The 57,671-nt window shown below is 60.8% G+C and carries 42 protein-coding genes (1 of these 42 running past the window's edge); 11 read left to right on the forward strand and 31 right to left on the reverse strand.

The features are described 5' to 3' along the window. Nucleotides 1-210 precede the first annotated feature (210 nt). From DXA43_RS03010 to DXA43_RS03030, 5 genes are all read left to right on the forward strand, one after another. Nucleotides 211-804, forward strand: coding sequence for a hypothetical protein (locus tag DXA43_RS03010; RefSeq protein ID WP_117806228.1), 594 nt, complete (start codon nt 211-213; stop codon nt 802-804). Between the two features lie 304 nt (nt 805-1,108). After that, complete coding sequence (locus DXA43_RS03015; RefSeq protein ID WP_117806229.1) at nt 1,109-3,589, forward strand: phosphatidylinositol-specific phospholipase C; 2,481 nt, start codon at nt 1,109-1,111, stop codon at nt 3,587-3,589. A gap of 268 nt (nt 3,590-3,857) precedes the next feature. Beyond that, nucleotides 3,858-4,973, forward strand: a complete 1,116-nt coding sequence (locus DXA43_RS03020) for a YhcG family protein (protein WP_233540005.1) — start codon at nt 3,858-3,860, stop codon at nt 4,971-4,973. Further along, nucleotides 4,970-5,758 (forward strand): ADP-ribosylglycohydrolase family protein, encoded by a 789-nt coding sequence (locus tag DXA43_RS03025; RefSeq protein ID WP_117806230.1) that lies wholly within the window; start codon nt 4,970-4,972, stop codon nt 5,756-5,758. Before DXA43_RS03020 ends, DXA43_RS03025 begins: the two co-directional genes overlap by 4 nt. A gap of 32 nt (nt 5,759-5,790) precedes the next feature. Beyond that, nucleotides 5,791-6,012, forward strand: a complete 222-nt coding sequence (locus DXA43_RS03030; protein WP_055250924.1) for a hypothetical protein — start codon at nt 5,791-5,793, stop codon at nt 6,010-6,012. A 513-nt stretch (nt 6,013-6,525) separates the two neighbouring features. Here the strand turns inward: DXA43_RS03030 and DXA43_RS10585 are convergent. The 3 genes from DXA43_RS10585 to DXA43_RS03045 all read right to left on the reverse strand — a co-directional run bounded on the left by DXA43_RS10585 (nt 6,526) and on the right by DXA43_RS03045 (nt 8,448). Continuing rightward, nucleotides 6,526-6,696 (reverse strand): SHOCT domain-containing protein, encoded by a 171-nt coding sequence (locus DXA43_RS10585; protein ID WP_117764911.1) that lies wholly within the window; start codon nt 6,694-6,696, stop codon nt 6,526-6,528. Next, the gene (locus DXA43_RS03040; protein ID WP_055250926.1) at nt 6,623-6,994 is read right to left on the reverse strand and encodes a DUF1499 domain-containing protein; all 372 of its coding nucleotides are present in this window, start codon (nt 6,992-6,994) and stop codon (nt 6,623-6,625) included. Before DXA43_RS03040 ends, DXA43_RS10585 begins: the two co-directional genes overlap by 74 nt. A 116-nt stretch (nt 6,995-7,110) precedes the next feature. Then, nucleotides 7,111-8,448 carry a hypothetical protein gene (locus DXA43_RS03045; protein WP_117806231.1) on the reverse strand — a complete coding sequence of 446 codons (1,338 nt, stop codon included), beginning with the start codon at nt 8,446-8,448 and terminating at the stop codon, nt 7,111-7,113. Nucleotides 8,449-8,666: 218 nt separating this feature from the next. Between DXA43_RS03045 and DXA43_RS03050 the strand changes: the two genes are divergently transcribed. Beyond that, nucleotides 8,667-9,848, forward strand: coding sequence for a cation diffusion facilitator family transporter (locus tag DXA43_RS03050; RefSeq protein WP_117806232.1), 1,182 nt, complete (start codon nt 8,667-8,669; stop codon nt 9,846-9,848). Between the two features lie 12 nt (nt 9,849-9,860). On the opposite strand, the gene DXA43_RS03055 is transcribed toward DXA43_RS03050, so the two are convergent. The 14 genes from DXA43_RS03055 to DXA43_RS03120 all read right to left on the reverse strand — a co-directional run bounded on the left by DXA43_RS03055 (nt 9,861) and on the right by DXA43_RS03120 (nt 34,734). Next, nucleotides 9,861-10,850 carry a hypothetical protein gene (locus DXA43_RS03055; RefSeq protein WP_117806233.1) on the reverse strand — a complete coding sequence of 330 codons (990 nt, stop codon included), beginning with the start codon at nt 10,848-10,850 and terminating at the stop codon, nt 9,861-9,863. Between the two features lie 180 nt (nt 10,851-11,030). Continuing rightward, a complete protein-coding gene (locus tag DXA43_RS03060; protein WP_117806234.1) occupies nt 11,031-12,698 on the reverse strand; it encodes a formate--tetrahydrofolate ligase in 1,668 nt (555 codons plus the stop codon). A 144-nt stretch (nt 12,699-12,842) separates the two neighbouring features. Beyond that, nucleotides 12,843-13,910: a Holliday junction branch migration DNA helicase RuvB gene (ruvB, locus tag DXA43_RS03065; RefSeq protein ID WP_022095140.1), complete on the reverse strand. Its 1,068-nt coding sequence runs from the start codon at nt 13,908-13,910 to the stop codon at nt 12,843-12,845. Next, nucleotides 13,910-14,530 carry a Holliday junction branch migration protein RuvA gene (ruvA, locus tag DXA43_RS03070; protein ID WP_117806235.1) on the reverse strand — a complete coding sequence of 207 codons (621 nt, stop codon included), beginning with the start codon at nt 14,528-14,530 and terminating at the stop codon, nt 13,910-13,912. The genes ruvB and ruvA overlap by 1 nt, the downstream gene beginning before the upstream one ends. Then, nucleotides 14,530-15,051 (reverse strand): crossover junction endodeoxyribonuclease RuvC, encoded by a 522-nt coding sequence (gene ruvC / locus DXA43_RS03075; RefSeq protein WP_035137351.1) that lies wholly within the window; start codon nt 15,049-15,051, stop codon nt 14,530-14,532. The genes ruvA and ruvC overlap by 1 nt, the downstream gene beginning before the upstream one ends. A gap of 280 nt (nt 15,052-15,331) precedes the next feature. Further along, the gene (locus DXA43_RS03080; protein WP_117806236.1) at nt 15,332-17,317 is read right to left on the reverse strand and encodes a hypothetical protein; all 1,986 of its coding nucleotides are present in this window, start codon (nt 17,315-17,317) and stop codon (nt 15,332-15,334) included. A 117-nt stretch (nt 17,318-17,434) separates the two neighbouring features. Next, nucleotides 17,435-17,797, reverse strand: a complete 363-nt coding sequence (locus DXA43_RS03085; protein ID WP_117803029.1) for a desulfoferrodoxin family protein — start codon at nt 17,795-17,797, stop codon at nt 17,435-17,437. Nucleotides 17,798-17,947: 150 nt separating this feature from the next. Beyond that, the gene (locus DXA43_RS03090; RefSeq protein ID WP_117806237.1) at nt 17,948-21,412 is read right to left on the reverse strand and encodes a DEAD/DEAH box helicase; all 3,465 of its coding nucleotides are present in this window, start codon (nt 21,410-21,412) and stop codon (nt 17,948-17,950) included. 28 nt (nt 21,413-21,440) lie between these two features. Beyond that, a complete protein-coding gene (dnaE, locus tag DXA43_RS03095; protein ID WP_117806238.1) occupies nt 21,441-25,244 on the reverse strand; it encodes a DNA polymerase III subunit alpha in 3,804 nt (1,267 codons plus the stop codon). A gap of 240 nt (nt 25,245-25,484) precedes the next feature. After that, the gene (locus DXA43_RS03100; protein ID WP_089572167.1) at nt 25,485-26,684 is read right to left on the reverse strand and encodes an MFS transporter; all 1,200 of its coding nucleotides are present in this window, start codon (nt 26,682-26,684) and stop codon (nt 25,485-25,487) included. 103 nt (nt 26,685-26,787) lie between these two features. Beyond that, complete coding sequence (locus DXA43_RS03105) at nt 26,788-27,297, reverse strand: DUF3284 domain-containing protein (protein WP_117806239.1); 510 nt, start codon at nt 27,295-27,297, stop codon at nt 26,788-26,790. 136 nt (nt 27,298-27,433) lie between these two features. Next, complete coding sequence (locus DXA43_RS03110) at nt 27,434-31,057, reverse strand: UvrD-helicase domain-containing protein (protein WP_117806240.1); 3,624 nt, start codon at nt 31,055-31,057, stop codon at nt 27,434-27,436. A 3-nt stretch (nt 31,058-31,060) separates the two neighbouring features. Further along, nucleotides 31,061-34,213 (reverse strand): PD-(D/E)XK nuclease family protein, encoded by a 3,153-nt coding sequence (locus tag DXA43_RS03115; RefSeq protein WP_117806241.1) that lies wholly within the window; start codon nt 34,211-34,213, stop codon nt 31,061-31,063. Nucleotides 34,214-34,434: 221 nt separating this feature from the next. Next, a complete protein-coding gene (locus DXA43_RS03120) occupies nt 34,435-34,734 on the reverse strand; it encodes a YerC/YecD family TrpR-related protein (protein WP_022094855.1) in 300 nt (99 codons plus the stop codon). Nucleotides 34,735-35,058: 324 nt separating this feature from the next. On the opposite strand from DXA43_RS03120, the gene DXA43_RS03125 reads away from it, so the two are divergent. After that, nucleotides 35,059-35,424, forward strand: coding sequence for a phage holin family protein (locus DXA43_RS03125; protein ID WP_055250947.1), 366 nt, complete (start codon nt 35,059-35,061; stop codon nt 35,422-35,424). Nucleotides 35,425-35,566: 142 nt separating this feature from the next. Here the strand turns inward: DXA43_RS03125 and DXA43_RS03130 are convergent, their stop codons facing one another. Next, the gene (locus tag DXA43_RS03130; RefSeq protein WP_117564502.1) at nt 35,567-35,995 is read right to left on the reverse strand and encodes an Rrf2 family transcriptional regulator; all 429 of its coding nucleotides are present in this window, start codon (nt 35,993-35,995) and stop codon (nt 35,567-35,569) included. 253 nt (nt 35,996-36,248) lie between these two features. On the opposite strand from DXA43_RS03130, the gene cysK reads away from it, so the two are divergent. Both cysK and mnmA read left to right on the forward strand, forming a co-directional pair. Next, entirely contained in the window at nt 36,249-37,187 is a 939-nt protein-coding gene (cysK, locus tag DXA43_RS03135; RefSeq protein WP_055250951.1) for a cysteine synthase A, read from the forward strand. Nucleotides 37,188-37,244: 57 nt separating this feature from the next. Then, nucleotides 37,245-38,468 (forward strand): tRNA 2-thiouridine(34) synthase MnmA, encoded by a 1,224-nt coding sequence (gene mnmA, locus DXA43_RS03140; RefSeq protein ID WP_255413617.1) that lies wholly within the window; start codon nt 37,245-37,247, stop codon nt 38,466-38,468. An 8-nt stretch (nt 38,469-38,476) separates the two neighbouring features. On the opposite strand, the gene DXA43_RS03145 is transcribed toward mnmA, so the two are convergent. The 3 genes from DXA43_RS03145 to fucO form a co-directional block, all read right to left on the reverse strand. After that, nucleotides 38,477-39,727 carry a DNA-binding protein gene (locus tag DXA43_RS03145; protein WP_147344713.1) on the reverse strand — a complete coding sequence of 417 codons (1,251 nt, stop codon included), beginning with the start codon at nt 39,725-39,727 and terminating at the stop codon, nt 38,477-38,479. A gap of 264 nt (nt 39,728-39,991) precedes the next feature. Beyond that, the gene (locus DXA43_RS03150; protein WP_117806277.1) at nt 39,992-41,011 is read right to left on the reverse strand and encodes a M42 family metallopeptidase; all 1,020 of its coding nucleotides are present in this window, start codon (nt 41,009-41,011) and stop codon (nt 39,992-39,994) included. A gap of 265 nt (nt 41,012-41,276) precedes the next feature. Continuing rightward, nucleotides 41,277-42,443: a lactaldehyde reductase gene (gene fucO / locus DXA43_RS03155; protein ID WP_117759609.1), complete on the reverse strand. Its 1,167-nt coding sequence runs from the start codon at nt 42,441-42,443 to the stop codon at nt 41,277-41,279. Nucleotides 42,444-42,858: 415 nt separating this feature from the next. Between fucO and DXA43_RS03160 the strand changes: the two genes are divergently transcribed. Further along, on the forward strand, nt 42,859-43,395 hold the full coding sequence (locus DXA43_RS03160; RefSeq protein WP_117639794.1) for a hypothetical protein: 537 nt from the start codon (nt 42,859-42,861) through the stop codon (nt 43,393-43,395). Nucleotides 43,396-43,518: 123 nt separating this feature from the next. Here the strand turns inward: DXA43_RS03160 and DXA43_RS03165 are convergent, their stop codons facing one another. Then, nucleotides 43,519-44,235, reverse strand: a complete 717-nt coding sequence (locus tag DXA43_RS03165) for a YoaK family protein (RefSeq protein ID WP_089572184.1) — start codon at nt 44,233-44,235, stop codon at nt 43,519-43,521. Between the two features lie 250 nt (nt 44,236-44,485). Between DXA43_RS03165 and DXA43_RS03170 the strand changes: the two genes are divergently transcribed. Next, nucleotides 44,486-46,624: a YgiQ family radical SAM protein gene (locus tag DXA43_RS03170; protein WP_233540006.1), complete on the forward strand. Its 2,139-nt coding sequence runs from the start codon at nt 44,486-44,488 to the stop codon at nt 46,622-46,624. Here DXA43_RS03170 and DXA43_RS03175 read toward each other — a convergent pair. From DXA43_RS03175 to DXA43_RS03215, 9 genes are all read right to left on the reverse strand, one after another. Then, nucleotides 46,621-47,559 carry a CPBP family intramembrane glutamic endopeptidase gene (locus DXA43_RS03175; RefSeq protein ID WP_158564930.1) on the reverse strand — a complete coding sequence of 313 codons (939 nt, stop codon included), beginning with the start codon at nt 47,557-47,559 and terminating at the stop codon, nt 46,621-46,623. The genes DXA43_RS03170 and DXA43_RS03175 overlap by 4 nt on opposite strands. Before the next feature lie 23 nt (nt 47,560-47,582). Next, the gene (locus DXA43_RS03180) at nt 47,583-47,804 is read right to left on the reverse strand and encodes a hypothetical protein (protein WP_117757910.1); all 222 of its coding nucleotides are present in this window, start codon (nt 47,802-47,804) and stop codon (nt 47,583-47,585) included. A 214-nt stretch (nt 47,805-48,018) separates the two neighbouring features. Then, nucleotides 48,019-49,386 (reverse strand): ATP-binding cassette domain-containing protein, encoded by a 1,368-nt coding sequence (locus DXA43_RS03185; protein WP_147346225.1) that lies wholly within the window; start codon nt 49,384-49,386, stop codon nt 48,019-48,021. 3 nt (nt 49,387-49,389) lie between these two features. Next, nucleotides 49,390-50,448, reverse strand: a complete 1,059-nt coding sequence (locus tag DXA43_RS03190) for an ABC transporter substrate-binding protein (protein ID WP_117806246.1) — start codon at nt 50,446-50,448, stop codon at nt 49,390-49,392. 2 nt (nt 50,449-50,450) lie between these two features. Further along, nucleotides 50,451-52,205 carry a [FeFe] hydrogenase, group A gene (locus DXA43_RS03195; RefSeq protein ID WP_117806278.1) on the reverse strand — a complete coding sequence of 585 codons (1,755 nt, stop codon included), beginning with the start codon at nt 52,203-52,205 and terminating at the stop codon, nt 50,451-50,453. A gap of 50 nt (nt 52,206-52,255) precedes the next feature. Continuing rightward, nucleotides 52,256-54,088, reverse strand: a complete 1,833-nt coding sequence (locus DXA43_RS03200) for an NAD(P)-binding protein (RefSeq protein WP_117806247.1) — start codon at nt 54,086-54,088, stop codon at nt 52,256-52,258. Between the two features lie 256 nt (nt 54,089-54,344). Then, a complete protein-coding gene (locus DXA43_RS03205) occupies nt 54,345-55,727 on the reverse strand; it encodes a 6-phospho-alpha-glucosidase (protein ID WP_117716899.1) in 1,383 nt (460 codons plus the stop codon). A 3-nt stretch (nt 55,728-55,730) separates the two neighbouring features. Next, nucleotides 55,731-57,347: a PTS transporter subunit EIIC gene (locus DXA43_RS03210; protein ID WP_117806248.1), complete on the reverse strand. Its 1,617-nt coding sequence runs from the start codon at nt 57,345-57,347 to the stop codon at nt 55,731-55,733. A 99-nt stretch (nt 57,348-57,446) separates the two neighbouring features. Next, on the reverse strand, nt 57,447-57,671 hold the 3' portion of the coding sequence (locus DXA43_RS03215; RefSeq protein ID WP_233540008.1) for a PRD domain-containing protein. Its footprint extends 630 nt past the window's final position; 225 of the gene's 855 nt are visible here — the last part of the coding sequence; the start codon falls outside the window, past its right edge; it ends in the stop codon at nt 57,447-57,449.

Consider the following 57,671-nt stretch of genomic DNA (forward strand, 5'->3'; position numbering starts at 1 on the left):
GCTCGCCATCGAAATTTATCGATGGCCTATTTCAGACTGTAATGGGCCGACAGCATCGGCCCTCCCCTCTTTTGGACCCGCGCATATTGCCACTTGTCGGCGCAATTCCAGCCCTCAGAATGGGACACATGGCCCACCCGAACAAGCCGCTCGCGCGTACAGTAAAGGCAGGTAATCCATGGGCGGTTACAGATCGAGGAGGACACGACCATGAAAAAGAAGGCCTTTGCGATTCTCACCCTCTGCATGAGTCTCTTTGCCGCAGTCTCCCTGGTGGGCTGCGGTGGCAGCGGCAGCGCTACCGGCAGTGGCGGTGGCGGCGGAGCAGAAAAACCAGCCATGGATATGAGGACCGACTTCATCTGGTTTAAGGTCGAGGTGCCCGAGGGCGTCGAAATCACGGACGTCGCAGGCGACACGGCCGATAGGGCCCAGTTTAAGTTCACCGAGAGCGAGCACGCCAGCGACCGCTTCATCCCCGTCTTCGACTCTGACAAGAACGCTGACGAGCTGTTCGACTACGAGGCCAAATGGAAGGCCAACTTTGAGTGGACCGAGAATGATCCCGTCAAGTACAACGGCAAGACCTGGCGCAACGCTTCCTATACACACTCGGGCGGCGTGACGACTGAGTACTTCACCGAAGCAGGCGGCGGCAGCGTCTACGTGAGCATCGACAACGTCGAGGAGCACAAGGACGCCGTCGAGACCATGATGAAGTCTCTGGAATTTGCCGACGACATCGCCAAGGCAAAGACCGAGGCCATGGACGTCAAGCTCGAGGATATCGAGATCAAGCGCTAAACGACTGGCGAGCGCAGCGGGAAACACGGGCACAGTGCAAACAAGCGACGATACCCCAGCGCTTTGCACCAAGGGAGGATCGGTTCGCCGGCCCTCCCTTTCTTATGCCGATAGCCGGCGAACGCGAGGGTGCCGGGCGGCAAAACCACCCCCAGCGCGGTAGCAGCACAAATAGACAAGCGCCCCAACGCGTCCGCCCACCGATTTATTGCGCCGCGCAGATAATTAAACCAGCATCTTTAAACATCTGGGCAGTATAGTGACCAAAACTATCGCATAACCGCACTCTGCGAATGGAGGAGTCATGGCCGAACATCATGCCATCAGTCGCCGAGCGTTTACGCTGGGCCTTGGACTTGCAGCGTTGTCGCCTCTGGCAAGTTTGCCCGAAACCGCCATGCTGGGCATTAGTCCGCGGACAGCCTTTGCGGACGGCACGGCCGAGTCAGCGGCCACCCTCGACAAGTTCGTCATTCGCCTTCGCCCCGCGGGCTATTTTCGCACCGCGAGCGTCAACGAAGACGGCAACGTCATCGGCAACGTCTGCCATCTGTTTAATGACGGCACGTCCAGCAAGCTCATCCTTGAGCACGTAGGGACCGATGCGGACGGCACAAACTGGTATGCCATCCGCACCCTGCTCAATTTCGAAGAGCACAAGAAGACGCGCTACAGCATTTGGTCGGTCGATGGCGACTCGGACAAAGATGGAAAGGTCATCCACGTATGGAGTGGCGAGTACGACCATAAGGACAGCCGCGCCTATACGTTCGACCGCCAGTTCGACGGAACTTATATTATTCGAGACCGCATATACACGAAAAACGGTATTAACTACCTGGCCATAGAATCGAAAGGCAAAGACCAAGACAACAACAAGATTTGCCAAAAGAAATATTCCATTCCGTGGGAGCTCGAGCTTGTCGGCTACAGCATGGACAAGACCAATGCCACAGTTAGCAGCATCGACTGGACCACGTATAGCAGCTACGTCGACGGACCATGTTGGATGAGCCACGTCGAAGGCAACAAATACCTCGACGAGCTGAGCATCCCGGGCACGCACGATTCGGGAACTTGCAGCGTGGACAACGACACCGAACCCCAATCCTCGCAAGCAAAGTGCCAGCAGGACTACATCCCCACGCAGTTGCTCGAAGGCATTCGCTATTTTGATATCCGACTCGGAAAAGGCAACGACCCCGGCATCGACCATGGAAGTTGCTACCTGCTCAAAAAAGACGGGCACTTCATGCATCTCTCCGATGTCGTTGGCTACTTCAAAAAGTTTTTGAACGAAAATCCGTCAGAAGCGCTCATCATGCTTGTATCCCGAGGCAACAACGAGGCTACTGACGAGAGCCTTACGACGGCTTTCGCCAAGGTTTTGGACGACAACCCCAAACTGTTCTATACGTCGAGCCGCGTTCCCACACTGAACGAGGTGCGCGGAAAGATCGTCCTGCTGCGCCGATTTGGACTCGCCGGCGACAGCGTAAGCGGCCACACGTGGGGCCTCGACCTAACCGAATGGGACAACAAAATCGCAGCACACCCCAGCAGCTCCTCTATGTGTCTCGTCCAAAACGCGCAAGGCTTTGAAGCCGCAGGGGAAACAGGCGACAAAAAAGCCTATTGCACCAAGGTATATGCCCAGGACCATTACGAATGCACCGGAACCGACAAGATCAGCTGGGTCGATATGGCCCTGCAGGAGACGGCTAAGCTCACCCGCAACGAGGTAGATGTCGAGGACGATAACGGGGCCAAGGAGCAAGTCCTGGAGCGCTGCTGGTCTATCAACTACACCAGCTGCACGAATCACAAGCAAGGAAGCAATCCTTTTACCGCAGCGCGAGTCGTCAACGAGCATCTGTACAAGAGCCCGTACATCAATCCCAGCGGCATCGAGGATACAAAGTCAGATTACCTCAAGCACATTGGCATCATCGCATCCGACTTTGTTGATGCGGCGCTGGCCCGGAGCATCTACCAGCGCAATTACAATTACGATACGAAGCACGCGCAGTCGGCTTCGTGCTGCCTCCCGACCCGCATGCGCATGACGTACGGCGACTCGCTGAGCGATGCCTCGCTCCAGGATGGCAAGACCGTTGGCGAGGGCCATTTCCGCCTTGTCGACAGCAGCAACGTACTCAACGTGGCGGCTTCGGGCCATGCGTTTGCCATCGAATATGTGGATGTCGACGCCCTGGGCAACGAGACCGTTACGGGGCTGCAGGGTTCCGTGCCCATCGATATCGACCCGCGCGCGCTGACGCCCCATTTTGAGGGGCTCGAGGGCCTTAAGGCCGGCGAGGACGTGCGCGCCAAGATTGCGGCATCACTCGAGGGCAAGCTCGAAACCGATGCCTGCACGGCCCAGCTCGAGTTTGTGCACGACGCGAACGGCGCTCCGGGCACGGCAATGGCCGAGGGCGAAACATTTGCCGCAGGGACGTACTGGGTGCGCGCGAAAGGCCTTTTGGGCGACGCGGCACAGAACTACACGCTCGCCAGCGATGGAGCAGCAAGCTTTACCGTAGCGGCCTCGAGCAGTGCAGGCGGCACCGGCAGCGGCACGGGTTCCAACGCAGGCGGCGCCGACAAGAACGGCGGCGGCAACAAGAGCGACCAGGGCAAGAGCTCGGGCGGAAAACTCGCCGACACGGGCGACGGCTCCGGCATTGCCGCCGGGCTCGCCGCTGCCGCCGTGGCGACAACGGTCGCTGGCGCGGCAATGCTTACCAATGACCGCGAAAGCAACGAAGGCGCTAGCGAATAGGCAAGCCGGCTTTCAGACGCATCGGCTCAATCAGGGGCGCAGGATACCGTTCTGCGCCCCTATTTTTGTCATGAAGGAGTAGCAAAGTGTTGTTATCCATGCGTGTCACTCCCGCGGGGTTCGCTAAAACTGCCTCTATGGCCACATTTTAGTCACCGCAAGGCTCCCATGCGAAGGTGCCAGACAGCACAGCAATTCGTGTCCGCGCGAGGCTTTAAACTAAATGCGATAAAGATGCATTCCACAAGAGGAAAGTGGGGCGACAGTGATGGGCGAACTGGTAAACCGTGGAGAATCGGCAATCGTGCCAGAAGTTTTTTACAAGCAGGTTTCCTCGATTCTCAACGCCGCTCGCGACAAGGCCTATACCGCCGTTAACTTTGCGATGGTTGAGGCGTATTGGGAGATCGGCAAGAGCATTGTTGATGAGCAGGGCGGAGAGGAGCGCGCCAAGTATGGAGAGGCGCTGCTCAAGGCCCTCGCAATCAGACTTACCAAGGATTTTGGTAAAGGTTTTGAAGCAAGAGAGCTGCGTAAAATGCGTCAGTTCCATCTTGCATTTCCAATTCGGGACTCACTGCGTCCCGAATTGAGCTGGACACATTACCGCAGGTTAATACGCATTCCTGACCCCGAAACTCGAACATGGTACATGAACGAATGCGCCGATTCTCGCTGGAGCACGCGTCAGCTCGAACGCCAGATCAACACCATGTTCCGAGAGCGCCTACTTGCCAGCAAGGACAAGGAGGCCGTCACCAAGGAAATCCAAAAGAGCGCCCCGGCTCGTCGCCCCGAGGATATCATCCGCGACCCATACGTACTGGAGTTTTTAGGTTTCACGGACGATGCTGCGTTTCGCGAGAGCGATCTAGAGCAGGCACTCATAACGCATCTTCAGAAGTTCCTGCTGGAGCTTGGCCGTGGCTTCGCTTTCGAGGCGCGCCAAAAGCGCATCACCTTTGATGGGCGCCATTTCTATATTGACCTTGTGTTTTACAACTATCTGATGCGCTGCTTCGTGCTCATCGACCTTAAGACCGATGACCTTACGCATCAGGACCTGGGCCAGATGCAAATGTATGTGAACTACTACACACGCGAGCTCATGAACGAAGGCGACAATCCGCCCATAGGCATCGTGCTCTGCGCGGACAAAAGCGATTCGATTGTCGAGTACACGCTGCCCGAAGACAACGACCAAGTGTTTGCCGCCAAATACCTGCCGTATCTTCCAAGCAAGGAAGAGCTGGCGCGCGAGCTGAGTGCCGAGTACCGCGCCATCAACGAAGCGACTTATGGCAAAGCGCAAGGGCAGCAGCACGTTGCGACCGATACCCCCGACGGCGCTCCACATCATCCGGGAAAGAGGAGCTTTCCATGACAGACGGACCGAAAACAACATTGCGCGACTGCATCTATGGACTTGCCGTCGGCGACGCGCTGGGCGTTCCCTACGAGTTTATGCCTCGCGGCACGTTCGAATGCACCGACATGATCGGCTACGGCGCGCATGGGCAGCCCGCCGGCACCTGGAGCGATGACACGTCCATGACGCTTGCTACCTGCGACTCGATTAGGGAGCTCGGGCATATCGACACCGCAGACATGCGCAGCAAGTTCGTAAGCTGGATTGCCCGTGGCAAGTATACGATCGACGGCGTTTTCGACTACGGTGATACAACCGCCCGCGCACTTCACTCCAGTAAGGGAGGCTCCGGCGAGCGCGACAATGGCAACGGATCGCTCATGCGCATCGCTCCCCTGGCGTTCACCGATGCAACAGACGAAGAGGTCAGCAAGGTCTCCGCGATTACGCACGCCCACAGAACGTCGACCGACGCATGCATCATATTTGTCGAGCTGATGAGGGATGTGATGAACGACGTGCTCCCCTCGTGGGCGCTCCATCTGAAAGGCGTGCCTGAGCAGGAGATCAGGTCGGGTGGCTTCGTGCGCGACACGCTTAAGGCAGCCACCTGGTGTTTCGTCAACACTAACAGCTACGAAGATTGCGTGCTTGCCGCCGTCAACCTAGGCGACGACACCGACACCACCGCAGCCGTCGCCGGCGCCCTCGCCGGCACGGCATACGGTCTCAAAGCCATCCCACAGGAGTGGATCGACACTCTGCGCGGCAAAGAGCTGATTGAGAGCTGCCTGTTTTAAGGCGCCATTCAAGAAATAAGGCAGGAGGCATCATGGAGAGGAAGATCGCAAATATAGACGAGTTCCAAGTGGACGAAAACGGGATTCCGCTATTTCCAGTAGGACTGAAGGAGGAAGCCAGCCTCTATGTCCTCCCCGACGGGCGTTACCTCCCCTGCGGGGTCTACAGGACCGCGGACGGCGGTTCGATCATTTATGAGCCATCCGAACTAAGCTTCTTCGGGCAGATGCTTGCTCAATTCAAAGAGAACTAGAGGCTTGATTGCCCGTTAGATCGACACTGCTCCAAGCCATGGGGCGGGTAGTATGTCTCCCGCCGCGGCCTGTGAGGTAGAATTACGACTGCCGCGGAATCCGCCTGCGGGCAACGCTCCGATCTCCGATTGGGGTGAAGCCTATGAACTTGTTTCTTGAAATCCTGCGCCTCTCGATGTATGTAACCGGCATCGTCCGGAACCTCTACTCGATCTGGCGGGAATATAAGCAGTAACGGATAGCGAAGGGAGTCATGCAAAGGGCCGGTCGCACCCGGCCCTTTAGACGATAGCACCTGCGTTGCCCGCGCTTCCAAAGTTGACCGACTGAGGAGCGGGTTCCGCGGCACATCCTGATTTTACCCAGTGGCAAGGCTCTTTTACAGCCGTTCCACCGTTTATTTACATCCGCCAATCAAGACGAGGCTACTACGCACCTTTATTACACACGATGTTTTCAGCCTGGTATAAACAAGTTCAATAATAGAATGCAAATCCAACCATCGTGTCTGATTACGAAAGGATTTTTGCCTTTTCTGCAGCAAACTCTTCCTCGGTAAGTACTCCACTCTCACGCAGTGCTGCAAGCCTCTCAAGCCTTGCAACTACATCAACCACTATCCGCCAGCGTCTCAATAGTCTGTGAAACCTGCGGATACCGCTCGAGCTCCTTCGATAGGGCATCGACTATCTTGGCAATATTCTTTGCATTTTTGCCCCCGTTTAATACGTTTGCCCTGACCTTAGATGACGACTTGACAGTAACGCCAGATCCGCCTTCAACTGGAACAACCGAAATACTGATATTTTCGCCCCAAGACCAAAGGCTCATACCAATCTCGGCTGCAACTGTTCTTGTTGTGGGCGATGCACTATCAACTTTTACTTTAGGCAGCTTTTCCATAGCTGCCTTCAAGGCATTAAACGTGTCGTCAGGAGAATACGGTACCTGAAGCTGAAGCTGCTGATCCGCAAAACCCATAATCTGGCCTCCGCTTCTTACAAGATTAAGGCTATCGGCAATGGTAGCACGTTCCCAGCAGTCTTAAGTTCGTCTCATGACCTTGCGATGCAGCCCGACGCCCCGGCACCACTCCCCTACTTACCAAAAATCGCAGCGAACAATCCCTTGCGTTTGGGCTTTTCTTCTCGGTAGGAACCCTCAGCTGCCGCTGCAACCTGGCGCGGTTGCTCGCCACCTCCACGGAGCACGATCTGGTATAGGAAGGGCGATTTAACGTATTTGACCTCGATGGGCGTGGCGTGCACGGTGCTCTCGCCGGACAGATGCAGGCTCGGGTTAAGCGGCGCCACGATATGCGTTTCGCGCTTGTCGCTAAACACCACCGCGGCCGCACGACCCGTCTGGCCGTTTACGGCGATGCGCACCTGCTCGCCATCGCGGCTGTCCGTTGCCGGACGGTCGACAAAGTACACCGGCACCATCACCAGGCTATCCTTATGCTTGCGGGCCTTGCGCGCCCAGGTTCGGATGCTCTTTTTATTGAGCCCCAGCACCGCCTCGGCATCGTTGCCGGCAATGTCGAGCGCCAGCTTATCAATGACCACCTGGTCCTTGGTAGACGCATCGACGGAGACGACGCGGAAGTCACCTTCCTGCATGGCGGGATCGAACGGGCCGACCTTGGCAAAGTCCCATGGCTCCAAAATGCCCATAAGGCGAACATCCAGATAGTTTGCCCGCGGATACGCCCAGTCGAGCACCTCGTAGTACACCAGGGTTTCCTTGCTCAGGCCCTTGCCCGGGAAGCTCGCCATCATACGCAGGTCCGCCAGCGCCATGGGGAAATAGAAGAGCATCATGTCGTTTTGGATCGCGTCTTCCACATCGTGCCCGGCAAAGGCATCCGGGTACTGGCGCACCAGCTGCAGCGCGTTGGCACGTGCCTGCTGCGGTGAGATTTCGCAGGGAATACCCTGCTCCGGCACATACTCCGCACCCACGCCCATGGTCAGACGTTTGCTAAACGTACCGGGCTTGAGCAGGTCGGCAATGCCGATCTTGTTGCCGCAGGACGGGCACTCAAACACACGCTGCGTTGACTCACCCTCAAAGGACGCTCCGCAGAAGGGGCAAGGAATGCTCACATGTGTGGCCTCTTGGAACTCCTGCGCCGTGCCGCGATCCTCCCACAGCAGATGTTCCTGGACCGACTGATTGCGCCAGTGCGAATTGAAGAAATACCAGTCCGGGTCCTCCGGGCGCTCGAGTTGCGACACATGCGTGAGCTTGAGCAGTCCATCCACCACCGTCAACGGCGTATGGCGAATGCCCAAAGCGCTCTTGGGCTCTCCGGCGTCCGCCTGCCACGGAATGACCGCGCCGCAATAGGTGCACTCAAAGCTGCGCTTAGCCTGGTGCGAGTACATAGGGCCGCCGCAGTTTTGACATTTAATGGCAAACATCTCGTCCATGGAAACGTCCTCCTTTGCACAGGGGCTGTCGACGTTAAGTATGTCGAGCAAACAGGCACATGCCCATACCCATGTGGCCCAAAATGGACCACCCAGGCAGACGAGAAGGCTCGCTCGTTAGCACCGGCAGACCATTACTGCATTTTCTGAGCATCGGTGCACAGCGCCTCCGCGCGAGCTACACTATCCCCTTAAACATGATTGTGAGGACGACCGCTATGCTATTTGTAAATCGGCTGGTACATACGCTTGTTCCCGGCAGCGAGGGCGAGCCGGTCGATACCTCCTGCCGCACCAACGCGGGCTTCGCCGCAAGCCTCATCTGCATTGGCCTCAACATCACTCTGTGCCTGGCCAAGGGCATCGCGGGCCTGCTCGCCGGCTCCGTCTCCCTCATCGCCGACGCTTTCAACAACCTCTCCGATGCCTCGAGCAACATCGTAAGCCTGCTCGGGTTCCGCCTTGCCAGCCGCCCGGCAGACGAAGGCCACCCCTATGGCCACGGCCGCTACGAGTACCTAGCCGGTCTGTTCGTCGCCGTCCTGGTTTGCGCCGTCGGCATCAACCTGATCCTCGAGTCGGTCACCAAGATCATCAAGCCCTCCCCCACCGCCTACACGCTGGTCTCCCTAGCCGCTCTCGTCTTGTCCATGCTCGTCAAATTCTGGATGGCCGCATTCAACCGCGCGCTGGGCAACCGTATCGATTCCGAAACACTCATTGCCACAGCACAGGACTCCAAAAACGACGTCATCACCTCGGGTTCGGTCTTGATGGCGGCGCTTATTTCGCAGACGACCGGCTTTGACCTCGATGGCTGGGCAGGCCTGGGTGTGGGCATCTTCATCTGCATCAGCGGCATGGGTCTAGTGCGCGACGCCATCAGCCCGTTGCTGGGACAAGCGCCCGACCCCAAGCTCGTTCAGGCAATCCGCGACAAGATCATGTCCTATCCGCAGGTCTTGGGCACACACGACCTGATGGTGCACGACTACGGCCCCGGTCGTCAGTTTGCCAGCGCCCACGTGGAGATGCCCGGCGAGGGCGACGCATTTGAGCACCACGAGATTTTGGACACCATCGAGCACGACATCAAGCGTCAGATGGGCATCGGCATCACGTTGCACTGTGACCCCATCGCCACCACCGGCGACGACCTGCGCGGCTGGGTCAAGCGCGGCATCATGCAGATCGATCCCGCGCTCTCCATCCACGACCTGCACGAGCACGACGGGTTCGTTTCGTTTGACCTTGTGCGTCCCGACGGCTTTGACATATCCGACGAGGAGCTGCTGGAGCTCGTCACGCGCATCGTGCACGAGCGCCGACCCAATGCCTCATGCGTCGTTACGTTTGACTCGGGCTTTAGCTCGCCCGACCGTCCGGCCGAGCAGCTGTAGCCCGCTTAACAGCTAGTTTCCCTGAGCGCCCGAGATGCCGTTTTGCAGAGCGTTCCAGGCATCCGTCGCCATGCCGCCCAAGTTCTGAGCGGTGTCGCCCAGGTTCTGGGCCGTGTCGCCCAGCTCTTGGGCCTTATCCCCAAGCTCCTGTGCCTTGTTGCTCAAGTCCTCCAGCGTATTGGAACTCGAGCTGTCGGTACCGCTTTGGCCGTCGGGCGAGTTGCCCGAGCTATTCTTGTGCGTGAGTTGAATTTCGAGGTTGCCGCTGTCGTTATAGTAAGCAGAAGTAACGACCCAGTTGGCATCGATGACGGGCGTTGAGCCATCATCAGTCAGGACCACGGCATTCGAAAGATTGGCGCCGCGCGACTTGAGAAGTTTCTTGGCGTTGGACCAGTACTGCCCCGGGATATCGCTCAGATCGACGGTGCTAGACGAGGCGGACTCGGTTTGCTCGGCAGCGGTATCGGCCGTTGAACTCCCTCGCTTGTTGAGCATGCCCGACACAATGGCAAACACAACCGACAGCGCAAAGAAGATCGCCAGCACGATGAGGATCTTCTTGATCACGCTCGACGAACGCGACGGCTTCTTCTCCTCGTCCTCGCCATATTGCGGAATCGACTTGGGGTACTCGCGATACGGCTCGCGCGACTCGTAGCGAGACTGCGCCGTGCGAGGCATATACGTCGTCTGCTGAGGCTGCGGAATGGGATTTTGCGGCAGGTCATCATAGGGATTCGGCGTCGAGGCGGCATAAGAATCCTGCGGCGCGTAATCAAACGGGTCCGGAGCTGCGTTGCCATAGGGGCCTTGCGAAGATGCAGCGTAAGAATCCTGCGCCGTGTCGCCATAGCCCATAACCCGGGTGGGATCGGCAGAAGGCTGCGTCGCGGCGGGGTCGGTATAGCCGGGGTTGGGAACAACGCGGGTCGCATCGGCGCTATCGCCAGCCTGCGCGGAACCGTAGCCGCCCATCACGGTTGTCTTGTCCTGATCCATGCAACGATTCCTTTCCGTCGCGCGTGAGCCTCAAGTTATCCATGCATTCTACCCGCGCAAAAGCCTATGATGGGCAGAGCCCGTCGGTATCTACAAGACATGCGCGGGCCTAAGGATAAAAAAGCCCCGCCGGGCCTTGGCAGGCGCGACGGGGCGGACAAGCGGCTATGGGCAGCAGGCTTAGAACAAGCCGGTAATGTTGCCGTCGTTGTCGACGTCGATGTTCTCGGCCGCGGGGACCTTGGGCAGGCCCGGCATGGTCAGAACACTGCCAGTCAGTGCGACCACAAAGTGGGCACCGGCGGAAACCTTGAGCTCGCGCACGGTGATGCGGAAGTTCTCGGGAGCGCCCAGGGCCTTGGCGTTGTCGCTAAAGCTGTACTGCGTCTTGGCCACGCACACCGGCAGGTTGCCAAAGCCGTTCTCGCGCAGCTCGGCGAGCTGGCGCTTGGCGGCCGGCGTAAAGTCAACGCCGTCGGCGCGGTAGACCTTGGTGGCAATGGCCTCAAGAGCGTCGGCCACATCGGCGCCGTCCTCATAGGCAAACTTGAGCTCGCTCGGCTGCTCAATCAGACGCATGACCTCATCGGCCAGGTCGAGCGCGCCCTCGCCGCCCTTGGCCCAGACCTCGGAAAGCTTAACGTTGACGCCGAGCTTCTGGCACTCGGACTCGATGAGAGCAAGCTCGGCCTCGGTGTCCGTCGGGAAGCGGTTGATGGCGACTACGCAGGGCAGACCATAAACGTTCTGGATGTTGTCGACGTGACGCAGCAGATTGGGCATACCGGCCTTGAGAGCCTCGAGGTTCTCCTCGTTGAGGTCGGCCTTGGCAACGCCGCCGTTGTACTTAAGCGCGCGGGCGGTAGCGACAATCACGACGGCGCTGGGGCGAACGCCCGTCATGCGGCACTTAATGTCGAGGAACTTCTCGGCACCCAGATCGGCACCGAAGCCGGCCTCGGTAATAGCGACATCGCCAAAGCGCATCGCCATACGCGTAGCCATGATAGAGTTGCAGCCGTGGGCAATGTTGGCGAAGGGACCGCCGTGGACAAACGCGGGCGTACCCTCGAGCGTTTGCACCAGGTTGGGCTTGAGCGCGTCCTTAAGCAACGCGGCCATGGCACCCTGGGCCTTAAGGTCGCGGGCACGGACGGGCTCGCCGGCAAAGCTATAGCCGACGACAATCTCGCCCAAGCGCTCCTTGAGGTCGTTAATGCTCGTAGACAGGCACAGGATTGCCATGACCTCGGAGGCGACGGTGATATCGAAGCCGTCCTCGCGCGGCACGCCCTGGGCCTTACCGCCAATGCCGTCGATGACATGACGCAGCTGGCGGTCGTTCATATCGACGACGCGCTTCCAAGTGATGCGCTTAACGTCAATGCCGAGCTGATTGCCCTGCTGGATGTGGTTATCAAGCATGGCGGCCAGCAGGTTGTTGGCGGCACCGATAGCATGGAAGTCGCCGGTAAAGTGCAGGTTGATGTCCTCCATGGGGATGACCTGGGCCCAGCCGCCGCCGGCAGCACCGCCCTTAACGCCAAAGACGGGACCGAGCGAAGGCTCGCGCAGGGCCACGGCACTCTTGACGCCGCGACGACGCAGGCCATCGGCCAGACCGATGGTCGTGGTGGTCTTGCCCTCGCCCGCAGGCGTTGGGTTGATAGCGGTCACGAGGACGAGCTTGGCCTGGTGATCGGTCGGCTCGTTGAGCAGCGAATAGTCGACCTTAGCCTTGTCGAAGCCGTACGGAATAAGGTGCTTAACGTCGACGCCGGCGTTCTTGGCCACCTCGGTAATAGGCAGCGGCGTGACAGAACGTGCGATTTCGATGTCAGTAGGCATGGGCGGTCCTTTCGTTACCGAATGAGAAAAAGACCAATTCAGCATAGCACGGGCGCGCAATAGTAAAACACCCGTAACCGATGAATGGCGATATGTTTATCCAATGCTCAGCGATAGCCCAACAGCCCGCCAAAACAAAGCGCCCTAAACGGTAGGTTCAATCCCCAGGTGCTCAAAGGTGCGAAGGGTTGCCTGACGGCCCTGCGGTGTACGAATCATCAGCCCGCACTGCAGCAGATAGGGCTCATAGACATCCTCGAGCGTGCCCGGGTCCTCGCCCACCGCGCTGGCAAGGGTCGTAAGTCCCACGGCACGACCGGAGAACGTCTTGGCGAGCGTCTCCAAAATGCGAATATCCATCCAGTCCAGACCGAGCTCGTCGATCTCAAAGAACTCGAGTGCCTGACGGCAGATATCGAGCTCAATGGGACCGTTGCCGCGCACCTGTGCGTAATCGCGCACGCGCTTGAGCAGGCGGTTGGCAAGACGTGGCGTGCCGCGCGAACGCGAGCCGATCTCGAGTGCACTGGGGTGGTCGATCGTCACGCCCAGGATAGTCGCCGAGCGCGTCACAATCTGCGCGAGCTCCTCGACCGTGTAGTAATCCAGGCGATATGAAATGCCAAAGCGGTCGCGCAACGGGCCTGTCAACATGCCTGAGCGGGTCGTTGCCGCTACCAACGTAAACTTGGGAATATCCAGGCGAATCGAGCGCGCCGCCGGACCCTTGCCAATCACGATATCGAGGGCAAAGTCCTCCATCGCGGGGTACAGTACCTCCTCGACCGAACGGTTGAGGCGGTGGATCTCGTCGATAAACAGCACATCACCCGGCTGCAAGTTAGTAAGGATGGCCGCCAGGTCGCCCGTGCGCGCGATGGCAGGGCCACTCGTGGTCTTGATCTGAGCGCCCAGCTCGTTGGCGATAACGGTGGCCAGCGTGGTCTTGCCCAGGCCCGGAGGACCCGAGAAAATCACGTGGTCGAGCGTCTCGCCACGGCTCTGCGCCGCTTCGATCAACACGCGCAGGCTCTGCTTGATATGCTCCTGGCCGCAGTAATCGTCCAGGCGCTGGGGGCGCAAAGTGCGATCGACATCGAGGTCCTCGGCCGTCAGCTCCGAGCCCACCATGCGCTCGCCGTGCGCCATGGATGCCGCCGGCGAGTTGCCGGGCGTCGCCCACAGGTCCTGAGAGTCATCGGCTTCCCACATCACGCATCCATTCCGAGTCGCTTAAGCGCCGCGCCGAGCAGATCCTCGACACGCATATCCTGCCCATCATACCCGCTCAGAGCGACATCGGTCTCCTGCGGGCTAAAGCCCATGGAAAGGAGCGCCGCACGGGCGTCATCGATGGCCGAGGGAGCGGCAGCGGGCACGGGCATCGCAACCTGGCCGGGAATCACGTCGACCGGCACAAAGCCCTTGTCCTTGGCAAAGGTGCTCTTGAGCTCCAGGATCAGACGCTGAGCTGTCTTTTTGCCCACACCGGGCACCTTGGCCATGCCCTTGTCGTCCTCGGCCATCACCAGCGAATACAATTGCCCCACGGTATAGGTGGAAAGCACGGCGAGCGCCAAGCGCGGGCCAACGCCCGAGACAGACACGAGCCGATCGAACATCGTGCGCTCATCCTTAGAGGAAAAACCGAAAAGTGTCATGGCGTCCTCGCGCACCTGCATACGCGTGTAGAGGCGGACCTCGCCGCCGGGCGTCGGCAACGTGGCCGCAGTGCTGCCCGAGATGCCGAGCTCAAAGCCAACGCCCGACACATCGACGACAGCAGAGCTCATCGTGGCCTCGACAAGCGTTCCGTGGAGCTGGGAGATCATCAGTATCCGGTTCCTCTCTGTTGATAGAACTCGCCGCCGGTAAGCGCCCGGGTACGGCTGAGGTTAACGTGGCAGATGGCGCAGGCCAGGGCATCGGCGGCATGGTCGGGATGCGGGTCGTGATCGAGCTGCGTGAGCGTGCGCACCATGTAGGCGACCTGCCGCTTATCTGCGGCTCCGGTGCCCACAACAGCCTGCTTAATCTGCATAGGCGTGTACTCGCCAATCTCGAGCGCGCACTCCGAAAGCGCCACAAGCGCAGCGCCGCGGGCATGCGCCGTAGGGATGGCCGAGCGAACGTTGGCGCCAAAGTAAATGCTCTCGATGGCAGCGGTATCGGGTCGATAACGCTCCACGACACCCTTGAGGTCGCGGGCGATATGCGACAGGCGCACCGCGAGCGGACTTCCGGCACTGGTCTCGATGCAGCCGTAGGCACGGCAGCGAACCTCGCCACGCCGCTCCTCGATAATCCCCCAACCCGTATGAGCCAAACCGGGGTCAATGCCCAAGATAACCAAACCAACCTCCCCTCGTCTTTTACCAAGCGCAAGGCAAGGCCCCGCGCATCATTCACGAACGTCTGTTCTAGAATAACACAATAGCGGCCGCATCTAGCAAGCAAGGTTGAACCATAGGTTGAGCATAAGTCAGCGAGCGAGTCCCTGCCGTGGCAAGGTGTCGCGAAAGAGGAGCGCCGCGTACTTTTGTACGCAAGCGACGGTTTGAGCGGCAGATTGCCCGGCAGGGGCTCGCGCAGCGTCGACTCGTTACGCGGTTTGGCAAAACCGCGTAACCTTTTTAGTTCTGCGAGAAGAACGGGAACTGTCGGGGATCAACCGGCGGATGCGGCATCGGGCCACCCTGGGGTCCACCCTGCGGGCCACCCTGGCCGCCCATCATCTTATCGATGGCGTCCTGGACCTCGCCCTCAAACTTCTTCATACCCTCGTGCAGGCGGCGCTGGCCGTCCTCGGAGCGCAGCTCCTCCATCTGCTCGGGCGAAATACCCAACAGCTCACCCAGTATGCCCATCATCTCGCCACGCATGCGCTCGCTTGTATCCTCGTCGGCAAAGCGGTTCACCTCGGCGCGCGCCAGCGCATCGACCGTCATGCGCTCTTTACCGCTCAGGCCAAGATCGGACCACGCGAGCATATACGGCCAGGCGCGCTCGACAAACGAACGGGCCGAGACGATCGGCGCCGTCGGCAGCTGGCGGCGAGCCGCCTCTCCCTGGCGCACGAGCATCAGCAGCAGCGAGCAAGCCTCGGGCTTGCCGGTGGCCATCGGAATGTCGTCGAAGGGACGATTGCGGTCGACGTGCGACTCGAGCGTGCCATCGACCTCGCCCGGCTCAAGCCCGCCGAGCAGCTGTGCCGCGCGGTCGAGCATGTCAACCGGACCGTTAAGCGTCGAGAGCGCTTGCGCCAGCACGCGCTCCATGCAATCCTCCACCGCGTTGAGTGTCACGAGCTCCTGCGGCACCACGGCAGACGTACGGTTGCGTACGCGCGCCACAAACTCGAGCGTCGACAGGTATACGTCGCCAAAGGGCGCATAATCGCCCTGGTAGCCACCGCAAAGCGCGGGCGCCGCCAGCGCGTACTCAGTTTTGGACAGCGGGCTCAACGCCATCGCCCCCAGCTCGAGCGCCGTATCCTCCAGCATGAGGCCCAGCGTGCGAGAGCGCAGGCGCTCGGCGTCGCCCGCCGATACATCGCGGTCGAGCACACGCGCGGCATCCGGGGCATCGCGCTCAACCGTGCGAATATGCAGGCGCTCGGCAATGGCGCGAACGGCGGCACAGCGAGCAGCCTCGGCCTCCTCCTGCGCCGGCGTAAAGATGCGGTTGCGTCCCAGCACCAGGCCGACCACATTGCGCGGACCCAGGGCGTCGACGGCAAGCGCCGCCAGCAGGGACGACGGCAAGTCGCCCTCGAGCGCCACCACGGCGCGCGACGTACCGCGGGCGCGGGCGTTATCGCGAACGGCGAGCACCAGCGCCTGCCACAGCCATTCCTCGGAGCGAAACTCGGGCAGCTCGTGGTCCTCCAAGGCATCGAGCATCACACCGCGCTGGATCTCCTGAACCAGCAGGCTCTCTTCAAAACACGGCGCCTGGGCCACCACGCGCCCGCAGTCGTCGAGCACAAACGATCCGCCGGTATACACCGACTCGTCATAGGCACCGACCGGCGCCATGCAGGCAAACCACACGCTGCGCTTAGATGCGATCTTGCGGTAGGCACCGCTGCGAACGGCGGCAATGGCGGCCGTCTCGCGGTCGGTCATGTCAAACGCGTTGAACTGAAAATAGGCGATGAGGTCGACGCCGGTCGGCAGCATCTCGAGCTCGCGGTCCAAGTCGAAAATCACGGCGATACGCACGCCGTCCACGTCGAAGACCGGCGGCGCCCAACGGGCATCACCGTTCCCACCACGCTGCAGGGCAATGCTCGAACGGGCCGGCACCACATGGCCGTCCTTGAGCATCATGTAGTCGAGCAGGGGCTGGCCCTCAAACGAAACCGCCGCGGGCACGATGCAGATCATATCGAGTTCTTGGATACGCTCGGCGACACCGGTCAGGCCTGTCAACATGTCGTGCTCAAAGTCGGCAGTGCCCACCAGGCCCCCGGGCATGGCGCCCATAAAGAGCGGAGCCGGCACGCACAGCACGCGTGCCCCGCGCTCGTGGGCCAGACGAGCCTGGTCCTCGATGCGGCCGCAAATGCCCTCAATATCACCCAGGCGCATATCGATCTGTGCAAGTGCGAGCTTCATGGCTCAGCCCTTTCCGTCGTAAACCATCGTTGTCGTAGTAAAAGCGCCGGCCGCATGATGCAGTCGGCGCTCGCATGTGCATATGCTAGCTATGATACCCCGAGCGGGGACGCGCTCCTAGAACGTCGCGGACCACAGCCCATGCAGGTTGCAATAGGCATAGACGGTGCCGGTCTTGGAGCCGCCGGCAAAAAACGTCGCGGGCTTCATGCCGGGCTGGAGGTAATGGACCTCCAGACGGCCCTCGGCCTCAAGGGCGATCCACTCGATGTAGTGCTCGGGCACCATAGGATGCTCGACCGAGCCCACGCGTGCGCGGATCACGTGACCGTCGCGCTCGCTCTCAACGACGGGCACGTGCTTCTCGTGCGCCGCGTCCTCGGTGTTCGCGGTCAGCTCCGTGCAGCCGGCAGGGGTTGCAACGTCGTTGCCAAGGGCGGCAATGAGCTTGCCGTCGGGGTCCTTATAGAATTTCGCCATGATGTTCTCCTTTGCTGATGTGCCGATGTTCTCGATGCTTCTTATGCCCAAAGGCGCGCGAACCATCCACGGCATCGCAAATGAACACATAACGAGCGGGGACGATGGGGCAACGTGCGCTATCCGCCCTGGCGGCCCCACCCGAGCGGGTTAGCGCCCGTCGCCGCCGAGCAGTGCCAGAACATCCTCGCGGGTAAACAGCGCCGAGGAGATGCCGTCGCCGCCGAGCACGCTGTTGACCAGGTCGCGTTTGGACTCTTGCATCTGCATGATGCGCTCCTCGATCGTGTCCTTGGCGATGAGCTTGTACACGGTCACGGTATGTTGCTGGCCAATACGGTGCGCGCGGTCGGTCGCCTGGTCCTGCGCGGCCACGTTCCACCACGGGTCGTAGTGGATGACCACGTCGGCCGCCGTCAGGTTGAGGCCCACGCCGCCCGCCTTGAGCGAGATCAGAAACACCGGCACCTCGCCCGCCTGGAACTGCGCGACCATCTTGGCGCGGCTCTCCTTGGACGAAGCGCCCGTGAGCTTAAGAAAGCCGATGTCCTCCTTGGCCAGGCGCTTGCCAATGATATCGAGCATGCCCGTGAACTGGCTGAACAGTAGAATGTGGTGCCCGCCGTCGAGCGCACCGTGCACGAGCTCCATGCAAGCGTCGAGCTTGGCGCTCCCTGCCTTGTAGTCCTCGTAGTGTAGATGCGGGTCGCAGCAGATCTGGCGCAGCTTGGTGAGCTCGGCGAGCACCTTGAGCTTGTCCTTCTTAAACTCCCCGGCCTCGCGGTGCTGCACCTGCTGGGCGATGCGGTCCTGGTTGGCCAGGTAGAGCTTGCTCTGCTCGCCGGTGAGCTGCGCCATGACCGTATCCTCGATCTTCTCGGGCAGGTCGGCCACCACGTCTTCCTTTACGCGGCGCAGCACAAACGGCGACACGAGCGCTTGCAGGCGGGCGGCACTGTCGCCCTCGGCATGCTCGACCGGGCTTTCGAAGCGCTTTGCAAACGATTCACGCGTACCCAGCAGGCCCGGCATCAAAAAGTCGAAGATGCTCCAGAGCTCGGATAGGCGGTTTTCGATGGGCGTGCCCGTCAGGGCAAAGCGCACGCCGGCAGGCAGGCGCTTGGCGGCGCGCGCCACCTGCGTGAGCGGATTTTTAATGTACTGTGCCTCATCGAGCACCACGCGGGCAAAATCCTGCTCGACGTACTCGTCGATATCGCGCCGCATAAGGTCATACGACGTCACGACCACGCTATGCTCGGCCACGCCGGCGATCTGCACGCGGCGTTGCGCCTTGGCGCCCACAATGGCGCACACATCGAGCGACGGGGCAAAGCGCTCCAGCTCGGCAGTCCAGTTGTACACGAGTGAGGCCGGGCATACCACGAGCGTGGGCTTGGTGTCCCCCGCCTCCACGCGCGCCAGGATATGCGCGATCATCTGGAGCGTTTTGCCCAGGCCCATGTCGTCGGCCAAGATGCCGCCAAGGCCCAGGTGTTCGAGCGAGCCGAGCCACTGGTATCCGTCGACCTGGTAGCCGCGCATCGTTGCCTTGAGCGATGCCGGCACCGTAAAGTCCATCTTGCCAAGCGTGTCCAGGCGCTCGACGGTGCGGCGGAACGCGGCGTCGCGATCGGCCTCAAGCGCCGGCGTGCGTGCGAGCATGCTATCGACAAAAAGGGTGCTCGACGCGGGGAGCGACACGCCGTCGAGCAGGTCGACGGCATCGACGCCCAGATCTTCGGCAAGGCCAAACGCAGCGCGCGCTCCCTCATCCAGGCGCACGATGTCGCCGGACGTCAGGCGCGCAAACGTCTGGTGGCGCTTGTACGAGTCCAGATAGATGGCAAGATCTGCCGCCGAAAGCCCGCTCGCGCCCAGCTCGACATCGAGCAGATTGCTCTTGACGGTCGCACGAACCGAGAGCTTGGGCGCGGGGCGCACCGAAATCTGGCGCAGACGGTCGCTGAGCATGACCTCACCCAGCTCGGACAGGGCGGACAGGCCCTCGGTCAGCAAGTGGAACAGGCTCTCATCATCGCGTTCCTCAAATGCCAGGCCGCCCTCGTAAAAGTCGAAATACAGGGCCACCGTGTCCATAACGCGAAACTCTGCCACCTCGTCGCGCGGCGGCACGCCCGGGCGCCGCTCTTCGAAGGGGCTGCCCGGAGCGCCCAGGCTAAAGAGATCTGCCGACCAGTCGCCGTAGGTAACCGTAATTTTGCAGGTCACGAGCCCATCGTCGACGCCGATCGCCATGGCAAAGCTCGGCTCGGGCGCCACGGTGTCGAGCACGGCGGGAGCGGTAAGATCGGTGTAGTCGCGCAAAATGGGCAGTGCCATGCGGCAGAATTCGCCCACCTGCTCGGCGGCAATATGGACCGGCGTGCGACAGGGCAGCAAGCGTGATAGGAACGGCGCCGCGTGCTGAGCAAACGCCACATCGGTGCGGCGCGCACGGCGGGTGTCAACCAAGTAGGCGGCATCGCCCGACGTAAAGCAGTACATATCGGCGGGCAGGCGCAGATCATAGCTGCCACCGGCCGCCGGCGCGATTTTGGCGGCAAGGAGCGGTGGGCGCTTAGACAGCGCCTCGTCCTCCCCTTCCGGAGGCAGTTCAACCGCCACGTCGTAGGTGCGATGCGTCGTCATCCCCCGCGACCAGGCGGGCTCAAAGGAGATGGTCTGGCCGCGCAGCAGGTCCAGCACATATACGATGCTATGCTCGGACAGCGGCAACTGACGCTCGGCAACAAAACCGCTGCGGGCAAAGTCGTACGACGCCGAACGCGAGCTTGTGATGTCATCGAGATAGGCAACTGTCGTCACAACAAGGTTGAGCAGCTTTGCCGATGTTTCGTCAAAGGCCTCAGGTGAATGGACAAACGTGAGCTTCTTGCCATAGGAGAACGTGCCGCCGCGCACGTAGGCATCGGCCATGCCGTCGATGTCCTTGACCACGTAGGAGACCGATCCACAGCGAATGCGGAACTCGAGCGCCCAGCTAAAGCGGTCAGCGAACAGCGGATTGTAGTACGGCACCAACGAGGGCTCCAATGCCGCTTTGGGGGCGTCGGGATCAACGGCACCGGCAAGCTTGCGGCGCATGCTCGCCAGCTCATCCATGCGCGCGTCCGAAAGATCGGAGAGCGCCGCCACAAGGCTCGGGCTCGTGGGGACGGGCGCCGGGAAGGGAAAGTTGGGGTTGACGGCCGGCGCGGCGGACATGGCGCGCGCGGGCTGTTTCGGCTGCGCCGTAAACGTGCGAACCGGCGTGCGCAAACCTTCGACGGGCTCGGCGCCGCTGGCATCCAAATACGCCAGCGCCGTGGCAATAGCGTGCTTACACATACCGGGATAGCGGTATGCGGCGGGGCAGTCGCAGTCGTAGTCGATAACCTCGTGCTCGTCCATGTCGAGCGCCACGTGCGTCTTGTACAGGTAACCGCGCGAGCCGCGCACCGTGCCCTCGACCGTCACGTTTTTGGAGAAGCGCGAGCCGCTGTCCTCAATCGACAGCACGGCACCGTTAAGCATGAGCGAGCGCCCCTTCATAAAGGTGCCGCTCAACGCCGCCTCTTTGCGAAGCGCCTGCACAAACGTCCCCTGCGCCATCACTTCCTCCAATCTCACCCGGGGTAGCTTAGATCACCGTCACGCGGCCCTGGTTACCCACAATGGCCTTGGCCTCGGCCAGCAGCGGAATCGAACGCGCGTTGACCTTGGCAGGTACCTCGGCACGCAGCACGCGCCCGTCCACCTGCTCGATAAAGATCTCCACGCGGTCGCCGCCCGGGTTAGCGGTGAGCACCGTGGCCAGGCGCGCCATATTGCCCTGGCTAAAGCGGCTGTTGGGCACCATGACCTCAAACACCTTGGGCTTGTTGTTCTCCTCGTTGAGCTCGAGCGGCACGATCTCCTGCGCGATGATCTGGTCGCCGCGGTCCGAGCGCTCGAGCTTGCCCTTAATGCGCACAAAGGCATCGGACAGCTGCGCGCCGGTCTCGGGATCGACCTCGCCGTACAGGTACCCCTCGGCCTCCTTGTAGGTCTTGGGGAACACGACGACGGTGGCCTCGCCTTCCATGTCCTCGAGCTGCACGATGCCCATGGGGTCACCGTTTTTGGTCACGCGCTTGGACACGCTCGAGACCATGCCGGCCCACCACAGCGCCTTGCCCTCGGGAATTTCCTGGTTGATGGTGCCGCCCGTAGGATTCTGAACTTCGTAGCCGGTGTCGATCTGCGAGAACGAGAAGTCACGCGCCTTGGCTAGTGCATACTCAAACGGGCGTAGCGGGTGGTCCGAGACATAGATGCCCAGAACCTCCTTCTCCTGACTCAACTTAAGGTGGCGGTCCCATTCCTGGCCATCCGGATCGGGCACGCTCACCTCAAAGCCCGAGCCCTCAACGTCGCCAAACATATCGAAGAACGACGTCTGGCCGCTCGCGCGATCCTTCTGGCGCTTTACCGCGGCATCGATGATGTTCTCGGGGTTGTTCTTGTCCACAAAGTGCATCATCTGGCGACGCGGATACCCCGTGGAGTCGAAGGCGCCTGCCTTGATGAGCGATTCGATCACGCGGCGGTTGGCCTGGCTCGAGTCCACGCGCTCGACAAAATCGTGCAGCGTCTTAAACGGACCGCCCGCCTCGCGCTCGGCGATAATCGCCTGCGCCACGCCGGTGCCCACGCCGCGGATGCCGGCCAGACCAAAGCGCACGCCCTCCTTGGTAGCCGTGAACTCGGTACCGGACTCATTGACATCTGGCGAAAGCACGGGGATGCCGTCGTGACGGCACGCCGAGACGTAATGAACGATCTTGTCGGTCTTGCCCGTGTAGGACGTCAGAACGGCCGCCATGTACTCGTGCGGATAGTGCGCCTTGAGCCACGCCGTCTGCATAACCAGGATGGCGTAGCCGGCGGAGTGCGACTTGTTAAAGGCGTAAGATGCGAACTCGAGAACATCGTCCCAAATCTTCTGGGCGACCTCGCGCGTGTAGTTGTTCTTGATAGCGCCGTTCATCCAGTGGTCGTAGGTGGTCTCGTCCGAGCCATCCTCCCAGTGCAGCACCGTCGACGTGAGCAGCTTGATCTTTTTCTTAGCCACGGGTTTACGGATACGCGAGTCCGATTCGCCCTTGGAGAAACCGCACATCTCGACGGAGATGAGCATAACCTGCTCCTGGTAGACCATGGTGCCGTAGGTTTCGCCCAGGATGTCGTCCAGGCGGTCGTCGTAGGAGACGGCCGGCTCCTTGCCGTTCATACGGTTGATGTAGGACGAGACCATGCCGGCGCCCAGCGGGCCCGGGCGGTACAGGGCGATCAATGCTACGACGTGCTTGTACTCGGTGGGCTTCATGTTCTTGATCGTGGCCGTCATGCCGGCGGACTCGACCTGGAAGACGCCGGCAGTGTGACCGGAGCCCATGAGCTTAAAGATCTCGGGATCGTCAAAGGGGATCTCTTCCTCTTTGATGTCGATACCGAAGTTCTTTTTGATGTTTGCCTTGGCCTTGGAGATAACCGTCAGCGTGCGCAGGCCCAAGAAGTCCATCTTGAGCAGGCCCATGTCGGCAACGGTATGGCCCTCGTACTGGGTAATCTCGACGCCGCCCTTGGTGTCGAGCTTGGTGGGCACATGTTCGTTGACGGGGTCGCGGCAGATCAGAACGGCGCACGCGTGCACGCCCTCGCCACGGGTGAGGCCCTCAATCGAGAGCGCCGTGTCGATGATGCGGCGGGCGTCGTCGTCCTTTTTATAGGCCTCGGCAAAGTCGGGGTTAAACAGATCCTCTTTGCCGGGTTGTTTTTCGAGTACCTGCTTGAGCTTGACCTTGGGGTCGCTCGAGACCATCTTGGACAGGCGCTGGCCCATGTAGACCGGGTAGTCCAGAACGCGCGCGGCATCGTTGATGGCCTGCTTGGCCTTAATGGTCGAGTAGGTGATGACGTGGGTGACCTTCTCGGGGCCGTAGAGCTGGCGAACGTGCTCCACGACCTCGAGGCGCCGCTCATCGTCGAAGTCCATATCGATATCGGGCATCTCGGTACGCTGCGGGGACAGGAACCTCTCGAACATCAGGCCGTTCTCGAGCGGGTCGAACGCGGTGATGTTCATGGCGTAAGCGACGATAGCGCCGGCGGCCGAGCCACGGCCGGGGCCGACGCCGATGCCGTTGTCTTTGGCCCATTGCACGTACTCGGCAACGATGAGGAAGTAGGCGGCAAAGCCCTTGTCGCAGATGACCTTGTATTCGTACTCAAAGCGCTCTTTGATGTTGACGCCGCCGATCTCGCGCGTGGCCCAGTCGTCACCGTAGTGCTGGCGCAGGCCCTTCTCGCACTCGCGGCGGAACTGGCTCTCGTGCGTCTCGCCGGGATCGAGCAACGGGAAGCGCGGCAGGATGATAGAGTCCCAGTCCAGCTCCACGTAGCACTTGTCGGCGATCTCGAGCGTGTTGTCGCAGGCCTCGGGGCAATACGGGAACATCGCCCGCATCTCCTCCTCGGTCTTCATGTAAAACTCCGAGCCGGTCATACGCATGCGGTTGGGGTCGTCGACCTTGGCGTTCATGCCAATGCACATGATGACGTCCTGCACAGGCGCGTCCTCGCGGCGCAGGTAGTGGAAGTCGTTAGTGGCGATGACCTTGACGCCCACCTGCTTGGCGATATCGATGAGCGTGCGGTCCATCTGCTCATCGGTCAGGCCGTTGTCGGTGGTGATGCCGTGTTCCTGAATCTCGATGTAAAAGTCGCCGGGGTCAAAGGTATCGCGGAAGGTCTCGGCCCACTTGATGGCGCCTTCCATGTCGCCGCGGTCGATGTATTTGGGGATGATGCCCGCGATGCAGGCGCTCGTGCAGATCATGCCCTTGGCGTGGCGGTGCAGGTTGTCGAGCGTCACGCGCGGCTTGTAGTAAAAGCCCTGCACGGCTGCCTCGGAAACCGTCTGCATCAGGTTGACGTAGCCCTCCTGGTCCTTGGCCAGAAGGATCATGTGGTAGAGCTCGGGCTTGTGGTCGCGGGCGAGCGTCTCGTCCGGCGTAAAGTAGACCTCGCAGCCAAAGATGGGTTTGATGACCAGGGGCGGCTTGAGCTCGTCGATGTTGCCCTTCTCGTCCCACATGGCCATGTCCTTCACATACTGGGCATGCTCGCGCGGGTTTGCCTCGGGATCGGGCTCCACCAGCTCGTCGCGGCGATCCTTTTCCAAGAAGGCCTTGTCGTGGCTCCACGTCTTGTACTCGGGCGTGTTGTGGTTGACGGCGTCGCAGGCCAGCGCCAGGTCGGGCACGCCGTACATGTAGCCGTGGTCGGTAATGGCCACGGCGGGCATGCCAAGCTCAACGGCACGATTGACCATATCCTGGATACGGGTTGCGCCGTCGAGCATGGAGAAAACAGTGTGATTGTGCAGATGGACAAATGCCATGTGATGAGCTCCGATGCGGGTTCGTGTTCTGACTGAACGATTTTACCCCACGGCACGGACAGCACCCGAACCTAGCCAAACCCACACGGGTAGTCAATTTGGGACCTTCAAAAAGGGGAATGAGGGCATCCAGATATATCGAGTATTACTGGAACCCCGGCGATGCGCGGAATGATTTGTGACGAATAGTCATGTCCATCAAGAAGGCTCGACGCTTCGGATAGCTCGTCAATCGATATATCAATTCTTGGAGACCTGTATTCCAACCATTTTTAATGAAACAACGGCGGTAATTGCTATCGCGATTGCACCAATAATACCGAGCGCTATCTGAATGGGATATAACCCCAACACATGTCCAAATATGGAGAAAAACACTGCAGAAAAGAGAGCCCTTACCAGAGACGCGACGGAAAGGATCGTCGCGCGGAGATCGTCCGCTATAGCGTCTTGGATTAAGTTTTCCGAAGTGATGTACACCACTTCTGGGAGAAAACAAAGCACCATGCTAAGGCCAAACAAACACAGCGGATTTGAAGCGAACCACGGAAGAATCATGAAAAGGCCAGCCTCGATTAGCATCGAGCCGAGCATGGTATTTCTTTTCCCGAAACGCAATGAGAAGAAATCTGCTGCAATGTAGGCCGTCGCATTTACTGCATAGGATGCACCGAAAAAGATTCCTATTATGGAGACGGGAGCATCAAATGCGTCGAATACCAACTGATTCAAGTTGTAATAACTCCCATAGAATCCATCGAGCATGCTTGTGCCGATTAGAAGAAGCAACACCGCAAAAGCGGATTCTCCAATGCACCAGGTTTCGCGTCTGAAGATCTTGGCTACGTCAAACCTTCCCTTTTCAGAGCTTTCAGAACGGGTCGCTTCCGTCCTCTCAATGGGATACAGAAGGAAAAGCTGCAGGAGATAGAAAACGGAGACACATACGTAGAGGGCGCTCCAAGATACTTGGGCAATGAAAGATCCGAGCACAATTGCCATTCCCGTAGCGATTGATTGTGCGGCAAGCAGCCGAGCATTGATGGTGAGGAAGCGCTCTCCTTGACCGGCATTCCGGGCAATTTCATATAAAAGTGCTTGTTCGGATCCCGATTGAAGGGAGTAGGCGAGTGCCTCAACAAGGGAAAGCACGACAAGAAAGGGGCCTGAGAGCAACAGCATGCCAGCCGTATGGAAGAAAAGCAGCAGCACGCCCACTTGAATCGAAAACTTCTTTCCAAAGAAATCGCCTATCAGCCCTGTTGGCAGCTCGAGGACGACCGTTGCAATGTTAAACAGGGCTTGATAAAGCGCGATTTCCGTGACAGGCATTCCTTTCTCCGCAAGGAAAAGTAGAAACACTCCCCGATTTAAAACAAATCCCGCGAGAACGAAAAAGGCGGAATAGATGTGCAGTTGCGTAGCGGCATTCTTATTCATTTGGCACTTCCATCAACTACTTTTGTCGGGCCGCTCGCTACTGACTCGAAGCCTGAAGTGTTCACAGTTGATGTGAAGAGCGGTAAAGCTTTTGCACAGGGTATCAATGGAATACATCCGAAGCGTTTTCGGCAGTATCATCGGCGAAGGCGGGATTAGCCTTTACGCGGCGCTCACCCTCGATGTATTTGACGATTTGATCAATCGTCTGGTTGGCGTGGCTCTTGAGCTTGCGCTCGTAGAAGAAGAGGCCGAGCTTGCCGCGCATGCCAGACGTGTTGCCACCCGCACCCTGAAAATCCTCGGTATAGGTGAGCTCGCAAGCACCATCGCCAGCAGGTGCAGTCTCATAGCGCATGGTATTGATGCCCGCCGCATACTGAAAACGGACCTCATAGAGGCACGGGTAGTCAAAGTGCTTGATCTTAACCTTGATCGCCGTGCCCTTGGTCTTGCCTTTTGCGGACTGGGCGCGCTTCTCGTACTTATAGCCGTTGAGCTTATTGCGGCTAGGACGTTTGCCCGTGACGTTCTCGATATCCTGCATGATGGACCCCGCCAGAGCGTCAAAAAGCTCCTCCGGCGTCACCTTAAGCGTTTTGGTGAGCTGCATGATGGCCCCTTATTCGTTTGAACCGTTCGGGCCATTGTACCGCCCCAAGCTCTCCCATGCGTTGCGGTGCCATTTGGACGATTGAGGGCCTTACGGCCGCAAAACCAACCAAATAGCACCATAAAGCCTGAGGTGGCTAGAGGCTGTAGGTGACTACTTGAGGCTCGCAGGGGTTGGCGGGGTCGACTTGCTCCACGCGGACGAACTTGACGGTCACGGCCTCAAAGCCCGCCTTGTGCAACACATCGGAGTAGACGCGCGCCTGCAGGGCGTGCTTCTCCTGCAGCTGTTCCGGCGTCTCGTCCGGCGTCCCACCCGTCTTGTAGTCGATGACCAGCGCGCATGACGAATCCGCCGGGTTCGTCGCCAAAGCGTCGATGGCGCCCTCGGCATATGCACCGTAGCGGGCGATGTCCTCGTCCTCGCAGCCCAGCGAGAAGAACGGCACCTCGGCGCGAACGCACGGCCACGCGAGCAGGTCGGCACGAGCAGCCGACTTGAGCCAGCGGTCCAGGGCAACGTCGAAGCGCTCGCGCTGCTCCGGCGTCAGGCACCACAGGCGCGCCAGCGCATCGGCACGCTCAGCGGGCAGCGCATCGGCACCCATCTCGATCAGCCACTGGCAGGCGGCATGGAACGCCGAGCCCAGCGCCATGGGGTTGCCGGCGGGCTCAACGGCGGCCACGCCTGCATCCGTCATCTCGGAACCATCCGACTCCGCATCATCGCCAGCCTCGTCCATGGGCACATGCGCCTCGGCGGCTCGGTCCTCGGACTCGGCATGCAGTGCCGCGGCAATTGACGAGTAGCTGTACGAATCGCGCGCCGGATACGGGCAGGTGCCCATGCGCACGCCCACCGCCTGGGGATACACGAGCTCAAACGCATCGGGCTCGGGGTCGGCAGGACCGGGAACAGCGGCGTGGGCATCCGCACCGGCACCCTCCGGCTCCGCATCGCCGCGGACAAGCCTGCCCTCGACATCCAGCGAAGCGTTGACCTCAAACGTCTGCTCGCCAAACGTAAAGTCCGCCAGCGAGATGAGCTCGTAGTCGCCCGGCTTGGAGTTGTCGAACACCAAACGGTCGCTATCGAGCTGCGGCATGTCCAGGCTGTCGGTCGGCAGGATGCGGCGCAGCACGTCGTAGGTCAGATCCGTCTCGACATCGAAGGTCGGCGCGCACACCTTGCCGCGGCTCACGCCGACATCCATCGCCAGAATGACCAGCTCGCGCGCTCGCGTCATGGCGACATAGAGCAAGCGAGCCCGCTCCTCGAGCGAAAGCTGCAGGTCGTGGTTGCGCAGGCGAACGAATGCCTCGGCGGGAGAACCCGTCGCGCAGACATCCTCCATGAGCTCCGGCGGCAACCATAGCGACGTGCCCTTACCCTTAAACGCATGCTCAAACTGCTTTTTGACGTCATCGCCCTTTACGAACGTGCCGTCCGCGAGTTTAACGCCGTCGAAGCGCGCCGGCAGCGCCACGACCTGCGCTCCGCCCTCGACACGCCCCATCTGAGCCGCACCCGAGGACTTACGCACGCCAAAGCACTCCGCAACCGCCACGACCGGATACTCCAGGCCCTTGGAGGCATGCACCGTCATGATGCGCACCGCGCCGTCGCCCTCCTCGTTGAGGGCACCTGGGGCCTCCTTGCCCGCCAAGAAGCGGTCGAAGGCAAGCGCAATGGAACGCGGCGAGTTACCGAACTCGGCCTCCGCCTCGGCCACGGCATCGAGCGCCTTAAGCACGTTGGCGGCAATGGCCTTGCCCTCGGGACCACGCTGTGCCAGACGCACAAACCAGCCGGAGGCGTTGACAGTATCGCGCGCGATGGCGGCGAACGAATCGCGGCCCACGCGACGAAGCGCATACCGCAGCACCTCGCGGGCGCGCGTCACGAGCGGCAAGTCTTGCAAACCCGGCACATCGGAATCGCTCATGATGCCCGCATCGATGTTGCGGCGCGAGGTCTCCCCCGTCTGGTCGTCCAGTTTGGTCGCCAGCGCCAGGAACTCCTGGGCGCCGAGCGCAAACATCGGCGAGGCGAGCAGCGGCATAAGGCCCTGCGCCGTATCGGCCGGATTGGCGAGTGCGCAGACCAGGGCACGCACCGTTTGGACCTCGGCAGCCTGGGCAAAGACCGAGCCGCCTGCGATCACGCAGTCGAGCTCTTGGTCGCGGAAGGCCTGCGCATAGACATCGGCGTTGGTCATGCGGCCCAGCAGCAGGACCATGCTGCCCTGGGGCTGGCCCGCTTTAACGAGTGCTTGGAATCGCTCCGCAATCGCGCGAGCTTTCGCCTGCGTTCGCTCCTGCGTACTGCCACCGGCAACGAAGATCGCCTGGCGGCGCGATGTCTTCGCCTTGAGCTTGTCCTCGCGTTCGTCGCTCGGTTCAAGATCCAAGAACCCCTGCATCAAACCACCGGTGTCGCCGTCAAAGACGCGCGCCACATAGCGCAGCACCTCGTCGTGGCTGCGGAAGTTGCGTACAAGCTTGACGAGCTCGCCGGCGGGGGCATCGGACGTGGCGACCGTCTCGGACGCCGTCGTCGAACCCACCTTGCGCTCCTGGCGACGGAACACCTCGACCTCGGCACCACGGAAGCGGTAGATCGACTGCTGCGCATCGCCTACGGTGCACAGTGCGCGCTCCCCCGCGCCCGTCAGGTAACGGATCAAATCGACCTGCATCTGGTCGGTATCCTGGAACTCATCGATCATGACCATCTTAAAGCGACCCTCATAGGCCGCTCGGATGGCGGGATAATCGCGCAGCGCCTCGTACGCCATGCGCAGCAGGTCGTTGTTATCAAGCGCGGACTGGTCAGCCTTGAGCGCGCGGTATTCCGCCTCCACAGCACGAGCAAGCCCCACCAGCGCATCGAGCGCCGGACCGCCGCAGGCAAGCACGATATTGATAAATGCATCGGCGGCCTCGGCCTTGAGCAGCTCCACCTGCTCCTTAGGAAACGCCTTGCTCGCCCGAGGCATGCTGCACGACATCATGAGTCGCGCCACATCCTCCATGGTTTTGCCGCTCGCCTCAAACGCGTCGATGGCATCGAGTGCCACCTGCGCTTTCTCGGTCGCGGCCTTGCTTGCGCCCAGCGCCGCACGATAGGCATCGGCGAGTGCCGAGGTATCGGCCTGGCCGCGCGCCACGCACACGTCGTCCATACCGCCCGGCAGCTGGCTCGAGAGCTCCAGCAGGTCGCGCACCAGGCCCTTGATGGTGGTGCCGGCGCCAAAGAGGCCGCCCTCGCCTGCCATGGGATACCAGGCGTAGAGGCTTTTAAGCGAAGCGGCGAGCTCGGGGGCGGCATCGGGTGCCGTCGCTCGGGCCAGCACATGCTCAACAGCCTGATCCATAAGCTCATCGGTATCGGTAAGCACCGCGAACTCGGGATCGATGCCCAGCTCCAACGCATGCGCGCGCAGGATGCGCGAACACATGCCGTGAATGGTCGAGATCCAAGCGTCGTCGACGGTCAGGGCCTCCTCGTCCATACCCTCTTCGATAAGCGCGCGACGCACGCGGTCGCGAATCTCGGCCGCGGCATCTTTGGTAAAGGTAATGGCGAGCACCTGATCCAGATGCTCGACAAACGGACCGGATTCGGGCGAGAGCGCATAGACGATGCGGCGCGTGAGGGTAAAGGTCTTGCCCGAGCCGGCACCTGCCGAGACAAACAGCGGGCGGTCGAGCGTTTTGACGACTTGCAGTTGTTGCGGCATCAAAGTCGAAAGATCCATGGTCTACACGTCCCTCCTTACAAACGTTCCTTCGTGGTTATACGAGCAGCGCGCATGCGCGGCCTGCGTCGACGCCGGGTCGACGGCGGCAACGTTGCCTGCCTCGAGCTCGCGCAGGCGCTCGGCGATGCCGTCCTCCACGCGATCGAGCAGGGCGTCGAAGTCCATGCTGCCGCCCTCGCCGGGAAAGCCCTTCTTAAGCCCCGGGATGCGGCCGTCACCACGCTCCTCCTCGAGCAGCTCGGCACTCGCCGCACCGCGCAGCGCCGGTTTGCCGCCCTTGGTCGAAAAATAGAGCGCCGCACGGGCATCCAGATCCAGCGCCCGGCGCATGGCCTGCGCATAGATAAGCGTCTGGGTATGGGGCGGCAGCCACCGCGGGTCGTCGATGGCGGCCTCGCCCGATTCCTCGTCGCGCACCGTGGGGTCGGCGAGTTTAAACTCCTCAACGCCCGTGCGATGCTTGTAGTCGATTACCACGGCGCGATTCTCGGCATCCACATCCACGCGGTCGATGCGCCCGCCGAGCGGCCAGCCGGCATACTCGACCTGGAGCTCGTTGAACGCAAACTCCAGGTAGCGCGGCGCGAAGGGCGCGAGCGCCTCGGACTCGTAGGCAAGAACGCCCTCCAGCTGCGGCAAAATCTCGGCCACCTGGCGCTCCTCCACCGGGGAGAGCGGCACGAGCGGGCCCTCGGTACCGCGCTTGCCCGCATGCTCGGCCAAAGTCTCGTCAAAGACCTCGCGCAGCAGCTCCTTCGCGCGTGGCAGATTCATGGGTGTCACGCGCTCCATGCCCTCCTGGGGCAGACGGGCATGCAAGTGTTCCAGCACGTCGTGGACAAAGTTGCCCTTCTCCATATTGCCAAAGCCAGCGTCGATCGACTGGGGCTTCACGCGGTACGAGACGAACCAGCATAGCGGGCAGGTCGAATAGGCCTCGATCTGCGAGGCAGACGTCAGGCGCGGCACCAGCGGCGCATCCTCGCCCTCGCCATCGCGACGGCGCAGGACCAGATACGGAATGGCTTCATCGCTCAGATGCTGAGGAGCTTCGCAGGTCACGCGCTCGCGCCTAAGACCTTCGCCTGCCGCGGGATCGAAGTCCCTTACGATATCGCCCTCACCCACGCACTTCGCCTTGTCGGCGCCAACGGCCTTAGCGTCGTCAGCGGCCTTGTCGGCGTCAGCGGCCTTAGCATCGTTAGCGGCCTCGGCATGCGCCCGCAACTCGGTCCACACGGCCGCCGGATAGCACTCGCGCGCCTGACGATCGTGGGTCACACGGGCGAGCGTAACCGGACCGCGCGCGGCCTGCATCGCGCGGCCAAAGCGTGCACGCAGCAAGGCCGCAGGCTCAAGCGTCACGCCCTCGCGACCGAGGCTCGCCGTCAGCGTGGTCAGCGGCCCCTCTTCGTGTGAGAGCGGATAGCTGTCCAGATCGACATCGGCAAACAGCACGGCATCGTAGCTGCCGGGGCGCAGAGCCGCCGCATCGGCAAGCGAAGCAAAGCGAACCTGGGCACGTGGCGCACGGTCAACCTCGTAGGTCTCGTAATCGTAGGCGGTGCTACGCTTGTCCACCTTGGTGCGAATGCCATCGAGCACGGGCACGGTCGCGGCCTGCGACACGTCGAGCGCGCGAGCATCGTTCATAAGGATGTCGATCGCGTGGCGCAGCAGGGCCACCTCCGCCTGGCGACGGGCCTGACCGTCGAGACCACCAAGCGCGCGATCGGGCAGTACCTCGGCAACGGCAAGCATGGCCTTGAGCGCCGTCACGGGCTTGTCGCGCCACAGCGCCTGGAACACGTCCGAGACCACGCACGGCACGTTCTTAAACCAGTTCTCGTCGCTCGCCGCTTTACGCGCGCCCCTCACCTGGCCCTGCACGCTCTGCAGCAGGCTCTTGACGCCCGCAGTGGTCTTGCTGCGCGACAGTCGCATATTCTTGTCGAACGTGCGCGCGCTGGCGGCGTCGGCACCCGAAAGCGGGCTGTAAATCCAGTCGGTAAGCTCCGGAGCGGGCCACCACTCAGTCTTAGAAGCTGCCCCTTCGTCGGCGGCCTTCATACGCTCGATCAGGTTGGCGAGCGCCGTGAACTGCCTGCCCGCAATGGATTGGGAAAACGCCGTGAACTCGGCCGTCTCGGCAGCAACGTGGCGCGCCGCCAAACGAGCGGCAAGCTCGCCGAACAGCTGGGGTGCCCGGGCAGAAACAACGAGCACGCGTACGGGGTCGGCGGGTGTTGCAGCAGCTTTATCGTCCTTGGACTCCTTGTGCGCTTTCACCAACTTATCGATGACGCCCGCATAAGCATGGGCACGGGCATGGGGGCCGGCGACCTCAATAAAGGCAGGCTGAGCAGCGGACTTGAAGGCAGTCTGGGGCGCGGCGGCGCCCTCCCCCAGCGGCGCGATCTCAAACAGCACACCGCGGACATCAAATGCCGCGGCAAGCTCCTCGCGCATCGCCGCTTGCTCGCGGGCAAGCAGCACGACAACCTCTCCCCCGTTGTTTGCCACGGCGGACAGCAGCTCGAGCAGGCTATACGTAAATGACGTGACGCCGCGCACGCAAACGGCGCGGGCGCACCCCGGCAGGTTGTCGGCCAAAGCGCCGGCCATAATGTCAGCCGCCTCGCAGGGCTCGACCATATCTCGACGGTCCAAACCGCGCGCATAGGCGCACAAAAGTTCAAATACGCGAGCCTCGGCGTCGCTTTTGGGCTTGGGCTTGCAAACGTTGTCGCAGCAACGCTCGGTGCCTGTCCCTGCCACACCCGGCAGCACATCGCGAGCCATACGCGCGAGCATACGCACCGTGCCCTGGCTGCGCGAAAGCGGCTGCAGGTCGGCGTCGTCGAGGCGCGCTACCATGTCCGAAAACAGCATCTGGCGCTGCAGGTTGTCGACGAAACCGCGCCCGTCGCCCAAAAGCTCCCAAAGCGAGCGAAGCCACGATGTAGGCGTCTTGTAGTCAATACCCAGCGAAACGCCGGCTTCCGCCGCATCATGACGGCACAGGTCGAGCTCGGCAAACGTTGGCGCCAGCAGCACGGCACGCCCGTGGCGGGCAATAAGGTCGGCAAGCAGCGCCGCCTCGGCATCGCTCAAATCCGCGCCGGCGTTGGTGGTATAGATTCGAACAGGCATGGTCCTCCACTCAAACCGTTCGCAATATTCAATGCTTCCATCCTACCCGCCCGCGCGGACAGATTTGCCCCACGCCAACAGATTTGACCCCTTGGAGACAGAGGAAAATGGATCACCGAGGAGGTCAGTCTAACCCAGTGATCCGTTTTCCTCTGTCTCCAAGGGGTCAAAAAACCGCCCCCGAAGGGACGGTTCTGCGCAATTCGTTTGTTGCCGCTGGCCTACTCGCCATCCTCCAGCTTGATGAGGATCTTGCGATAGCCGCCGTACTCGCCGTTGAGTGCCTTGGACACGCGGCTCACCGTAGTGGACGAAGCGCCGGTGCGGGCCTGAACCTCAACATAAGGCTCGCCCTCATCCAGATAACGCGCAACCTGCAGACGTTGCGAAAGATCGCAGATCTCGCGCGGCGTGCAGATATCGGTCAAAAACGCCTGGATATCCTTCTCGTCATCCAAAAGACTAAATGCGTGGACCAGCTGCTTGACATCAGGCTTGTCAAACATGTTCTCGATATTCATCGATCACCGCCAAACCCGCCATAAGGCATCGAAGTTGATACTGACATCGGGCATCGTTCGCCCGTTCTATGCAATAGGGCAACGCCTGTGGCTTTTGCCCGTAGCAGTGTAGCACACCACCAAACTAAAGCGACAAGACTCTCTGCCAGCGGCGCGTTTTTCAGGACGAACGCCGTTTTGAAACCGAATGCGCACGTAAGCTCCACGAATATCTGAGACAATGGGCGGCCGAACAAGGCGGCACACCCGAGCGGCCGTCCAAGCCGCCGCAGCAAACCGCTTCACGCGACACCGACGCACCCTGCGCAAGAAAGGATTCACACCATGCGCTTTATGCTTAACTGGCTCTTTACCTCGATCGCCATCGCGATTGCCACGTTCCTCGTCCCCGGCATCCAGCCCTTCGGTTTTGCCGAGGCCTGGGTCTGTTTCGCCTTCGTGGGACTGTTCCTGAACATCGTCGATTCGCTCGTCAAGCCGTTTCTGACGGTTATCTCGCTGCCGCTCACGATCATTACGCTGGGTATTTTTCAGCTCGTAGTCAACAGCTTTATGCTCGAGCTGGCCAGCTATCTGTCGGTCAATCTGCTGGGCGCGGGTATCTCCATCGCCAGCTTTGGATCGGCCTTTATGGGCAGCATCCTGGTGTCCATCATGCGCAGCATCCTCGACAGCATCGCCGAGGGCTAAAACGGCCATTCCGGCCGCGCCCGTCTCAACAGCCCAAAACGAAGGCCGCCCATCACAAAAATGGGCGGCCTTCTTATTTGCCAAGTCTCAAAGGGCGAGAGAATCTGCCATTTCCACCCCGTCCCCAAATGGCAGGTGTGGGTTAGATGACGTAATCGTAGCCTTCGTTGGGAGCGACAAGTTGATCGAGCGTCACACCGTCGAGGTAGTCGTTGATAAGCTTGTCCAGGTTCTTCCACACGTCGAGCGTGGGGCACTCGTCAGAGCGCGAACAACCCTTGCAGTCGCCATCCAGGCAGGCGACCGGCGCCAGGCTGCCCTCGGTCAGGCGCAAGATCTCGCCCACCGTGTACTGCTCGGGCGGGCGCGTGAGCACATAGCCGCCGCCCTTGCCGCGCATGCCCGAGAGCATGTTGGCGCGCACGAGCGTAGCCAGAATATTCTCGAGGTACTTCTCCGAAATACCCTGACGCGCCGCAATCTCTTTAAGCGGGATACGGCCTGTCGCCTGGTGCTCGGCCAGGTCGACCATAACGCGCAGGGCATATCTGCCCTTTGTGGAAACCAACATATATATAGCTGCCTTTCGGTCTTTTAATTCGTAGAAATTCTAGCCGAAAAATTGGTTTTGAAAATACCTATTCCCGTCAAGATGGTTAATCGACTCGTAATAATCTTCTATTTCCTATTGCGTTACTAGGCTTTACTGTCTACTATGCTTGCCAACAGCAAAACGAACAACCTATAAGGTTTGTGGGTTTCGCTGCCACACACACCGTAAAACCACACGGTATCCAGTCATTTGAACACTTTGGAGGTTCACCATGAGCAATGTTTACACGTCCATCGATCAGCTTATCGGCCACACTCCGCTTCTGGAGCTCACTCACTTTGAGGCCGATGAGGACCTCAAGGCCCGTGTGCTCGTCAAACTGGAATACTTCAACCCCGCCGGGTCCGTCAAAGACCGCGTCGCCAAGAACATGATCGACGAGGCCGAGAAGGCCGGCAAGCTCGTGCGTGGCGGCGACTACACCATCATCGAGCCCACGAGCGGCAACACCGGCGTCGGCATCGCTTCGGTGGCGGCGGCCCGCGGCTACAAGGTGATCATCACCATGCCCGAGACCATGTCCGTCGAGCGCCGCAAGCTTATGCAGGCATACGGCGCACAGCTCGTGCTCACCGACGGCTCCAAAGGCATGAAGGGCGCCATCGCCAAGGCCGAGGAGCTGCAGAAGGAGACCCCCAACAGCATCATCGCCGGCCAGTTTGTGAACCCCGCGAACCCGGCCATTCACAAGGCCACGACCGGCCCCGAGATCTGGGACGACACCGACGGCAAGGTCGACATCTTCGTCGCCGGCGTCGGCACCGGCGGCACCGTGACCGGCGTGGGCGAGTTCCTCAAGGAGCAAAACCCCGAGATTCAGGTCGTCGCCGTCGAGCCCGCCACCTCCCCGGTGCTCTCTAAAGGCCAGGCCGGCCCGCACAAGATCCAGGGTATCGGTGCCGGCTTTGTGCCCGACGTCCTCGACACCCAGGTCTACGACGAGATCATCCCCGTCGAGAACGACGACGCCTTTGCCACCGGCCGCGCCGTGGGCCACAAGGAGGGCGTGCTCGTGGGCATTTCGTCCGGCGCCGCCGTGTGGGCCGCACTGCAGCTGGCCAAGCGCCCCGAGAACGAGGGCAAGACCATCGTGGCGCTGCTCGCCGACACCGGCGAGCGCTACCTGTCCACGGCACTCTTCCAGGACTAGAGCTCTCGTTCCTAGAACGAGTCCAAGGCACGCCGGTCTCCCCTCTCTTCTGGCAGCCTGAGCTCATCCCAACAGGGTGTCCCACAGGACGCCCGAACTTGCTACAATGTCTGCGGCGCGGAACCAGCCTCCCGCGCCGCTTTTCTTTTTTGGCCACATGCCACCAAGGAGAACCTCCCCATGCACAACAAGCGCGTGCTCGTCGCCATGAGCGGCGGCGTCGATTCCAGCGTGACCGCGTATCTGCTCAAAAGTCAGGGTTACGAATGTGTCGGTGCCACCATGCGCCTCACCCGTCCCGCACCCGACCCCGCCACGGGCATGAGTAAGGTCGACCGCGACATCGCCGATGCAAAGGCCGTCGCCGAGCGCCTGGGGATACCCCATCACGTGCTCGACTTGCAGCAAACCTTCGACCGCAACGTGATCGAACGCTTTGTGAACGCCTACCAAGAGGGGCTGACGCCTAACCCGTGCATCATCTGCAACCGCCATATTAAGTTTGGCGCGCTGCTCGATGCGGCACTCAATATGGGCTGCGATTACATCGCCACAGGTCACTACGCCAAAACGAGCCAGGCGTCCGACGGAACCTGGCAGCTGCATCGCGGCGAGGACCCTAAAAAGGACCAAAGCTACTTTTTATATTCGCTTACGCAGGAGCGCCTGGCGCACACGATCTTTCCGCTGGCAGGCCTGGACAAGGAGCACGACGTGCGCCGCATTGCCGCCGAGCAGGGCTTTACCAACGCCCAGAAGGCCGAAAGCGAGGACATCTGCTTTATTCCAGACGGTGACTACGCGGGCTATATCGAGCGCCGCTGCGGACATCCCGCTGCACCGGGCGACATTGTGTGGCGCGACGGCAGCGTGGTCGGACGCCACAACGGCGCGTTGCGCTATACCATCGGCCAGCGCAAGGGCCTGGGCGTCGCGATGGCGCATCCCGTGTACGTAACGGGCGTCGACGCCGCCAACAACATTGTGCATCTGGGCGAAGCCGAGGACCTAACCGCGGCGGCGCTAACTGCCAATGAGTGGATCTGGAGCGCGCCGGCAGAGTGCATGGAGGCCGAGCTCGATGCCGGCGGCATTCGCGTGGGCGCCAAGTACCGCTACCGACAGAAAGACCAGGCAGCGACCCTTACGCGCGGCGAAGACGGGCAAATGTTGCTGACCTTTGACGAGCCGCAGCGCGCCATCGCCCCCGGACAGGCCGTCGTCGTCTATCGGGGCGACATCGTCCTGGGCGGCGGCACCGTGACCGGCGCGCTTAAGTAGCCGCGGGTTTATCGCTGCACGTGTCGAAGTACCTCAACAGCGGCACCAACCTCGATTACGCGACGCTCAAGGCCGCGGTGAATGGCCTCGAGTCGACCCTCCGCCGTCGCCCACTCGCTCTGCGAAAGAATCTCGATCGCTTCATCAACAAATCCGTTGAGCCGCGATGAATCGAACCAATCGAGCAAATCCGCAAGCGCCAGCTGGACGGAAGGGTCGGGCCCAAACGGCTTAGCGGAAAACCCAAACTCCCCAGCTGCGAGCACGGCAGTTGGTACGTTGTACCACAGGCAGTTGCCGCTATCGAACAGCGGAGCAGGTTTTATCTCCAGGGTGTCGACATTGCGGATGATGCCGAAGTTTCGCCAATGGCGGTCGCTGTTGGCCAAAAGGGCATCGCAGACAATCATCTGCGACATAGACCTTCTCACAGCGGCCTCATCGACACCATGCTTGCCGAGGTAGCAACAGTATCGATCGTATGTCGAGTTTCCCCGCTGGCTACCAAATGCGCCCTTAACGTAAACAGCCGGAACATATTCCTCGCGGCCGTCAAGAAAGTCGTCGCACAGACACACAGGGCCATCGAACATGCGCTCAACCGTGTAAGGAACAAACTCCCCCTTGGAAAGCAAGCGACGATGCAGAGCCGTTGCAACTGCCTCGTTAAAGGGCCGTTGGTCGTCCATCCCGCACCCTTTAGCCAAAACGCGAATGCCGTTTCGGATCATCCACGATTTAGGGAGCTCGCCCTCGGACGTGTTATCCGGATTATTTAGACCGATGCCTTCCAGCCAACCCGAACGCTCTTCGGGCGCCGATCGCTCAAATTCGTTCTCAAAGTAATTGATGCTTTGCCATTTGAGTTCGGCGCAATCGGCCGGCCGCAGCCAATAACAATCCGAAAGCGATAAGCCCAGGCACCGAACCGGAACCTCGATGCCACTGGCAATTCCCAGTTCACGATAGCGCGAGACGAGTCCAGGGCGAACGTCAGGCACCGACCGATGGCTCCACCACACGTTGAGCTCCCGTTTATTCACCGTAGGAGAAGAGCTCGAGCATGTGCCAAACGGCATTCGTTGCGCATCGAGGACCTCGGCGATTTCGAAGGGAAACTCGCGCGTCGAATCAAATGAGACATGCGCGACCTCATGGTCGGCCGACATCAGCGTAAACTTGCGCCCCACATCGGCTGCAGGACGGCGCCCTCGTTTGCGGACCTTTTGATAGGCGATCGCGGAATTATACTCAACCATCTTCCGTCCACCCACAGTATTGCATGCGAGCGTTCCGGATGCCGCCAGTTGCGATATGCGAGCCTTTGTGACGCCTAGTAGACGGGCGGCATCACCCATAGATAAGTATTCCGATGTATCCATGCGCCACATCACCTCGTTAAGTATTTCACGCGTTAAAATAACTTATCTTATACAGGATAATACTAAACGGACTGAATTGAAAAAAGGCCCGAGCAATCGGGCCTTAGAGCAATTGGTCAGCCAAGCTATGAACCGCTTCCCCTAGCGCTGAACGTAGGCGCGAACGAGCTCGTAGGTATTGCGCACGCCGTCGATGTGGCTGCGCTCGTAGTTGTGGCTCGCGTACACGCCGGGACCGATCAGGCCGTGGCGAATGTCGTAACCAGCCGAAAGCGTAGCCTCGACGTCGGAGCCGTAGTGCGGATACACATCGATCGCGTAGTCGAGCTCAAGCTCGCGCGCGATGTTGGACAGCGTCGTCACCAAGTCGTAGTTGTACGGACCGCCCGAATCCTTGGCGCAGATCGAAACCATGCGCTCGGTGCAGCCCAGGTCGTCGCCCACGCAGCCCATGTCCACGCTGATCATCTCGCGCGTGTCGGCCGGCACAAAGGCGCCGCCGTGACCGACCTCCTCGTACACGGTAAAGAGCAGTGACACCTTGCGCGAGAGCGTCACCTCGCCAGTGGCGACGGCACGCGCCAAGCCCAGCAAAATGGAGGCCGACAGCTTGTCATCTAGGAAGCGGCTCTTGATGTAGCCACTCTCCGTCACCGTGGTACGCGGATCCATAGCGATGATGTCGCCAGTCTGAATGCCTAGCTCAAGCACGTCGTCCTTGCTGTCGACATTCTCATCGAGCAGGATTTCCATATTCTTCTCGACGGTCTTGACCGGCTCATCGGCCACATGTGCCGACGGCTCGGTATTAAGGACCACGCCCGTGTAGACCTTGCCGCCACGCGTGTAGACGGTGCAGTTCTCGCCATCGGCCGTAGGCCACTGGTGCCCGCCAAGCGTCGTGGGACGCAGGCGACCATTGTCCTTAATGGAACGCACCATGGCACCCAGGGTATCGACATGGCTCGCCAACACGAGCGGCTCGCCCTCGCCGCCAAGCTCAACCAACACGTTGCCCTTATTGGAGCGCTCGGGGCCAAAGCCCATATCGCGCAACGTTTCCATTAGATAGTCAGTAGCCGCACGGGTATAGCCCGTAGGTGAAGCAATAGAAGTCAGCGTCTTCAACTGGTCAGTAATATAGGAGAGCGTAGAATCCATCTTGGACACCAAAGTCACCCTTTCTTATCGAATTAAACCCACAGCAACAATACCACCACGCACAATTATTGACCTAGCGAGACAACCCATCGAGCTTCCCAGAGCAGCGCCCGCCACGATAACGAGCCGGCGGTCCCCTGCCCGTTAGCCCCACAATCTTTCCGCAGGACGGAGGAAGCCCCCGCCGCACGAAGTGCGCAGCGGGGGCTTCCGACATGTCCGAGGACGATTGTGGGGCTAACGGGCAGGGGCCCGCCGAACCAAGTTAGGCAGCCGGGCAGATCTTCTTGAAGAGTTCGATGACGTCGTCGAGCGTCGCCTCGCGCGGATTACCCGGGAAGCAGGCATCGGCCATGGCGTCCTTGGCCAGGACCTCGATCTCGTCAGCCTTCATGGCCTCGCAGACGTGCGGGATGTTGACGTCGGCGGAAAGCTGCTTGACGGCGGCGATGGCGGCGTCGGCAGCCTCGTCGGTGCTCATGCCCGTGGTGTCAACGCCCATGGCGACGGCGACCTTGGCCAGGCGCTCGGTGCAAACCGGCTTGTTGAACTCCATGGCGATCGGCAGCAGCATGGCGCAGGCGACGCCGTGCGGGGTGTCGTAGTGAGCGGACAGGGTGTGAGCCATGGCGTGGTCGATACCCAGGCCAACATTGGAGAAGCCCATGCCGGCGACATACTGGCCAAGAGCCATGCCCTCGCGGCCGGAGCCGGGCTGACCGGACTTGGCCTCGGCAACGGAGTCACGCAGGTTCTCGCTGATCAGCTTGATAGCCTCAAAGTGGAACATGTCGGAGAGCTCCCAAGCACCCTTGGTGGTGTAGCCCTCGATGGCGTGGGTCAGAGCATCCATGCCGGTAGAGGCGGTCAGGCCGGCGGGCATGGAAGCCATCATATCGGGGTCGACGACGGCGACCTCGGGGGCGTCGTTGGTGTCGACGCACACGAACTTGCGGACCTTCTCGGGGTCGGTGATAACGTAGTTGATGGTCACCTCGGCGGCGGTACCGGCGGTCGTCGGCACAGCGATGGTGAACACGGCGTGGTTCTTAGTGGGAGCAACACCCTCGAGGCTGCGGACATCGGCGAACTCGGGGTTGTTGATGATGATGCCGATGGCCTTAGCGGTATCCATGGAGGAGCCGCCACCGATGGTCACGATAGCGTCAGCCTCGGCGGCCTTGAAGGCCTCGACGCCGTCCTTGACGTTCTGGATGGTGGGGTTGGGCTTAATCTCGGAGTAGAGGCTCCAAGCGATGCCGGCGGCGTCGAGCTCGTCGGTCACCTTAGCGGTAACGCCAAACTTGACCAGGTCGGGATCGGAGCAGACGAAGATCTTCTTGTAGCCGCGACGCTGGAGCTCGCCGGGGATCTCCTTGATGGCGCCGGAACCATGATAAGAAATGGTATTGAGAACGAAACGATTAGCCATTGATAGCCTCCCATCGTGTGCGGGGCACCCATTACGCCCCGCGCTGCAAGTTCCATCCTAACGCTTTTGAAACAAAAAATGCATGAGAACGTCAAAAGTGTTAAAGCGTTTCAACATAATAACGGAGCCCCAGCCCTTCCCTCCCGACTGCAGCGAAGGCTAGATTATAGGAGCAATTGCCCAAAGAATACGACCAACTCAGTCTATAAATTGTTTCTGTTTTAGCAATATATGTTTGACAATACGTTTATAAAAGGATACTTTATAGTAATTAATATGCATGCAGCAAATAGTGTCATTCATTTTGTTAGAAATTGCCCATGCGGTTATTGCAGCTGCATGTACTGCAACGTACAGCGTAATTCTCCGCACGAAGCAGAAGACGGTTCCAATTCGATCGAGGCGATGACGCGTGATGGCTACTGGTCCTAAATCGAGCAAGACGGCTACAAACGAATATCGAATCTCAATTGAAGGTAACCCTTATCCGCATGCTCTGGCTCTCGTCAACCCAGCGGGAGACAACCTCAACATCAAAAGACATGGGTTCACGGGTCCACTAGGACAGCTATTGAGTCTTAAATACACCGTTTATGACGATGCAAATGAAAAGCTCTTTACTGTCGTCGACGGTGGTTTTAGTAACATGCCCAGGGTTGCGCTCATCATCGAACACAAGGAAGTTGCGGTGTTCGATTATGGCCTAAACAGACTTGAGATGAAGTGCGTAACGAACATACCGAATTACACAATAAAAGGTAACTTCCTATTTGGAGATTACGATATATTCAGTCAACGGGAAGTGAAGCTATCTTCAGTTAACGTCCTTCAATGTGATAAACAATCGTGCTTTAACATACAGGTTTTGGATAAAGCCGAATTAGCCGCCGCAATTGGAATACCCACAGCCATTGCCCTTCTGAGGGCTCGGATTGAAGAGCATCTCGAATAAATTGCAAAAAGCAGTTCGTAACAACATTCAGGAGCTAGATAGTTTTTTTCTGGCTCCTGAAGCTGTACTACATAGAGATGAAAATATATTGCGGCAAAGGGGCTGTCCCTTTGCCGCATTCGGTTACTTTCGACAGCCCTCTTTCCAAGCCTCGGCCGCAACCTTCCAGCGAAAACGCAAGTCGCGCTCGCGGTCGATGAACATGATGGCAAACGCGACAAACAGCAGCACGCTCGCCACGACGATGGCGTGCAGACCCATGCGCTCAATGCACCAATTGCCCAGCACGGCGCCAAACACAAAGGTAAAGATCACACCAAAGTACAGCAGGCCGTTTTCCAAAAAGCCGCGCTTGTGGGTAATGATGTAATCGTCCACGTTTTGCAAGGCATTACGGAGGTTGCCGATACACATGGTCGTGGCGATGCCGTGACCGTGGATCTTGCGGAAGCTCTCGACCTGCATACCGCAAGCAAACGAGGTAAGGCAGTTGGCGAGCAGGTTGAAATCGCCACCGGGGATAAAGCTCACGCCCAGCAAGATGACGGCTTCAAAGAACACCGTCACCTGGCGCCAGTGAATCACACTGCCAAACCGCTCGTGAACCAGGTCGGCAAGCATAATGCCCACGGCAAACGACACCACGGGAAAGAAATAGCGTCCCGCCAGAGCCCAGTTGCCCTCCGAGATGCTCACGCCCACCAGCAGGATGTTGCCCGTCTGCGCGTTGGCGAAAACATGGTCGCGCCCAATGTACGAATACACATCCATAAAGCCACCGGCGAGCGCTAAGATAATGCCCAGCTCAATAGACTCCGATATCTGTTTGGCACGCTGCATCGTCGTGCATCCTCCTTGTTGACGACCCTCTCGTGCGTTGGCGGAGACATAGCCGCCGTTCATACTGTAACCCATTGACAACATGGCGTGTGCGCGAGACGGGTTCTCCAACGCGCAGATACACAGTCTGGAAACAAACGGCGGGCGCGGCACCGACACCCGAGACCTCGTGTACTCCACCAGTCTTTTTAGCCCCGTCCCAAAAAGACTGGTTACAATTACGTGCAGCATACAAACACCGGGAGGGATCGTGGCAAAAAAGCCCCAGGACGCTCAGCACAACCAGCACGGCAAGCATGCCCAGCGCGGCCAGCAGCAAAAGCGTGGCGGCAAGGCCCAGGGTGGCCACGCCACTCATGCCCAGGCAGCGCCCGCCCGCCCCTGGCGCCCGGGCCGCGATAAGTTCCTCCCCGTCAGCCGCGCCGACATGGATGCGCGCGGTTGGGACCAGTGTGACTTTGTCTACATCTGCGGCGACGCCTACGTGGACCATCCCAGCTTTGGCATGGCCATCGTCAGCCGCGTGCTCGACGCGCACGGCTACAAAGTGGGCATTATCTGTCAGCCCGACTGGACCGACCCCGCCAGCATCACCGTGCTCGGCGAGCCGCGCCTGGGCTTTCTCGTCAGTGCCGGCAACATGGACTCCATGGTCAACCATTACTCGGTGACCAAGCATCGTCGCCACACCGATGCCTACACCCCTGGCGGTAAAGAGGGGCACCGCCCCAACCGCGCCGTCACGGTCTACGGCAACCTCATCCGCCAAACGTTCAAGGACGCGCCCATCATCATCGGCGGCATCGAGGCGAGCCTGCGTCGTCTGGCCCACTACGACTACTGGCAGGATAAGCTCAAGCGCTCGGTGCTGCTCGACTCGGGCGCCGACATCCTCATCTACGGCATGGGCGAGCACGCGATCGTCGAGATCGCCGACGCGCTCGACGCGGGCCTGCCCGTCGACCAAATCACCTATATCAACGGCACCGTCTACCGCACCAGCTCGCTCGACGAGGTCTACGACTACGACCTGCTGCCCAGCTGGGACCACCTTGCTGCCGACAAGCTCAACTACGCCCGCAGCTTTAACGTGCAGCAGCAGAACATGGATCCCATCACCGGGCATCGCCTGGTAGAACCCTACCCCAACAGCGTCTATGTGGTGCAGAACCCGCCGAGCGCCACCCTCACCACCGAGGAGATGGACGAGGTGGCCGAACTCCCCTACGCACGCGATTGGCATCCCGATTACGACGCAGCGGGCGGCGTGCCGGCTTTTGCCGAGATCAAGTTTTCCATTAGCTCCAACCGCGGCTGTTTTGGCGAGTGCTCGTTTTGCGCCCTCACCTTCCACCAGGGCCGCGTGCTGCAGATGCGCAGCCACGACTCGATCATGCGCGAGGCCGAGCTGCTCACGCGCGACCCCGAGTTTAAGGGCTACATCAACGACGTGGGCGGACCGACGGCCAACTTTAGCCGTCCCGCCTGCGACAAACAGCTCAAGCACGGCGTGTGCAAGAACAAGCGCTGTCTGTGGCCGAGCGTATGCAAGAACATGGTGGTCGATGAGAGCGGCTACACGCAGCTGCTGCGCGACCTGCGCCAGCTGCCAGGCGTCAAGAAGGTCTTCGTGCGCAGCGGCATCCGTTTTGACTACACCATGGCCGATACCTCGGACGAGTTTTTGCGCGAGCTTTTGGAACACCATGTCTCGGGCCAGCTGCGCGTAGCACCCGAGCATGTGAGCGACGCCGTGCTCTCCGTAATGGGCAAGCCGAGCCGCGCCGTCTACGACGCGTTCTGTCGCAAATTTGAGCGCTTGAACCGTGAATACGGACTCAAGCAGTACGTGGTTCCGTACCTGATCTCGAGCCACCCCGGCTCGACGATGAAGGAAGCGGTGGAGCTTGCCGAGGCTGTGCGCGACATGGGCTACATGCCCGAGCAGGTACAGGACTTCTACCCCACACCGTCCACGATGAGCACCTGCATGTACTACACCGGCGTTGACCCGCGCACCATGCAGTCGATCTATGTGGCGCGCGACCCGCACGAGAAGGCTATGCAGCGCGCGCTCATCCAATATCGCAAGCCCGAGAACTACAAGCTCGTGCGCGAGGCACTGGAAAAGGCTGGCCGTCGCGATCTGATCGGCTACACCAAGCATTGCCTGATTCGCCCCGTGCCGCCACGCCCGGGCGAGACCTCTGCCGGCGGCGGGCATGGCACCGGCAAGAAGGGCGGCAAGGTACACGGCGGCGCCGGCGCTGGCAAGGGGCCTAAGGGCAGCAAGGGCCACGGCGGCATGTCGCGCGCGCAGAACACCGCAGGCCGCAACCGCGCAGCTCAGGGGCGTCAGGGTGCCAACGGAGGCGGTCGCCGCAACTAGCGAAGTGGTGCACTCGCTGCGTCCATCCCACACGCTTGGCGCAGCGAGCGCATTGCCTCCACCAGGATCACGCCGGCGATTGCGACCGTGATTATCACGTCGAACGGCGTGTTCACAAACCAGAGCAACGTCATGAGATACGACCCGGCGTTAAAGGCAAAATGTAGCAGGATCGTGTAGCGGAGCTTTCCGGTCGTCACGAGCACCCAGCCAAAAATGAGGCCGGCAGCGCCCGCATAGCAGCCCTGCACCCAGTTCATGTGCATAAAACCGAAGATCGCCGCCTGCAGCACGACCGCCGTGGCGATACCCCACGTGCTCGGGGCCGCCCAAGGCACCATGGCGCCGTCCTGCGCACCCGCACGACGCCGGCACTTCCAGAGCGGACGGCACTGCGGGTTAAATGCTCGGAGCGAAAACTCAAAAATGATGCCACGCACCAGCAACTCCTCGCAAAACGGAGCGCCGAGCACCGTGGTCAGGACGGCCAGGTAGCTCGTGTCGCCCATGCCTGTTTCCTCGACAAGTTCACTGTAATCGGTCGCGACCTCGGGCAACAGCGACAGCACGGCGTCGGTCACGTAGCCAACGACCACCTGCAGGGCAAGGCCGATCACGATAACGCAGGCGATGCGCCTCCATGCTTTGCCTGCTCCCCCGCCAAGCGGGCGCTCGCCCTGCCAGCGCGTCATAAACGAGCGCGGCCACAGATAACGCCACCACAGCAGCGCCATCAAAAACGACGCCATCTGCGCGGCAGCCTGAAGCAATTGAATATCGAGGTCGTCAATCGAAAAGCCCATGAACACCGATGCGACGCCCAGAGCGGAGAACAAAACCACGCTCAGGGCGATATCGGCAGCGACGACGCCAAAACAGGCAAGCGCCCAAACCAGCGCATTGAGCATGCCAACCTCCTCTCGACGGGTAGTCATATAAGAACGTCCCCAACGACTAGTCATTGGGGACGTTCTTCAACGACTAGTTGTTGGGGACAGTCTTTGCCGAAGGCCCCGTTGGGCGAGATGTCGAACGGAAAGGTGCCGCAACGATTGAACGCGGCGATAAACATGCGGATGGCGTTGGACGGCGTGGTGCCCACGAGCTGGGTTGCCGCCGCGAAGGCTGCCTTCTCCTCGGGCAAGACCTTCGCGACAACCGGGGTCATGTGTTCTGCCATGGCGCTCCCTTTTTGAAACGACGGTGGTGCGGATAGATGCGGGCCACGCGGCTGGGCGACGGGCTGTGAAGGCAACCCGATTGGCCCGCATCCGGAGTTTGTTTCTGCGGCGTTGGTATTACTTGGTATTCCTAAGTATTACCCCGCAGATAGAATACCACACCGACCCCATGGGGACGGAGGAAAACGGATCATTTTGTTGCTGAGTTAGTATTTAGAGCGTGATGATGTCCGAGATATCGAGGGCCTGAGCGTCGGAGGCGTCGTGTGTGGCGAACAGGAGTGTGCGGCCATCGAGGAGGTCGAGCACGACCTCGGCCGTCGCATCGCGCGCGGCGACATCCAGGCCGGTAAAGGGCTCGTCCAGAATCACCGCACCGCCCGGGCACAGCAGGGCGCGAGCGATTTCGACGCGTCGGCGCTGGCCGCCCGAAAGCTCGGCCGTACAAGCATGCACGTCGATTCCCGGCACCAGCAGGCGCAACAGGGCTGCGGCACTCGAGGCATCCACGCGTGCATCGGCGCACACGAGCACGTTATCCAAGGCAGAAGCGTCCTCGACCAGACGCGCATCCTGGAACATCATGGAGCACGGTGCGCATTCCCCCGCCGCCAGGGCAAGCAGCGTTGTTTTGCCAGCACCCGAGGCGCCCATCACGCAAGCGCGCCCGCCCGCGGGCACGTTGAGCACCAGACCATCCAGCGCCGGCGCCCAGGGCGCGCGATCGCCCACGGCAAGCGCAAGCTCCGCCACGTCGGCAGCGCCCGCACGACCGTGCAAGCCGCGTCCATGCGACCGTACCGCCGCACGCCATGCCACGGGCCCCGAAGCCCGCAGCAGCCACACCAGCACACGCTCGCATGTCCACGATGCCGCCACGACCAACACGGTCCAAGCCAACAGGTCAGCTGTCTCGATGAGCAGCTTTGCCTGATAGATGCACTCGCCTACAGTACCCACCGCCATGCCGATCAGCTCCGCGGCCACGCCGGCCTTCCAGCTCATGCCAATCACTGCCTGCGCGCACGAAAGCACAAACGGTAGAACTTCGCGCCAGGTATGGGCGCAAAACAGGCGCCAACCCCGTACGCCATGCAGGCGAAACATCTGCTCCAGCGGTTTGTTCACTTGCGCCAAGCCCTCGACCAGCGAGAAATACACGCCCGGCAGCGCCATCAAAAAAACAGCGGCGATGCTCACGCGCGCCGATCCCAGCCAAATGAGCAGCAGGACTACCACGCAGGCGACCGGTGTCGCCTTTACAAACGACAGCGCCGGAGCCACCAGGCGCGCAAACGCCCGCGACCGTGACGAAATCCCGGCAAGCACGCCACCACACACCGCGGCAAGCGCCAGCCCGCCCAGTATCCGCGCGCCCGAGCCCGCCAAAATCGCCCAGGTACCGCCATCGCACACCAGGCGCAGCAGCGCCAAGGCAACCGCGCCCGGCCCCGGTAAAATCAACGGCTGCGCCACCAGCGCCGCCGCAAAGATCCACACGGCAAGCCAAAAGGCGGCGACGGCACCCACTGCCGCCACCGCCTTCGCACGCTCAGTCATTTGTCGAGCAAACGCACGCACGGGCTACTCCATGTAGTAGAAATCGTCAGCCGGGAGCTTACCGCCCACGGCGCTCGCGTCCGCATCGGCCAGCACCTGTAGGTACCCACCGAGCGCCGCCTTCATATCTTTCCCCGTCTGACACACGAGCATGCACCCGGGAATCGCCTTTTCGGCAATCGTGGCATTATCCACGATGCCCGCATCGACCACGGCCTGAGCCCAGTCCGCCGGCGCCGCATTTACGGCCTCAACGCTCGCCGCATGGCAGCTCAAGAACTCCGCCACGGCCTCGGGATGCTCCTCGGCAAATGCACGGCGCACCACGGTCACGCCCGTCAGCAAACGGGAGCCCGTGTCACCCGCGAGCTCGTCCCACGCGTCGGTCAGGCTCACCGGTACCGACAGACTGCCCTCGCTCTTGGCGATGGCAGCGGTCTTGAATGGCTCCGGCAGCACGCCCACGGCGGACGGGTCGGCAAGCAGGGCCGACAGCACCTCGGTGGGCTCGCTCTTAAACTCGAGCGTCACTTGACCGGTCAGGCCCGCGCGCTCCAGCAGGTAGTTCATGACGTACTCCGGCGTGGTGCCCTTGCCCGTCATGTAGACGGTACGACCCGCCAGATCGCCAAACGAGGCCACGCCTGCGTCGCCCGTCACAACGTTCAGCACGCCCAGCGTGTTGATGTCGATGACCTGCACCGCACCCTCGGTCTTGTTGTAGAGAACGCTCGCCACGTTGGCGGGCACCAGGGCGATATCGACATCGCCCTGAATGACCTTGGGCACAATCTCGTCGGCCGCGGCGCTGATCGCAAAGTCGAACTCATTGTCCGTCTCGCCATCGGCAGCCTGGTCCATAAACTGCACCAGACCGATCGACGTCGGTCCCTTGAGCGAGGCAACGCGCACCTCGACCGACTCAGCGGCAGCGCCACTCGCCGCAGACCCAGCAGCCGAACTCGCAGAAGACCTCGCCCCCGCAGCTCCGCCGCCACAGCCAACCAGCGCAAGCGACAACGCGCCCGCGGCAAGCGCCGAGGCAAATCCCCGGCGCGACATTTCAAAATCAAACGCGCGCATCGCTAGCACGTCCCCTCGTTAGGCATCGTCCATGCGTGATGGTCGGTATGCAGCAATCCCTCGGCCAGCGGCGACAGCGGCGCACCCAAGAACTCGCGATAGCACGCCTGGACATCGGGATTCTCGTGCGAGAAGCGAATCTTGGCGTTCGCATCGAGGCCCCACAGTACCTGGCCGCGCTCGGCTGCCAGCTCACAGCCGTCATGGATGGGCTGACCGCCGCCACCGACGCAGCCGCCCGGGCATGCCATAACCTCAACGAAGTCATAACTCACGCGGCCGTCGCGAATCGCGTCGAGCAGACGGGCAGCGTTTCCCAGCCCGTGTGCCACGGCGACGCGCACCTTGGTGCCATCGATATCGGCCACGGCCTCCTTCCAGCCATCGAGTCCGCGCACGTCGGTAAAGAAATCGGCATCCGGGTTCTTGCCCGTCACCAGGTAATATGCCGAGCGCACGGCGGCCTCCATCACGCCGCCCGTGGCGCCAAAAATCACGCCCGCGCCCGTGCCAAAGCCCAGCGGCGTATCGAGCGGCTCCTCGACCAGCGTGTCGACGCTCACGTGGCTCGCGCGGATCATGCGCACCATCTCGCGCACCGTCAGCGCAACGTCCACGTCGGGCGCGCCGCCCTCGCCCATCATGCTCGGCAGCGCACACTCGGCCTTCTTGGCCGTGCACGGCATCACGGACACCACGAACAGACGCTCGGGCTCCACGCCCAGCACCTTGGCGTAGTAGGTCTTGGCAATAGCGCCGAACATCTGCTGCGGCGACTTTGACGTGGACAGGCTGTCGACAAACTCCGGGTAGCGCGCCTTTACAAAGCGCACCCAGCCCGGGCAGCAGCTCGTAAACATGGGCCAGCCGCGGCTGTTACTCTCGCCCTTGGCGGCGGCGCCCAGGCGCTCGATCAGCTCGGAGCCCTCCTCCATAATGGTGAGATCGGCCGAGAAATCGGTGTCGAACACGTACTCAAAGCCCACGCGGCGCAGCGCGCAGGCCAGGCGCTCAACGGTGGCATCCTCGCGCGGAATACCGAGCTCCTCACCCCAGGCGGTGCGCACGGCCGGCGCTATCTGCACCAGCACGATCTTATCGGGATCGGCGAGAGCATCAAACACGGTCTCGGTGTCGTCGCGCTCGCGCAGCGCGCCCGTCGGGCAATGCGTGATGCACTGGCCGTATGCGACACAATCAGTCTTGCCGATGGGCGCGCGCCCGCGGGTACCCACGGCGGTGTGCGTGGCTCGGCTGGTCAGGTCCCAAATCCCTAGGCCTTGCACGTTCTCGCACACCTTGATGCAGCGCATGCATTTAATGCACTTGTCGTTTTCGCGGATGATGGGGAAATCGAAGTCCCAGCCCTCGCCCGCCAAATGCCTTTGATACGGCAGATAGAAAATGCCCAGGTCGTTGGCGATGGTCTGCAGGTTGCAGTTACCGCTGCGCACGCAGCTCGTACAGCGCGAGTCGTGCTGGGACAGCAGCAGCTGCACGTTGGTGCGACGCGCCTCGCGGGCCTTGGGGCTGTTGGTGTGGACCACCATGCCGTCGAGTACGTAGTTGTTGCAGGCGGCAACCAGCTGGTCGCAGCCCTCAACCTCGACCACGCACACACGGCAGCCGCCGATCTCGTTCAGATCGCGCAGATAGCACAGGGTGGGAATCTGGATGCCGACGGACTTGGCCGCATCCAGGATCGTGGTGTGCTCGGGCACCACGACCTCGCAGTTATCGATCGTGAGCTTGACCATGTTGAGTGCTCCGCTTTCGGTGTTGTCGCTGACAGTGGTTTTGTTGGGCTCTACCATTCCAGGTTCCTCCCTCCGCGGAACGCGCCAAAGCCAAAGTGGTCGCAACGCAGGCAGCGGCTTGCCTCCTGGCGTGCCTCTTCCTCGGTAAGGCCCTGCTCGACCAGATTCCAATCGCGGATGCGCTCGCCGGCCTCACGCTCGCCCAGCTCGCAGCGGCCGCACTCGTGCTTGCCCTTAAACTGCACGGTCGGCAGCTCAACGTCGAGCTTGATCTTGTGGTCGAAGCCCAGGTAGCGGTCGATATTTGCCGAAGCAACGCGGCCGGCGTTGATGGCCCGGATGACGGTGGCGGGACCGGTCTGGCAGTCGCCGCCGCTAAAGAGGCCGTCGAAGTTGGGCACGGCGCCATCCGAATCGGTGACGACGCGACCCCACTTGCAGACGATGCCCATGTCCTCAAACGGCTTGGAATCGATGTCCTGGCCAATGGCCACGAACACGCGCTCGCAGGGAATGACGCGCTCGGGCGTCGCGGCGGCACGCGGGGCCGGACGACCGCGACGGGGCTCGCCGATAATCTGCGGCTGCACGCGCAGGCCGCTCACGCGACCGTCCTCGCCCGTCTCGATGGCGAGCGGCGCCGTCAGCTCCAGAACCTCGCAGCCCTCGGCCTGGGCACCGGCAATCTCGGCGTCCTGAGCCGTCATATCGCAGATGCGGCGGCGGTAGACAATGCTCACCTTTTCGGCACCGCAGCGCACGGCAGAGCGCGCCACGTCCATGGCCACGTTGCCGCCGCCGATGACGCACACGCGCTGGCCGCTCAGGTCGGGCAGCTCGTCGTCACCGATGGCGCGCAGCATCTTGACGGCCGACTCCACGCCGGGCGCCTCTTCGCCCGGAAGGCCGAGCTTCTTATCGCTGTGGGCGCCAATGGCCAGGTAGACGGCATCGAACTCGTCGCGCAGGCGGGCAAGCTCCTCGCCGTTGACGGAGTGATCGAGCTCAACGTCGATGCCGGCGCTCAAAATCCAGTCGATCTCGGCCTGCAGGCGCTCGCGCGGCAGACGATAGCTGGGGATGCCATAGCGCAGCATGCCGCCCAGGTGGTGGCGCTGCTCAAAGATGGTCACCTTATGGCCCATCACGGCCAGGTAGTAGGCGCAGGAAAGGCCGGCCGGGCCGCCGCCGATCACGGCGACGCGCTTGCCGGTGTTGTCCACTACATGCGGCTTGTGGTCGTTGAGCTCACTGTGCTCGACGGCAAAACGCTTGAGGGCGAGGATGTTCATGGGGTCGTCGACCATGCCACGGCGGCAGTGCATCTCGCAGGGATGCTCGCACACCAGGCCGCAGACGAGCGGCAGCGGATTGTTCTTGCGGATGACCTTGACGGCGTCGGCATAGCGGCCGGCCTCGACCAGCGAAATGTACCCGGGAATGTCGACGTGCGCCGGGCAGCCCGAAACGCACGGGACGCGGGCCTCGCGGTCAAAGCCGCAGGAGCGCTCGCGGATGTGATGCTCAAAATCGTCGCGGAAGCCGCGAATGGCCGTGAGTGCCATGGCGCCAGCTTCGTAGCCGATGGCGCAATCGCTCGAAAGATAGATGGTGCGGGCGGTGCGCTCAATCAAGTTGAGCGTGGACTCATCGGCGCGCCCTTCGAGCACATCGGCGAGCAGGTCGCTCAGCGCGCTCAGGCCCACGCGGCAGGGCGTGCACTTGCCGCAGCTCTGGGTGGAGCACAGATTGACGAGCGCTGCCGTAAACTCAACGGGGCACGGGGCGAGCGAACTCACCGCCAGACGACGTCCGAGCGCATCGTGCAGGTCGTCCATGACGGCCTGAGCGTGGCTGCGTTCCATTACATGCAGTCGTGCCATAAGATCCCCTCTCATGCGGCAGCCCGGAGGCGAGGCCGGGCGAAGTTGCTACACGCACAACACTGACCTAAAAAGTTGTTAGGTCTCCACGCAGTTCGGCAGGCGGTATAAAATGTCACCCTCGGCGGTGAAATAGAACATTACCGCAGATAAATGCCATATTTGATAAAACGCGTTACCAAATGACAATGCCCCGCCCACGCAATCACGTGGACGGGGCATTGCTCCAGGTATGCGGCCAGCGACCCTGTTGCTTTTACTTAAGCTCGGGCCAGTAACCCTTGTTGGCCTCGATCATGTCGTCGAGAACCTCCTTGGCGACCTTCATCGAAGGCACGGTCTTGTTCAGCGTAAAGGCCTTGAGTGCCTTCTCGTACGAACCCTCGATCGTGGCCTCGACCACGAGCTTCTCGGAGTTCAGCTGCTGCATCATAAGACCCTGCTGGAACAGAGGAATGTTGTCACGGCTGATGACCTCGGGGCCGTTCTTGCCAATGTAGGCAGGCAGCTCGACCATGGCGTCGTAGGGCATGTTGGGGATAGCGCCCTTGTTCTCGCAAATGACCAGGAAGCGCTGCTTGGTATCGTTCTTCAGAGCGATGGCCAGGTCGGCAATCCAGTCGCCGTGGCTGCCCGCATAGAACGTACTCTCGTCGATCTCGCCGGTCTTCTCGTAGTGGTCGATGCCGTCGAAGAGGTTCTTCTCGCGCGTCTCCTCAACCTCGTTAGCACGGGTGCGCTCGGGGTTGGAATGCTCGACGAACTCCTTCTGCTGCAGGTAGTAGTTCAGATACGTGTTGGGCAGGTACTCCGGGAAGCACTCCATGATCTCGTACTCGCCCTTCCAGACGTAGTACCAGCTGCCCTTGGTGTGGCGGTTCTGCTCGGGGTGCTCGTCGGTGGTCTCCTCGGGCTTCTTAGACATCAGCGAGCCCATGCCCTTGAGGTACGAATCGGGCAGCAGAATCTCATGCTCCTTGATGTACTCGCGCAGCTGCGGGAGCACCTCCTCGCCCTTGTGGCGGATCGAGGTGAACCAGCCAAAGTGGTTGAGGCCAAAGTAATCGTACTCGACATCCTTCTTGTCGATATCGAGTGCGGCGCAAACCACGTCGATGATCGCGATCGGCATGTCGCAGATGTTGATGATGCGAGCGTTAGGACGCAGCACACGGCAGCCCTCGGAGACGATGGCAGCAGGGTTGGAGTAGTTGAGAATCCAGTAGTCCTTCTTGGCGTACTTCTCGACGTCATCGATCAGCTCGACCATGGGGAAGATGGTGCGCATGCCGTAGGCAAGGCCGCCGCAACCGCAAGTCTCCTGACCCACGCAGCCGTGACGCAGCGGAATCTTCTCGTCCTGCTCGCGCATGGCGTAGCCGCCCACGCGCATCTGGGCAAACACGAAGCTCGCGTCGGTAAAAGCCGTCTTTTTGTCGGTGGTCACCGTGAGCTTGATGTCCAGGCCGAGGTCCTCGTGCAGAATCCAGTCCACGAGCACGCCGATCTTGCGCTGGCGCTCCTCGTTGATGTCGTACAGACGAATCTCGTCAACGTCGAGCTCGTCCTTGCGCAGGGCGATGGACTTGACGATGCCGGGGGTAAAGGTGGATCCGCCACCACACAGAGTAATGATCATTGTTTACTGCTCCTTCTCAATTGCGTTTTCGACCTTGTCGCGCATCTCGGCGACCTTCATGCCAAAGATGATCTGGATATTGTTGCCGTTACGGTTGATGCCGCTGTTAGGCACATGGTTGATGAGGCTCTCATCGATGAGGTCCGGGTTCTTAACGTTCACGCGGAGACGCGTAAAGCAGTTCTCGAGCTCCTCGATGTTGTCCTTGCCGCCAAGACCTGCGACCAGGTCGGCAATACCTGCATCGACGCCCTCTGCGGGAGCTGCGGCAACAGCGCCCTGCTTCACCGCGACAGACGCGGCGGCCTCGCCCTCGGCAACGGACTCGGCGAGCTCGGACTCCTCCTCGCGACCAGGCGTGTGGAGGTTGAGCTTCTTAATAAGGAAGGTGAAGAGGAAGAAGTACAGCGCGGCGTTGACGACTCCGAGCACGAGCATCATCGGCCAGTTGGTCTTATCGACACCAAGAACCAGGTTGGAAACCACGATGTTGATGATGCCGCCTGCAGTCGAAGCGGGCACGGAGAGGACCTTGAGCAGGACCAGGAAGATGCCGGAAAGAACCGAGTGAACGACAAAGAGCACGGGAGCGGCAAAGACAAAGAGGAAGTCCATGGGCTCGGTCACGCAGGAAAGCACGGCGGTGATGATCAGCGGGATGATGACAGCCTTGGTCTTGTCCTTGTTCTGCTTGTAGGCGGTGAAGATAAAGGCGAGACCGATACCGATGTAGGGCCACAGGTTGTTGAAGGTATAGCTGTTGAAGTAGGTGCTATCGGAGAAGGGCTGGCCCGTCATTGCCATCTCGGCGACACGGATGGGATAGGCGCCGGCGATAACCTGATCGCCCAGCGTAAGGGTGCCGCCCACATCGGAGAACTGGAACGGGGTGTAGATGAGGTGGTGCAGACCGGTGGGAACGAGCAGCTTGTTGAGCATGCCGTAGATAAACAGACCGATGTTGCCCGATTCCTTAATGATGCCGGCAACGGAGGAGATGGCACCCTGAACCGGAGGCCAAACGATGCAGAAGCCAGCACCCATGATCCAGGAAATGATGATCATGATCAGGAACGGAAAGCGAACGCCCGAGAACATCGAAAGAGCAATGGGGAACTGCTTGTTCGAGTACTTGTTGAACACGGCACCGGTGATGCAACCAAGAATGATGCCGCCAAACACGCCGGTATCGAGGACCTGAATGCCCATAACGGTGGCCTGGCCGGTTCCGGTAAGGCCGAGCATGCCGCTCGCTTCGGCAAGAGAACCGGTGGCGTTGAGCACGATGTTATTGGCCTGCAGGAACAGGAAGAACGACATCAGGGCGATCAGCGAAGCATGGCCCTTGTTCTTCTTTGCCATGGCGCCGGCGATGCCCACGCAGAACAGAATCGAGAGGTTGTTGATGATAAACATCAGCGACTGATAGACAACGGCGCCCACAAGCTGGAACGGACCGGAGCCCAGTACGGGGATCACGGCGCAGATGGTCTTGTTGGTCAGAATAATGCCCACGATGAGCAGAATGCCGGCAACCGAGAGATACATCATCGGCTGAACGATAGACTTCGCGAACACCTCCAACGGCGCTTTGAAATTGAACTTCTTTTTTGCGGTCATAGCGGTACTCCCCTTCCTTTTCCGCAAATTAAGACAGATGTGCCCTGGACAAGACCGTGAGCCTTGCCTTATATCAATCGATGTGTGGGCACGTTATGCCTAGAGACCAGGTTCTCCAAGCAGGTTAACAATGTGATATGCGAGATAACTCTTCTCGGCATCGGTAACGACGACGTTATAGGTAGACGCTAAGTGGTCGGCTATGGCGTCCGCGCACGAGAATGCGCACGGGTACGCCGTTTCATCGATTCGGAACAGCGCGTCGCCATTGATTTGCCCGGCCGCAGGATCGAGCGCTCGCTGTGCGAAAAACTGCAGGTGACG

The sequence above is a fragment of the Collinsella sp. OF02-10 genome (genome assembly GCF_003463445.1).
Lineage (GTDB): Bacteria > Actinomycetota > Coriobacteriia > Coriobacteriales > Coriobacteriaceae > Collinsella.

Bases quoted from the DNA above. Each gene is read 5' to 3' on its own strand.
- DXA43_RS03010 (WP_117806228.1), top strand. From the start codon at position 211: ATGAAAAAGAAGGCCTTTGCGATTCTCACCCTCTGCATGAGTCTCTTT.
- DXA43_RS03015 (WP_117806229.1), top strand. From the start codon at position 1,109: ATGGCCGAACATCATGCCATCAGTCGCCGAGCGTTTACGCTGGGCCTT.
- DXA43_RS03020 (WP_233540005.1), top strand. From the start codon at position 3,858: ATGGGCGAACTGGTAAACCGTGGAGAATCGGCAATCGTGCCAGAAGTT.
- DXA43_RS03025 (WP_117806230.1), top strand. From the start codon at position 4,970: ATGACAGACGGACCGAAAACAACATTGCGCGACTGCATCTATGGACTT.
- DXA43_RS03030 (WP_055250924.1), top strand. From the start codon at position 5,791: ATGGAGAGGAAGATCGCAAATATAGACGAGTTCCAAGTGGACGAAAAC.
- DXA43_RS10585 (WP_117764911.1), bottom strand. From the start codon at position 6,696: ATGCCCTATCGAAGGAGCTCGAGCGGTATCCGCAGGTTTCACAGACTA.
- DXA43_RS03040 (WP_055250926.1), bottom strand. From the start codon at position 6,994: ATGGGTTTTGCGGATCAGCAGCTTCAGCTTCAGGTACCGTATTCTCCT.
- DXA43_RS03045 (WP_117806231.1), bottom strand. From the start codon at position 8,448: ATGGACGAGATGTTTGCCATTAAATGTCAAAACTGCGGCGGCCCTATG.
- DXA43_RS03050 (WP_117806232.1), top strand. From the start codon at position 8,667: ATGCTATTTGTAAATCGGCTGGTACATACGCTTGTTCCCGGCAGCGAG.
- DXA43_RS03055 (WP_117806233.1), bottom strand. From the start codon at position 10,850: ATGGATCAGGACAAGACAACCGTGATGGGCGGCTACGGTTCCGCGCAG.
- DXA43_RS03060 (WP_117806234.1), bottom strand. From the start codon at position 12,698: ATGCCTACTGACATCGAAATCGCACGTTCTGTCACGCCGCTGCCTATT.
- ruvB (WP_022095140.1), bottom strand. From the start codon at position 13,910: ATGTGGGAAGCCGATGACTCTCAGGACCTGTGGGCGACGCCCGGCAAC.
- ruvA (WP_117806235.1), bottom strand. From the start codon at position 14,530: ATGATCTCCCAGCTCCACGGAACGCTTGTCGAGGCCACGATGAGCTCT.
- DXA43_RS03080 (WP_117806236.1), bottom strand. From the start codon at position 17,317: ATGAAGCTCGCACTTGCACAGATCGATATGCGCCTGGGTGATATTGAG.
- DXA43_RS03085 (WP_117803029.1), bottom strand. From the start codon at position 17,797: ATGGCGAAATTCTATAAGGACCCCGACGGCAAGCTCATTGCCGCCCTT.
- DXA43_RS03090 (WP_117806237.1), bottom strand. From the start codon at position 21,412: ATGGCGCAGGGGACGTTTGTGCAGGCGCTTCGCAAAGAGGCGGCGTTG.
- dnaE (WP_117806238.1), bottom strand. From the start codon at position 25,244: ATGGCATTTGTCCATCTGCACAATCACACTGTTTTCTCCATGCTCGAC.
- DXA43_RS03100 (WP_089572167.1), bottom strand. From the start codon at position 26,684: ATGAATAAGAATGCCGCTACGCAACTGCACATCTATTCCGCCTTTTTC.
- DXA43_RS03105 (WP_117806239.1), bottom strand. From the start codon at position 27,297: ATGCAGCTCACCAAAACGCTTAAGGTGACGCCGGAGGAGCTTTTTGAC.
- DXA43_RS03110 (WP_117806240.1), bottom strand. From the start codon at position 31,057: ATGGATCTTTCGACTTTGATGCCGCAACAACTGCAAGTCGTCAAAACG.
- DXA43_RS03115 (WP_117806241.1), bottom strand. From the start codon at position 34,213: ATGCCTGTTCGAATCTATACCACCAACGCCGGCGCGGATTTGAGCGAT.
- DXA43_RS03120 (WP_022094855.1), bottom strand. From the start codon at position 34,734: ATGAATATCGAGAACATGTTTGACAAGCCTGATGTCAAGCAGCTGGTC.
- DXA43_RS03125 (WP_055250947.1), top strand. From the start codon at position 35,059: ATGCGCTTTATGCTTAACTGGCTCTTTACCTCGATCGCCATCGCGATT.
- DXA43_RS03130 (WP_117564502.1), bottom strand. From the start codon at position 35,995: ATGTTGGTTTCCACAAAGGGCAGATATGCCCTGCGCGTTATGGTCGAC.
- cysK (WP_055250951.1), top strand. From the start codon at position 36,249: ATGAGCAATGTTTACACGTCCATCGATCAGCTTATCGGCCACACTCCG.
- DXA43_RS03145 (WP_147344713.1), bottom strand. From the start codon at position 39,727: ATGGTTGAGTATAATTCCGCGATCGCCTATCAAAAGGTCCGCAAACGA.
- DXA43_RS03150 (WP_117806277.1), bottom strand. From the start codon at position 41,011: ATGGATTCTACGCTCTCCTATATTACTGACCAGTTGAAGACGCTGACT.
- fucO (WP_117759609.1), bottom strand. From the start codon at position 42,443: ATGGCTAATCGTTTCGTTCTCAATACCATTTCTTATCATGGTTCCGGC.
- DXA43_RS03160 (WP_117639794.1), top strand. From the start codon at position 42,859: ATGGCTACTGGTCCTAAATCGAGCAAGACGGCTACAAACGAATATCGA.
- DXA43_RS03165 (WP_089572184.1), bottom strand. From the start codon at position 44,235: ATGCAGCGTGCCAAACAGATATCGGAGTCTATTGAGCTGGGCATTATC.
- DXA43_RS03175 (WP_158564930.1), bottom strand. From the start codon at position 47,559: ATGACTACCCGTCGAGAGGAGGTTGGCATGCTCAATGCGCTGGTTTGG.
- DXA43_RS03180 (WP_117757910.1), bottom strand. From the start codon at position 47,804: ATGGCAGAACACATGACCCCGGTTGTCGCGAAGGTCTTGCCCGAGGAG.
- DXA43_RS03190 (WP_117806246.1), bottom strand. From the start codon at position 50,448: ATGCGCGCGTTTGATTTTGAAATGTCGCGCCGGGGATTTGCCTCGGCG.
- DXA43_RS03195 (WP_117806278.1), bottom strand. From the start codon at position 52,205: ATGGTCAAGCTCACGATCGATAACTGCGAGGTCGTGGTGCCCGAGCAC.
- DXA43_RS03200 (WP_117806247.1), bottom strand. From the start codon at position 54,088: ATGGCACGACTGCATGTAATGGAACGCAGCCACGCTCAGGCCGTCATG.
- DXA43_RS03205 (WP_117716899.1), bottom strand. From the start codon at position 55,727: ATGATCATTACTCTGTGTGGTGGCGGATCCACCTTTACCCCCGGCATC.
- DXA43_RS03210 (WP_117806248.1), bottom strand. From the start codon at position 57,347: ATGACCGCAAAAAAGAAGTTCAATTTCAAAGCGCCGTTGGAGGTGTTC.